At 72.0% G+C, this 57,314-nt stretch carries 51 protein-coding genes and 1 riboswitch (2 of these 52 only partly in view); of the genes, 22 read left to right on the top strand and 29 right to left on the bottom strand.

Annotated elements, in window-relative coordinates; all coding sequences use genetic code 11:
* Positions 1-117, top strand: a riboswitch (cobalamin riboswitch); it begins 23 nt to the left of the window's first position.
* Positions 118-218: 101 nt separating this feature from the next.
* The 7 genes from MB828_RS44315 to cobI are packed head-to-tail and all read left to right on the top strand — an operon-like array spanning position 219 to position 11,066.
* A complete protein-coding gene (locus MB828_RS44315; protein WP_301653106.1) occupies positions 219-1,178 on the top strand; it encodes a cobalamin biosynthesis protein in 960 nt (319 codons plus the stop codon).
* The gene (locus MB828_RS44310) at positions 1,175-2,686 is read left to right on the top strand and encodes a cobyric acid synthase (RefSeq protein ID WP_301653105.1); all 1,512 of its coding nucleotides are present in this window, start codon (positions 1,175-1,177) and stop codon (positions 2,684-2,686) included. The genes MB828_RS44315 and MB828_RS44310 overlap by 4 nt, the downstream gene beginning before the upstream one ends.
* Positions 2,683-6,345 carry a cobaltochelatase subunit CobN gene (gene cobN / locus MB828_RS44305; RefSeq protein ID WP_301653104.1) on the top strand — a complete coding sequence of 1,221 codons (3,663 nt, stop codon included), beginning with the start codon at positions 2,683-2,685 and terminating at the stop codon, positions 6,343-6,345. The genes MB828_RS44310 and cobN overlap by 4 nt, the downstream gene beginning before the upstream one ends.
* Positions 6,342-8,348 carry a putative cobaltochelatase gene (locus tag MB828_RS44300; RefSeq protein WP_301653103.1) on the top strand — a complete coding sequence of 669 codons (2,007 nt, stop codon included), beginning with the start codon at positions 6,342-6,344 and terminating at the stop codon, positions 8,346-8,348. Before cobN ends, MB828_RS44300 begins: the two co-directional genes overlap by 4 nt.
* The gene (cobO, locus tag MB828_RS44295; RefSeq protein ID WP_133026930.1) at positions 8,348-8,947 is read left to right on the top strand and encodes a cob(I)yrinic acid a,c-diamide adenosyltransferase; all 600 of its coding nucleotides are present in this window, start codon (positions 8,348-8,350) and stop codon (positions 8,945-8,947) included. The genes MB828_RS44300 and cobO overlap by 1 nt, the downstream gene beginning before the upstream one ends.
* Positions 8,947-10,335 carry a cobyrinate a,c-diamide synthase gene (locus tag MB828_RS44290; protein ID WP_301653102.1) on the top strand — a complete coding sequence of 463 codons (1,389 nt, stop codon included), beginning with the start codon at positions 8,947-8,949 and terminating at the stop codon, positions 10,333-10,335. The genes cobO and MB828_RS44290 overlap by 1 nt, the downstream gene beginning before the upstream one ends.
* Complete coding sequence (gene cobI, locus MB828_RS44285) at positions 10,320-11,066, top strand: precorrin-2 C(20)-methyltransferase (RefSeq protein ID WP_301653101.1); 747 nt, start codon at positions 10,320-10,322, stop codon at positions 11,064-11,066. The genes MB828_RS44290 and cobI overlap by 16 nt, the downstream gene beginning before the upstream one ends.
* 11 nt (positions 11,067-11,077) lie before the next feature.
* On the opposite strand, the gene MB828_RS44280 is transcribed toward cobI, so the two are convergent.
* Positions 11,078-11,809, bottom strand: a complete 732-nt coding sequence (locus tag MB828_RS44280; protein ID WP_133026932.1) for a ZIP family metal transporter — start codon at positions 11,807-11,809, stop codon at positions 11,078-11,080.
* A gap of 84 nt (positions 11,810-11,893) precedes the next feature.
* Between MB828_RS44280 and cobM the strand changes: the two genes are divergently transcribed.
* Genes cobM through cobC form a run of 6 tightly spaced genes read left to right on the top strand, consistent with a single transcriptional unit; the run spans position 11,894 to position 18,337 of the window.
* Positions 11,894-12,742: a precorrin-4 C(11)-methyltransferase gene (gene cobM, locus MB828_RS44275; protein ID WP_301653100.1), complete on the top strand. Its 849-nt coding sequence runs from the start codon at positions 11,894-11,896 to the stop codon at positions 12,740-12,742.
* Positions 12,739-14,076: a precorrin-6y C5,15-methyltransferase (decarboxylating) subunit CbiE gene (gene cbiE / locus MB828_RS44270; RefSeq protein WP_301653099.1), complete on the top strand. Its 1,338-nt coding sequence runs from the start codon at positions 12,739-12,741 to the stop codon at positions 14,074-14,076. The genes cobM and cbiE overlap by 4 nt, the downstream gene beginning before the upstream one ends.
* Entirely contained in the window at positions 14,073-15,764 is a 1,692-nt protein-coding gene (gene cobJ / locus MB828_RS44265) for a precorrin-3B C(17)-methyltransferase (RefSeq protein ID WP_301653098.1), read from the top strand. The genes cbiE and cobJ overlap by 4 nt, the downstream gene beginning before the upstream one ends.
* Positions 15,761-16,345 (top strand): precorrin-8X methylmutase, encoded by a 585-nt coding sequence (locus tag MB828_RS44260; protein WP_301653097.1) that lies wholly within the window; start codon positions 15,761-15,763, stop codon positions 16,343-16,345. Before cobJ ends, MB828_RS44260 begins: the two co-directional genes overlap by 4 nt.
* Positions 16,342-17,271, top strand: coding sequence for a sirohydrochlorin chelatase (locus MB828_RS44255; RefSeq protein ID WP_133026937.1), 930 nt, complete (start codon positions 16,342-16,344; stop codon positions 17,269-17,271). The genes MB828_RS44260 and MB828_RS44255 overlap by 4 nt, the downstream gene beginning before the upstream one ends.
* Entirely contained in the window at positions 17,246-18,337 is a 1,092-nt protein-coding gene (cobC, locus tag MB828_RS44250; protein ID WP_133026938.1) for an Rv2231c family pyridoxal phosphate-dependent protein CobC, read from the top strand. The genes MB828_RS44255 and cobC overlap by 26 nt, the downstream gene beginning before the upstream one ends.
* A gap of 79 nt (positions 18,338-18,416) precedes the next feature.
* Here cobC and MB828_RS44245 read toward each other — a convergent pair whose 3' ends face one another.
* The 5 genes from MB828_RS44245 to MB828_RS44225 form a co-directional block, all read right to left on the bottom strand.
* On the bottom strand, positions 18,417-19,325 hold the full coding sequence (locus MB828_RS44245) for an SCO1860 family LAETG-anchored protein (RefSeq protein ID WP_301653096.1): 909 nt from the start codon (positions 19,323-19,325) through the stop codon (positions 18,417-18,419).
* Positions 19,326-19,482: 157 nt separating this feature from the next.
* The gene (locus MB828_RS44240; protein ID WP_133026940.1) at positions 19,483-20,574 is read right to left on the bottom strand and encodes an amidohydrolase family protein; all 1,092 of its coding nucleotides are present in this window, start codon (positions 20,572-20,574) and stop codon (positions 19,483-19,485) included.
* Between the two features lie 87 nt (positions 20,575-20,661).
* Positions 20,662-21,435, bottom strand: a complete 774-nt coding sequence (locus MB828_RS44235; RefSeq protein WP_301653095.1) for an amino acid ABC transporter ATP-binding protein — start codon at positions 21,433-21,435, stop codon at positions 20,662-20,664.
* Entirely contained in the window at positions 21,432-22,265 is an 834-nt protein-coding gene (locus tag MB828_RS44230; protein WP_133026942.1) for an amino acid ABC transporter permease, read from the bottom strand. The genes MB828_RS44235 and MB828_RS44230 overlap by 4 nt, the downstream gene beginning before the upstream one ends.
* A complete protein-coding gene (locus MB828_RS44225; protein ID WP_301653094.1) occupies positions 22,262-23,116 on the bottom strand; it encodes a transporter substrate-binding domain-containing protein in 855 nt (284 codons plus the stop codon). Before MB828_RS44225 ends, MB828_RS44230 begins: the two co-directional genes overlap by 4 nt.
* A 198-nt stretch (positions 23,117-23,314) precedes the next feature.
* Here MB828_RS44225 and MB828_RS44220 point away from each other — a divergent pair, with 198 nt between their 5' ends.
* The 5 genes from MB828_RS44220 to thpD all read left to right on the top strand — a co-directional run bounded on the left by MB828_RS44220 (position 23,315) and on the right by thpD (position 27,785).
* Entirely contained in the window at positions 23,315-24,427 is a 1,113-nt protein-coding gene (locus tag MB828_RS44220) for a pyridoxal-phosphate-dependent aminotransferase family protein (protein WP_301653110.1), read from the top strand.
* 239 nt (positions 24,428-24,666) lie between these two features.
* Entirely contained in the window at positions 24,667-25,182 is a 516-nt protein-coding gene (ectA, locus tag MB828_RS44215; protein ID WP_133026944.1) for a diaminobutyrate acetyltransferase, read from the top strand.
* 11 nt (positions 25,183-25,193) lie between these two features.
* Positions 25,194-26,465 carry a diaminobutyrate--2-oxoglutarate transaminase gene (gene ectB / locus MB828_RS44210; RefSeq protein WP_301653093.1) on the top strand — a complete coding sequence of 424 codons (1,272 nt, stop codon included), beginning with the start codon at positions 25,194-25,196 and terminating at the stop codon, positions 26,463-26,465.
* 31 nt (positions 26,466-26,496) lie between these two features.
* A complete protein-coding gene (locus tag MB828_RS44205; protein ID WP_046727928.1) occupies positions 26,497-26,895 on the top strand; it encodes an ectoine synthase in 399 nt (132 codons plus the stop codon).
* A gap of 2 nt (positions 26,896-26,897) precedes the next feature.
* Positions 26,898-27,785: an ectoine hydroxylase gene (thpD, locus tag MB828_RS44200; RefSeq protein WP_301653092.1), complete on the top strand. Its 888-nt coding sequence runs from the start codon at positions 26,898-26,900 to the stop codon at positions 27,783-27,785.
* Between the two features lie 70 nt (positions 27,786-27,855).
* On the opposite strand, the gene MB828_RS44195 is transcribed toward thpD, so the two are convergent.
* The 5 genes from MB828_RS44195 to MB828_RS44175 all read right to left on the bottom strand — a co-directional run bounded on the left by MB828_RS44195 (position 27,856) and on the right by MB828_RS44175 (position 32,606).
* Complete coding sequence (locus MB828_RS44195; RefSeq protein ID WP_301653091.1) at positions 27,856-28,917, bottom strand: aminotransferase class V-fold PLP-dependent enzyme; 1,062 nt, start codon at positions 28,915-28,917, stop codon at positions 27,856-27,858.
* Between the two features lie 97 nt (positions 28,918-29,014).
* A complete protein-coding gene (locus MB828_RS44190) occupies positions 29,015-29,731 on the bottom strand; it encodes a DsbA family oxidoreductase (protein ID WP_301653090.1) in 717 nt (238 codons plus the stop codon).
* Positions 29,732-29,791: 60 nt separating this feature from the next.
* Positions 29,792-30,295: a GNAT family N-acetyltransferase gene (locus tag MB828_RS44185; RefSeq protein WP_301653089.1), complete on the bottom strand. Its 504-nt coding sequence runs from the start codon at positions 30,293-30,295 to the stop codon at positions 29,792-29,794.
* 43 nt (positions 30,296-30,338) lie between these two features.
* Entirely contained in the window at positions 30,339-30,947 is a 609-nt protein-coding gene (locus MB828_RS44180; RefSeq protein WP_133026950.1) for a DUF1349 domain-containing protein, read from the bottom strand.
* A 129-nt stretch (positions 30,948-31,076) separates the two neighbouring features.
* Entirely contained in the window at positions 31,077-32,606 is a 1,530-nt protein-coding gene (locus tag MB828_RS44175) for an aldehyde dehydrogenase (NADP(+)) (RefSeq protein ID WP_301653088.1), read from the bottom strand.
* 136 nt (positions 32,607-32,742) lie between these two features.
* Between MB828_RS44175 and MB828_RS44170 the strand changes: the two genes are divergently transcribed.
* Together MB828_RS44170 and MB828_RS44165 are read left to right on the top strand one after the other, a co-directional pair.
* Positions 32,743-33,516: an IclR family transcriptional regulator gene (locus MB828_RS44170; protein ID WP_046727921.1), complete on the top strand. Its 774-nt coding sequence runs from the start codon at positions 32,743-32,745 to the stop codon at positions 33,514-33,516.
* Positions 33,517-33,639: 123 nt separating this feature from the next.
* Positions 33,640-35,094, top strand: a complete 1,455-nt coding sequence (locus MB828_RS44165) for a peptidoglycan D,D-transpeptidase FtsI family protein (RefSeq protein WP_301653087.1) — start codon at positions 33,640-33,642, stop codon at positions 35,092-35,094.
* A gap of 120 nt (positions 35,095-35,214) precedes the next feature.
* On the opposite strand, the gene MB828_RS44160 is transcribed toward MB828_RS44165, so the two are convergent.
* A complete protein-coding gene (locus MB828_RS44160; protein WP_133026953.1) occupies positions 35,215-36,666 on the bottom strand; it encodes an NCS2 family permease in 1,452 nt (483 codons plus the stop codon).
* Positions 36,667-36,852: 186 nt separating this feature from the next.
* Here MB828_RS44160 and MB828_RS44155 point away from each other — a divergent pair, with 186 nt between their 5' ends.
* Both MB828_RS44155 and MB828_RS44150 read left to right on the top strand, forming a co-directional pair.
* Complete coding sequence (locus MB828_RS44155; RefSeq protein WP_301653086.1) at positions 36,853-37,422, top strand: SigE family RNA polymerase sigma factor; 570 nt, start codon at positions 36,853-36,855, stop codon at positions 37,420-37,422.
* Positions 37,419-38,264, top strand: a complete 846-nt coding sequence (locus MB828_RS44150) for a hypothetical protein (protein WP_301653085.1) — start codon at positions 37,419-37,421, stop codon at positions 38,262-38,264. Before MB828_RS44155 ends, MB828_RS44150 begins: the two co-directional genes overlap by 4 nt.
* Positions 38,265-38,501: 237 nt before the next feature.
* Here the strand turns inward: MB828_RS44150 and MB828_RS44145 are convergent, their stop codons facing one another.
* The 17 genes from MB828_RS44145 to MB828_RS44065 form a co-directional block, all read right to left on the bottom strand.
* A complete protein-coding gene (locus tag MB828_RS44145; RefSeq protein ID WP_301653084.1) occupies positions 38,502-39,656 on the bottom strand; it encodes a right-handed parallel beta-helix repeat-containing protein in 1,155 nt (384 codons plus the stop codon).
* Positions 39,657-39,786: 130 nt separating this feature from the next.
* The gene (locus MB828_RS44140) at positions 39,787-40,584 is read right to left on the bottom strand and encodes an HAD family acid phosphatase (protein WP_301653083.1); all 798 of its coding nucleotides are present in this window, start codon (positions 40,582-40,584) and stop codon (positions 39,787-39,789) included.
* Between the two features lie 99 nt (positions 40,585-40,683).
* Positions 40,684-41,796: a right-handed parallel beta-helix repeat-containing protein gene (locus tag MB828_RS44135; RefSeq protein ID WP_301653082.1), complete on the bottom strand. Its 1,113-nt coding sequence runs from the start codon at positions 41,794-41,796 to the stop codon at positions 40,684-40,686.
* A gap of 22 nt (positions 41,797-41,818) precedes the next feature.
* Positions 41,819-42,814: a pectinesterase family protein gene (locus MB828_RS44130; RefSeq protein WP_301653109.1), complete on the bottom strand. Its 996-nt coding sequence runs from the start codon at positions 42,812-42,814 to the stop codon at positions 41,819-41,821.
* Positions 42,815-42,860: 46 nt separating this feature from the next.
* The gene (locus tag MB828_RS44125; protein ID WP_301653081.1) at positions 42,861-43,976 is read right to left on the bottom strand and encodes a pectinesterase family protein; all 1,116 of its coding nucleotides are present in this window, start codon (positions 43,974-43,976) and stop codon (positions 42,861-42,863) included.
* 102 nt (positions 43,977-44,078) lie between these two features.
* The gene (locus MB828_RS44120) at positions 44,079-45,395 is read right to left on the bottom strand and encodes a pectate lyase family protein (RefSeq protein ID WP_301653080.1); all 1,317 of its coding nucleotides are present in this window, start codon (positions 45,393-45,395) and stop codon (positions 44,079-44,081) included.
* A gap of 17 nt (positions 45,396-45,412) precedes the next feature.
* Complete coding sequence (locus tag MB828_RS44115; RefSeq protein ID WP_301653079.1) at positions 45,413-46,186, bottom strand: rhamnogalacturonan acetylesterase; 774 nt, start codon at positions 46,184-46,186, stop codon at positions 45,413-45,415.
* 94 nt (positions 46,187-46,280) lie between these two features.
* On the bottom strand, positions 46,281-47,615 hold the full coding sequence (locus MB828_RS44110) for an ABC transporter substrate-binding protein (RefSeq protein ID WP_301653078.1): 1,335 nt from the start codon (positions 47,613-47,615) through the stop codon (positions 46,281-46,283).
* 129 nt (positions 47,616-47,744) lie between these two features.
* Entirely contained in the window at positions 47,745-49,250 is a 1,506-nt protein-coding gene (locus MB828_RS44105) for a glycoside hydrolase family 43 protein (RefSeq protein WP_301653077.1), read from the bottom strand.
* Entirely contained in the window at positions 49,247-50,089 is an 843-nt protein-coding gene (locus MB828_RS44100; RefSeq protein WP_301653076.1) for a PmoA family protein, read from the bottom strand. Before MB828_RS44100 ends, MB828_RS44105 begins: the two co-directional genes overlap by 4 nt.
* On the bottom strand, positions 50,086-51,270 hold the full coding sequence (locus MB828_RS44095; protein ID WP_301653075.1) for a Gfo/Idh/MocA family protein: 1,185 nt from the start codon (positions 51,268-51,270) through the stop codon (positions 50,086-50,088). The genes MB828_RS44100 and MB828_RS44095 overlap by 4 nt, the downstream gene beginning before the upstream one ends.
* Positions 51,271-51,340: 70 nt before the next feature.
* Positions 51,341-52,225, bottom strand: a complete 885-nt coding sequence (locus MB828_RS44090; protein WP_301653074.1) for a carbohydrate ABC transporter permease — start codon at positions 52,223-52,225, stop codon at positions 51,341-51,343.
* Positions 52,222-53,157 carry a carbohydrate ABC transporter permease gene (locus MB828_RS44085; RefSeq protein WP_133026968.1) on the bottom strand — a complete coding sequence of 312 codons (936 nt, stop codon included), beginning with the start codon at positions 53,155-53,157 and terminating at the stop codon, positions 52,222-52,224. Before MB828_RS44085 ends, MB828_RS44090 begins: the two co-directional genes overlap by 4 nt.
* A gap of 94 nt (positions 53,158-53,251) precedes the next feature.
* Positions 53,252-54,997, bottom strand: coding sequence for an L-arabinonate dehydratase (gene araD, locus MB828_RS44080; protein ID WP_301653073.1), 1,746 nt, complete (start codon positions 54,995-54,997; stop codon positions 53,252-53,254).
* The gene (locus MB828_RS44075) at positions 54,994-55,905 is read right to left on the bottom strand and encodes a dihydrodipicolinate synthase family protein (RefSeq protein WP_301653072.1); all 912 of its coding nucleotides are present in this window, start codon (positions 55,903-55,905) and stop codon (positions 54,994-54,996) included. The genes araD and MB828_RS44075 overlap by 4 nt, the downstream gene beginning before the upstream one ends.
* The gene (locus tag MB828_RS44070; RefSeq protein ID WP_301653071.1) at positions 55,902-56,558 is read right to left on the bottom strand and encodes a GntR family transcriptional regulator; all 657 of its coding nucleotides are present in this window, start codon (positions 56,556-56,558) and stop codon (positions 55,902-55,904) included. The genes MB828_RS44075 and MB828_RS44070 overlap by 4 nt, the downstream gene beginning before the upstream one ends.
* A gap of 179 nt (positions 56,559-56,737) precedes the next feature.
* Positions 56,738-57,314 carry the end of a caspase family protein gene (locus MB828_RS44065; RefSeq protein ID WP_301653070.1) on the bottom strand. Its footprint extends 1,730 nt past the window's final position, so the window shows 577 of its 2,307 coding nt (coding positions 1,731-2,307); its start codon lies off the right edge, out of view; the stop codon is at positions 56,738-56,740.

Here is a 57,314-nt window from a genome sequence, read left to right as displayed (position 1 = left end):
GCCGGAGCCATGTACGGCGGCAAGAGAGGAAGCCGGTGTGAATCCGGCGCGGTCCCGCCACTGTCACCGGGGTAGCGATCCCCGGGAGCCAGGAACTCTCACCGCCGGTCTCGTCGAACCAGGGCGTGGACACCCTGAGTGAGGACATATCGCCATGCGCGGCTGCCGACCGAGGTGCAGTGACCGGCCCGTGACCGACCCCGCGGCCGGCTGAGCCGATGGGTGCCGATCGCGTCTTCGCGTACGGCGCCGCCGCCGGCCTTCTCGGCGACCTGCTGCTCGGCGATCCGCGCCGGGGGCATCCGGTCGCCGTGTTCGGGCGGGCGGCCGGAGCCGTGGAGCGGGTGCTGTGGCGGGACCACCGCGGGTGGGGCGCCCTGCACACCGCCGTGTGCGCCGGTGGCGCCGTGACACTGGGCGCCGTCGCCCAGCGGGTCGTACGACCGTCCGCCGCCGCGTCCGTCGCGCTCACCGCGGCCGCCACCTGGGCCGTCGTCGGGGGCACTTCGCTCTCCCGGGAGGCCCGCGCCGTCGGGCGCGCCCTTCAGGCGGGTGACGTCGAGGCGGCCCGGACGCGGCTGCCGCATCTGTGCGGGCGGGACCCGCAGGCCCTGGACGCCGACGGGATCGCGCGCGCGGTCGTGGAGTCCGTCGCCGAGAACACCAGCGACGCGGTGGTCGGCGCGCTGGTGTGGGGGGCCGTGGCCGGGGTGCCGGGGCTGCTCGGGTTCCGGGCCGTCAACACCCTGGACGCCATGGTCGGGCACAGGTCGGCCCGGTATCGGCGGTACGGGTGGGCCTCGGCACGGCTGGACGACGTGGCGGGCTGGCCCGGGGCACGGCTCACCGCCGTACTGGCCGCCGTGGCCGGCGGTGACCCCGGGGGCGCGGTGCGGGCCTGGCGGGCCGACGCGGCGAAGCACCCCAGTCCCAACGCGGGGCCCGTGGAGGCGTCGTTCGCGGGGGCGTTGGGGGTGCGGCTCGGGGGGACGTTGTCGTACGGGGGGCGGGTCGAGCACCGGCCGGTGCTGAACGGGGAGGGGCGGACTGTGCAAGTCGGCGACATCGAACGGGCCGTCGGGCTGTCCCGGCGGGTCGGGTGGCTGGCGCTCGGGGCGAGCGTGACCGCGGCCCTGCTGCGCGGCCGGGTCGCGGGGCGCCCGGGGAGCGCGTCGTGAACGGCGGCGGGCTGCTGGTGGCCGGGACCACCTCCGACGCCGGGAAGAGTGTCGTCGCCGCCGGTGTCTGCCGGTGGCTGGTGCGGCAGGGGGTGAAGGTCGCGCCGTTCAAGGCGCAGAACATGTCCCTCAACTCCTTCGTCACCCGCGAGGGCGCCGAGATCGGGCGCGCGCAGGCCATGCAGGCGCAGGCCTGCCGGGTCGAGCCCACCGCGCTGATGAATCCCGTGCTGCTCAAGCCCGGTGGCGAGCAGAGCAGTCAGGTCGTGCTGCTCGGCAAGCCGGTCGGTGAGCTGAGCGCCCGCGGGTACCACGGCGGGCGGCAGCAGCGGCTGCTCGGAACCGTGCTCGACTGTCTGGCCGAGTTGCGGGGCACGTATGACGCGGTGATCTGTGAGGGGGCCGGCAGTCCGGCGGAGATCAACCTGCGCCGGACCGACATCGTGAACATGGGGATCGCGCGCAACGCGCGGCTCCCCGTGCTGGTCGTGGGCGACATCGACCGCGGGGGCGTCTTCGCGTCGTTCTTCGGGACCGTCGCGCTGCTCTCGCCGGAGGACCAGGCACTCGTCGCCGGGTTCCTGGTCAACAAGTTCCGGGGGGATGTGAGCCTGCTGGAGCCCGGCCTCGACATGCTGCACGGCCTCACCGGGCGGCGGACGTACGGCGTCCTCCCCTTCCGGCACGGCCTCGGCATCGACGAGGAGGACGGGCTCCGGGTCTCCCTGCGCGGGACGGTGCGGGAGTCCAGCACCGCGCCGCCCGTCGGCGAGGACGTGCTCCGGGTCGCCGTCTGCGCCATCCCCCTGATGTCCAACTTCACGGACGTGGACGCGCTGGCCGCCGAACCAGGGGTCGTGGTGCGGTTCGTGGACCGGCCGGAGGAGCTGGCCGACGCCGATCTCGTCGTGATCCCGGGGACGCGCGGGACGGTCCGGGCCCTGGAGTGGCTGCGGGAGCGCGGCCTCGCGGACGCGCTGCGGCGCAGGGCCGCCGAGCAGCGGCCGGTCCTCGGCATCTGCGGCGGCTTCCAGATCCTCGGCGAGCACATCGAGGACGACGTCGAGAGCCGGCGGGGGCGGGTCGAGGGTCTCGGGGTGCTTCCCCTAAGGGTGCGGTTCGCCCCCGAGAAGATCCTTACCCGGCCGGAGGGGACGGCACTCGGCGAGCGGGTCGAGGGGTACGAGATCCATCACGGGGTCGCCGAAGTGACCGGCGGAGAGGCCTTCCTGGACGGATGCCGGGTCGGGCAGACCTGGGGCACCCACTGGCACGGCTCCCTGGAGTCGGACGGTTTCCGCCGGGCCTTCCTGCGCGAGGTGGCGGCCGCCGCGGGACGCCGGTTTGTGCCGGCGCCCGACACCTCGTTCGCCGCGCTGCGCGAGGAGCAGCTCGACCGGCTCGGCGACCTGATCGAACAGCACGCGGACACGGACGCGCTCTGGCGGCTCATCGAGTCGGGCGCGCCGCAAGGACTGCCTTTCATTCCACCGGGAGCGCCCGCATGAGCACAGTGTTGTTGTTGTCGACCGCCGACACCGATCTGCTGGCGGCCCGGGCCGCCGGTGCCGGCTACCGGATCGGCAATCCGACGCGCGTCGACGTGACGGCGGAGCTGCCCGCGCTGATCGAGGGCGCGGACATCGCCGTCGTACGGCTGCTCGGCGGCAAGCGGGCCTGGGAGGACGGGCTCGCCGCGCTGAAAGCGGCCGGGATCCCGACCGTGCTCCTCGGCGGCGAGGCGGTGCCGGACGCCGAGTTGATGGCGGAGTCGTCGGTGCCGGCCGGGGTGGTGGCCGAGGCCCTGAGGTACCTGGTCGAGGGCGGGCCCGGCAACCTGCTGGAGCTGTCCCGGTTCCTGTCCGACACCGTGCTGCTGACCGGCGAGGGGTTCGAGGAGCCGCGGAAGATGCCGGAGTACGGCGTCCACGGCGAGCGTCCCGTGGTCGAGGGCCGGCCGACCGTCGGCGTGCTCTTCTACCGCGCCCATGAACTGAGCGGCAACACCGGCTTCGTGGACACCCTGTGCGACGCGATCGAGGCGCACGGCGCCAACGCCCTCCCCGTGTACTGCGGTTCGCTGCGCGGGGCGGACGCCGGGCTGTACCAGCTGCTGGGCCGGGCCGACGCGCTGGTGGCCACGGTCCTGGCCGCGGGCGGCACGCACGCCTCGCAGGCCTCGGCCGGCGGTGACGAGGAGGCCTGGGACGTCGGCGCGCTCGCCGATCTGGACGTGCCGGTGCTCCAGGGCCTCTGCCTCACCTCCTCGCGTGCCGCCTGGGACGAGTCGGACGCCGCGCTCTCCCCCATGGACGCGGCGATGCAGGTCGCCATCCCGGAGTTCGACGGCCGGCTGATCACGGTCCCGTTCTCCTTCAAGGAGCGGGTCGACGACGACGGAGCCGACGTCCCGGTGTACGTCGCCGACCCGGAGCGGGCCGGACGCGTCGCCGGGATCGCCGTACGGCACGCGGCGCTCAGGCACAAGCCGAACGCCGAGAAGAAGGTCGCGCTGGTCTTCACCGCGTACCCGACCAAGCACTCCCGGGTCGGCAACGCGGTCGGTCTGGACACCCCCGCTTCGGCGGTGCGGGTGCTGGACGCGCTCCGGGACGCCGGGTACGGCGTGACCGGACACCCCGCCGAGGGCGACGAGTTGATCCACCGGCTGATCGCGGCCGGCGGGCACGACGTGGAGTGGCTGACCGAGGAGCAGCTGGCCGCCGCACCCGCGCGGGTACCGCTCGCCGACTACCGGGCGTGGTTCGAGAAGCTCGACCCGGAGCTGCGGGACGCGATGACCGAGGCGTGGGGCGAGCCGCCGGGCAGCCTGTACGTCGACGGCGAGGACATCGTGCTGGCGTCGTTGCGGTTCGGGAACGTCGTGGTCATGATCCAGCCGCCGCGCGGCTTCGGGGAGAACCCGATCGCGATCTACCACGACCCGGACATGCCGCCGTCGCACCACTACATGGCGGCCTACCGGTGGCTGGAGAACAGTTTCGGCGCGGACGCGATCGTGCACATGGGCAAGCACGGCACGATGGAGTGGCTGCCCGGCAAGGGACTCGGGCTGAGCGCCGGCTGCGCCCCGGACGCGGTCCTCGGCGACCTGCCGCTGATCTACCCGTTCATCGTCAACGACCCCGGCGAGGGCACCCAGGCCAAGCGGCGCGGCCATGCCACCGTCGTCGACCACCTGGTGCCGCCGATGGCCCGTGCCGACACCTACGGAGACCTGGCCAAGCTGGAGCAGCTGCTCGACGAGTACGCGCTGGTCTCCGACCTGGACCCCGCCAAGGCGCCGGCCGTACGGGCGCAGATCTGGACGCTGGTCAAGGCCGCCGAGCTGCACCACGACCTGCATGTGGACGAGCAGCCGGAGGACGACGACTTCGACTCGTTCGTCATGCACATCGACGGCTATCTGTGCGAGATCAAGGACGTGCAGATCCGTGACGGGCTGCACATCCTGGGCGGCGGCCCGGTCGGTGAGCCGCGGGTGAACCTGGTGCTGGCCGTGCTGCGGGCCTCGCAGGTGTGGGGCGGGCAGGCGAACGCGCTGCCGGGCCTGCGGGCCGCCTTCGCCGCTCATTTCGGGCTGGTGGAGAAGGACCTGCTCGCGGAGCCGGGGGCGCCGGTGAAGGTGCCGGTGGAGCTGACGGACCTGGTCGAGGGCCCCGCCCGGACGGCCGCCGACGCCGTCGACCTGCTGGAGCAGCTGTGCCGCCGGGTCGCGGAGGGCATGGAGCAGCGGGGCTGGGCGACGGCCGAGAGCCGTCCGCTCGTACGGGAGGTCCTCGGCACCGAACTGCCCGACGCCGTCGCGGTGCTGGAGTTCGCGTGCGACGAGGTCGTGCCGAGGCTGGCGCGGACGACGGACGAGATCGGGCACATCCTGCGCGCCCTGGACGGCGGTTACGTCCCGGCGGGCCCGTCCGGCTCCCCCACCCGCGGCCTGGTCAACGTGCTGCCGACCGGCCGGAACTTCTACTCGGTCGACCCCAAGGCCATTCCGTCCCGGCTGAGTTGGGAGGTCGGCCAGTCGCTGGCGGACTCGCTCGTGCAGCGGTACCTCCAGGACACCGGCGCGTACCCGAGGTCCGTCGGTCTGACGGTGTGGGGCACGTCCGCGATGCGTACCCAGGGCGACGACATCGCGGAGATCCTGGCGCTGCTGGGCTGCCGTCCGGTGTGGGACGAGGCGTCGCGGCGGGTGACCGGCTTCGAGGTGGTCCCGCTCGCCGAGCTGGGCCGGCCGCGCATCGACGTCACGGTCCGCATCTCGGGCTTCTTCCGGGACGCGTTCCCGCACGTGGTCGGGCTGATCGACGACGCGGTGCGGGCGGTGGCCGAACTGGACGAGCCCGCCGAGTCCAACTACGTGAAGGCGCACGCCGACGAGGACACCGCGGAGCACGGTGACCGGCGGCGCGCGACCGCCCGGGTCTTCGGCTCCAAGCCGGGCGCGTACGGCGCCGGTCTGCTGCCGCTGATCGACGCCCGCAACTGGCGTTCCGACGCGGACCTCGCCGAGGTGTACGCGGTCTGGGGCGGCTACGCCTACGGCCGCGGGCTCGACGGCCGGGCGGCGCGCGGGGACATGGAGACCGCGTTCAAGCGGATCGCCGTCGCCGCGAAGAACGTCGACACCCGCGAGCACGACCTGGTGGACGCCGACGACTACTTCCAGTACCACGGCGGCATGGTCGCGATGGTCCGCCATCTGACCGGGGCCAACCCCGAGGCGTACGTGGGTGATTCGGCCACCCCGGACCAGGTGCGGACCCGGACGCTGGGCGAGGAGACGCACCGGGTCTTCCGGGCGCGGGTGGTCAACCCCCGCTGGATGGCGGCCATGCGCCGGCACGGCTACAAGGGTGCCTTCGAGATGGCGGCGACCGTCGACTACCTCTTCGGGTACGACGCCACCGCGGGCGTGGTCGACGACTGGATGTACGAGAAGCTCAGCGCCGAGTACGTCTTCGACGCGGAGAACCGGGACTTCATGAAGAAGTCCAACCCGTGGGCGTTGCGCGGCATCACCGAACGGCTCCTGGAGGCCGCCGACCGGGGTCTGTGGGCCGAGCCGGACGCGGAGACCCTGGAGCGGCTGCGCGCCACCTATCTGGAGCTGGAAGGCGACTTGGAGGGCGACGAGAAGTGAGTACCCCGTTCCCGTTCACGGCCGTCGTCGGCCAGGACGACCTGCGCCTCGCGCTGCTGCTGAACGCCGTCTCCCCGGCGGTCGGCGGGGTGCTGGTGCGCGGTGAGAAGGGCACCGCCAAGTCGACGGCGGTGCGTGCCCTGTCGGCGCTGCTGCCGGCTGTGGACGTGGTCGCCGGCTGCCGTTTCTCCTGTGATCCGGCCGCGCCCGACCCGGCCTGCCCGGACGGCCCGCACAACCCGCCCGGGGCCTTCGAGTCCCGTCCGGCGCGCATGGTCGAGTTGCCGGTGGGTGCCTCCGAGGACCGGCTGGTGGGCGCGCTGGACATCGAGCGGGCGCTCGCCGAGGGCGTGAAGGCCTTCGAGCCGGGTCTGCTGGCCGACGCGCACCGCGGGATCCTCTACGTCGACGAGGTCAACCTCCTCCACGACCACCTGGTCGACCTGCTGCTGGACGCGGCGGCGATGGGCGCGTCGTACGTGGAGCGCGAGGGTGTCTCGGTGCGGCACGCGGCCAGGTTCCTGCTCGTCGGCACCATGAACCCCGAGGAGGGCGAGCTGCGGCCGCAGTTGCTCGACCGGTTCGGTCTGACGGTGGAGGTGGCCGCCTCGCGCGAGCCCGACCAGCGGGTGGAGGTCGTACGGCGGCGGCTCGCCTACGACGACGACCCGGCCGGTTTCACGGCGCGTTGGGCCGACGAGGAGGCGGCGGTGCGGCAACAGATCGTGGCGGCCCGGGAGTTGCTGCCGTCGGTGCGGCTGGGCGACGGGGCGCTGCGGCAGATAGCGGCGACCTGCGCGGCCTTCGAGGTGGACGGGATGCGCGCCGACATCGTGATGGCGCGGACCGCCACCGCGCTCGCCGCGTGGGCCGGACGGACCGTCGTGCTGGCCGAGGACGTCCGGCAGGCGGCGCTGCTCGCGCTGCCGCACCGCAGGCGCCGCAACCCCTTCGACGCGCCGGGCCTCGACGAGGACCGGCTGGACCAGACGCTGGAGGAGTTCTCCGGGGACGACGAGAGCGACGACGAGAGCGACGACGACCCGGACCCGGACGGTCCCGGTGGCGGTGGCGGCGGTCCGGCGCCCGAGGACGGCGGTTCCCAGGGCGGCGACGGCGGTGCGCGGCCCGAGGCGGCCGAGGACGGCGAGCCGCAGGCCGCCGGCGCGGGCGAGCAGTCCCCCGTACGGGCCGCCGAGCCCTTCCGCACCAAGGTGCTGAGCGTGCCCGGGATCGGCGAGGGGGCTGCCGGGCGGCGGTCCCGGGCGCGGACCGAGCACGGGCGGACCACGGGTGCGCGCCGGCCGCGGGGTGCCCTGACCAAGCTGCACCTGGCGGCGACCGTGCAGGCCGCCGCTCCGCACCAGCGGGCCCGCGGCCGGTCCGGTCCGGGGCTCGTGATCCGGCGGGACGACCTGCGGCAGGCGGCCCGGGAGGGCCGCGAGGGCAACCTCGTGCTGTTCGTGGTCGACGCGTCCGGGTCGATGGCGGCCCGGCAGCGGATGAGTGCCGTGAAGGGGGCCGTGCTGTCGCTGCTCCTCGACGCCTACCAGCGGCGGGACAAGGTGGGGCTGGTGACGTTCCGCGGCTCGTCGGCCGACGTGGCGCTGCCGCCGACCTCGTCGGTGGACGCGGCGGCGGCCCGGCTGGAGTCGCTGCCGACGGGCGGGCGTACCCCGCTCGCGGCCGGGCTGCTCAAGGCGCACGACGTGCTGCGGGTGGAGCGGTTGCGGGACCCGGCGCGGCGGGCGCTGGTGGTCGTGGTGACGGACGGGCGGGCCACCGGCGGTCCGGAGCCGGTGGCGCTCGCCGGGCGGGCGGCCCGGCTGTTCGCGGCCGAGGGGGTCGCCTCGGTGGTCGTGGACTGCGAGTCGGGGCAGGTGCGGCTGGGGCTCGCCGGGCAGCTCGCCGGTGAGCTGGGCGGTACCGCGGTGACGCTGGACGAGTTGCGGGCGGACTCGATCGCCGGACTGGTGAAGGACGTACAGAGGAGGGCCGCGTAATGCCGCAGGGACAGCCGAGCGTCGTACCGGACGACGGCCTGACGACCCGTCAGCGCCGGAACCGGCCGCTGGTCGTGGTGCACACGGGCGTCGGCAAGGGCAAGTCCACGGCCGCGTTCGGGCTCGCGCTGCGGGCCTGGAACCAGGGGTGGCCCATCGGGGTGTTCCAGTTCGTCAAGTCGGCGAAGTGGAAGGTCGGCGAGGAGAACGCGCTGCGGGTGCTGGGTGCCTCCGGCGAGGGCGGGACCGTCGACTGGCACAAGATGGGCGAGGGGTGGTCCTGGGTCCAGCGCGACGCGCAGATGGACAACGAGGAGAAGGCCCGGGAGGGCTGGGAGCAGGTCAAGCGGGACCTGGCGGCCGAGACGTACCGGCTGTACGTGCTGGACGAGTTCGCGTACCCGATGCACTGGGGGTGGGTGGACACCGACGAGGTGGTCGAGGTGCTGCGGAACCGGCCCGGGACCCAGCATGTCGTGATCACCGGGCGGAACGCGCCGGAGAAGCTGGTCGGCTTCGCCGATCTCGTCACCGACATGTCCAAGGTCAAGCACCCGATGGACGCGGGGCAGAAGGGGCAGAGGGGCATCGAGTGGTGATGTCCTCGTCCGTGCCCCGGCTGGTCGTCGCCGCGCCTTCTTCGGGCAGCGGCAAGACCACCGTGGCCACGGGGCTGATGGCCGCGTTCGCTGGGCGGGGGCTCGCCGTGTCCCCGCACAAGGTCGGACCGGACTACATCGACCCCGGGTACCACGCGCTCGCGACCGGGCGGGCGGGGCGGAACCTCGACGCGTACCTGTGCGGTCCCGAGCTGGTCGGCCCGCTGTTCGCGCACGGTGCGCGCGGCTGTGACCTGGCCGTGGTCGAGGGTGTGATGGGGCTGTTCGACGGGGCCGCGGGGGAAGGGGAGCTGGCGTCCACGGCGCAGGTGGCGAAGCTGCTGCGGGCGCCGGTGGTGCTGGTCGTGGACGCGTCCTCGCAGTCCCGGTCGGTGGCGGCGCTGGTGCACGGGTTCGCGTCGTGGGATCCGGAGGTGCGGGTCGGGGGCGTGATCCTGAACAAGGTGGCGTCCGACCGGCACGAGGCGCTGCTGCGGGAGGCGCTGGAGGCTGCCGGGGTGCCGGTGTTCGGGGTCCTGCGGCGGACGGACCGGGTGGAGACGCCGTCGAGGCATCTGGGGCTGGTGCCGGTCGCCGAGCGGCGGGGGGACGCCGTCGAGGCGGTCGCGGCGATGGCCGCGCAGGTCGCCGACGGCTGTGACCTGGGGGCGCTGATGGAGCTGGCACGGGGCGCGGGAGCGCTGCCGGACGCGCCCTGGGACCCGGCCGGGGCACTGGCTTCCGCGCCCCCGCCGGCGCGAACGCCGGACGGCCCGGAAGAGGCCGGGGTGCGGGTCGCCGTCGCCGGTGGGGCCGCGTTCACCTTCTCCTATGCCGAGCACACCGAGCTGCTCGCCGCCGCCGGGGCGGAGGTCGTGGTCTTCGATCCCCTGCGGGAGGAGCGGCTGCCGGAGGGGACACGGGGGCTGGTGATCGGTGGGGGGTTTCCCGAGGTGTACGCCGCCGAGCTGTCCGCCAACGAGGCGCTGCGGAAGTCCGTCGCCGCCCTCGCGGAGCGCGGTGCTCCCGTCGCCGCCGAGTGTGCCGGGCTGCTCTATCTCTGCCGTGAGCTCGACGGGCTGCCGATGTGCGGGGTGCTGGACGCGGGCGCGCGGATGTCGGAGCGGCTGACTCTCGGCTATCGGGACGCGGTCGCCGTCGGGGACAGTGTGCTGGCCGTCGCCGGTACCCGCATGCGCGGGCACGAGTTCCACCGGACCGTGGTCGAGCCGGGGGCCGGTGCGGCGCCCGCCTGGGGCGTGCGGACGCCCCGGCCGCGTGTCGAGGGTTTTGTACAGCAGGGCGTGCACGCGAGTTATCTGCACACGCACTGGGCGGCCGAGCCCGGTGTGGCCCGAAGGTTCGTGGAGAGGTGCCGGACGTCATGAGCAGCAGCAGGTTGACCGGTGTCGGGGTGGGGCCCGGCGACCCCGAGCTGGTGACCGTGAAGGGCGTCAACGCCCTGCGCGCCGCCGATGTGGTGGTGGTGCCGGTCATGGACAGCGGGGAGCGCGGGCGCGCGGAGGCGACCGTGCTGCACTACGTCGGCCCGGAGAAGGTCGTACGGGTCGTGTTCGCGCTGAACGAGCGCAGTGACCGGGGGCGGCGGGAGGCCGCCTGGGACGCGGCGGGTGCGAAGGTGGCCGAGCTGCTGCGCACGCACGGGTCGGTCGCGTTCGCCACCATCGGCGACCCGAATGTCTATTCGACGTTCACGTATCTCGCGCAGACCATCGCCGGGCTGGTGCCCGGTGTCGTCGTGGAGACCGTGCCCGGGATCACCGCCATGCAGGATCTCGCCGCCCGGTCCGGTGCCGTGCTCACCGAGGGCACCGAGCCGCTGACGCTCGTGCCGGTGACGGCGGGCACCGAGGTGCTGAAGGACGCGCTGAGCGGGCCGGGGACGGTGGTGGCGTACAAGTTCGGGCGGCAGGCCGGTGAGGTGGTGGAGGCGCTGCGGGAGACCGGGCGGGTCGAGGACGCGGTGTGGGGGTCGGCGCTGGGCCTGGACGAGGAGTCCATCCGGCCGGCCGCCGAGCTCGACGGCTCGCCGCTGCCGTACCTCTCCACGCTCATCGCGCCGCCGCGCCGGGACGCCGGCAGAGGCGGGAAGCTGTGAGCACCGGGGCGTCAGCCGGAGATGCCCACCACCAGCCAGATGAAGGCGGCGCCCGCCACCGTGCACAGCAGCGTCGAGCGTGCCGGGTGCTCGTGGTGGGCCTCGGGCAGGATCTCGGCGGCGGCCAGATAGAGCAGGACGCCGCCGAAGAGGCCGAGATAGCCGCCGAGCACGGTCTCGGGGACGGTGACGAAGACCGTGGACACGGCACCCAGGACGGGTGCGCAGGCGTCCGCGATCAGCATGCCTATCGCCCGGCGGCGCGCGTTGCCGTAGAGGCTCGTGATGGTGAACGTGTTGAAGCCGTCGGCGAAGTCGTGCGCGATCACCGCCAGCGCCACCGCCGCGCCCATGCCGCCGCCCACCTGGAAGGCCGCGCCGATCGCCACGCCGTCCATCGCGCTGTGGCCGACCATCGCGCCGGCCGCCGTGAGGCCCACCTCGGGCGCCCGGTGGTGGTCGTGCTCGTCGCCGCCGTGGGCGGCCTGGCGGGCGGCGAGCGTGCGTTCCACCAGATGGGCCAGCAGGAAACCGGCCACGAACAGGAGCAGCGCGGCCGGTACGCCGAAGACGTCACGGCCGGCCGCGCGCAGCGCCTCCGGCAGCAGGTCGAGGCCGACCACCCCGAGCATCAGACCGCCGGCCAGGCCCAGGACCAGGTGACGACGGTCGGTCACGCGCTGTGCCGTCCAGCCGCCGGCCAGCGTCATCAGGAACGCGCCGAGCGCGACGAAGACCGCCATGTGCCCTTGCTATCCGATCAACCGGCCCCAGCGCACATCCAGCAGCACCAGTAACACCTTTTGTCCAGAGAGGACCGAATTTCCATGGCCGATGCCGCCGCCTCCGCCACTGTCTCCGGCGACACTCCCGCCGGCAAGGTGACCTTCGTCGGTGCCGGCCCCGGCGCCGCCGATCTGCTGACGTTCCGGGCCGCCCGCGCGATCGCCGAGGCCGACGTGGTGATCTGGGCCGCGAGCCTGGTCCAGGCGGAGGTCCTGCGGCACGCCCGCGAGGACGCGGAGATCCTCGACTCGGCGACGATGTCCCTGGAGGACGTCGTCGCCGTGTACGAGCGGGCCCGGGCCGACGGGCTGCGGGTCGCCCGGATCCACTCCGGGGACCCCGCCCTCTGGGGCGGCACCCAGGAGCAGGTCGACCGGTGCGCCGGCCTCGGCGTCGAGGTCGAGATCGTGCCGGGCGTCTCCTCCTTCTCGGCCGTGGCCGCGCTCGCCCAGCGCGAGCTGACCATCCCCGAGGTCGCGCAGTCCGTCGTGCTCACCCGGCTCGGCGGCGGCAAGACCCCGATGCCCCCGGGCGAGGAGGTACGGGAGTTCGCCCGCCACGGCACCACCATGGCGATCTTCCTGTCCGCGGCGCGCAGCGGGCAGCTGGTGCGGGAGCTGCTGGAGGGCGGCTACCCGACGTCGACACCGGTCGTCGTCGCCTACCAGGCGACCTGGCCGGAGGAGCTGGTCGTGCGGTGCACGATCGAGACGCTGGAGGAGACGGTCAAGGAGCACAAGCTCTGGAAGCACACCCTCTTCCTGGTCGGCCCGGCCCTGGACGCGCACGGCACCCGCTCGCACCTCTACCACCCCGGCCACTTCCACGGCTTCCGCAAGGCCGACCCGGAGGCCCGCCGGGCGCTGCGGGAACGGGGGGCGAGCACGTGATCACGGTCGTCGGCACGGGGACGGGGACGCCCCTTCCCCCGGACGTGGCGGCCGGTGCCGGGCTGGTCGTCGGCGGGCGCCGGCACCTGGACGCGGTACGGCTGCCGGAGGGGGCCGAGCGGGTCGTGCTCGGCCCGCTCGCGCCGGCCCTCGACGTCATCGAGCGGCATCTGGACAAGGAGAGCCGGGTACTCGTGCTGGCCTCAGGCGACCCCGGGTTCTTCGGCATCGTGCGGGTCCTGGCGGAGCGGTTCGGGACGGACCGGCTGGAGGTGCGGGCCGGGGTGTCGTCCGTCGCCGCCGCCTTCGCGCGGGTGGGACTGCCCTGGGACGACGCGGTGGTGGTGAGCGCGCACGGCCGGGACCCGCGCGCGGCGGTCAACGTCTGCCGCGCCCACCCGAAGGTGGCGGTGCTGACGGGACCGGGCGCGGGCCCGGCGGAACTGGGAGCCGCCCTGCGGCACGCCTTCGGCACACCGCCGGGAGCGACGGCCCACACGTCCCGCGCGCGGGACGACTCGTCCGCGGCCGGCCCCGCCGAGGACCCGGCCGGATCCCCGTCGTCCGGCCCGCGGGTCCTCGTCGTGGCGAGCGCGCTCGGCGATCCGGCACGGGAACGGGTGGAGCGGGTCACGCCCGCCGAGGCCGCCGGCCGTGACTGGGGGGCCGACGTCAGCGTGGTGCTGTGCCTCGACGAGACACGGGTGCTCGGTGGGGTCCGTACGGTGGCCGGGGCTCCGGCCGGGCCCGCCGGATGGGCCCTGGACGAGGGCGAGTTCGCGCACCGCGACTCGATGATCACCAAGTTCGAGGTACGGGCGCTGGCGCTGGCCCGGCTCGGGCCCCGGCTCGGCGACCTGGTCTGGGACGTCGGCGCGGGCTCCGGGTCCGTGGCCGTGGAGTGCGCGCGGCTCGGTGCCGCCGCCGTCGCCGTGGAGAAGACGGCGGACGGGGTGGCGCGGATCGCCGCCAACGCACGGGCGCACGGCGTGTACGTGGACGTGCGGCACGGCTCGGCGCCCGGGCTGCTGGACGGACTGCCGGATCCGGACGCCGTGTTCGTCGGCGGGGGCGGGGCCGAGCTGCCCGCCGTCGTCACCGCGTGCGCGGTGCGGGCCCGGCGGACGGTGGTGGTCGCGATGGCCGCCCTGGACCGGGTGCCGGCGGCCCGCGCGGCACTCACCGGTGCCGGGTTCTCCTGCGACGGGGTGCTGTTGCAGTCCTCCCGCCTCGCGCCGCTGCCGGGTGAGGTGACCCGGCTGGCGGCCACCAACCCCGTGTTCCTGCTGTGGGGGACGCGAACCCCCTCTTCCGAAGAAGGAGTTGCTCAGTGATCGGCCTGATTTCCGCCACCGCGGCGGGGGCGGCGGCACGCGACCGGCTGGCCGCGGCCTGGCCGGACCGTACGCGGGTGTACGCCGGCCCGGTCGGGGACGCCGTGCGGTCCGCGTTCGCGGAGTGCGAGCAGCTGGTGTGTTTCCTGGCCACCGGTGCGGTGGTGCGGCTGATCGCCCCGCTGCTGGGCGAGAAGGCCACCGACCCCGGTGTGGTGTGTGTCGACGAGGGCGGCCGGTTCGCGGTGTCGCTGGTCGGCGGGCACGGCGGCGGGGCGAACGGCCTCGCCCGTGAGGTGGCCGAGGTGCTGGCCGCGCAGCCGGTGGTGACCACCGCGACCGACGCCGTCGGGCTGCCCGGGCTCGACACCCTCGGCTTCCCGGTCGAGGGCTCGGTGGCCACCGTGTCGCGGGCTCTGCTGGACGGTGAACCGGTGGCGCTGCGCGCCGAGTTCCCGTGGCCGCTGCCCCCGCTGCCGCTGGCGGCCGAGGGCGCCTACGCCGTGCGGCTGACCGACCGCGCGGTCGAACCCGGCGAGCACGAGGTGCTGTTGCGCCCGCCGTCCCTCGTCGTCGGGGTCGGCGCCTCCAAGGGGGCCCCGGCCGACGAGGTGTACGCACTGGTCGAGGACGCCCTGCGGGACGCGGGACTGTCCCCGCGCAGCGTCGCCGAACTCGCCACCGTCGACGCCAAGGCCGGAGAGCCCGGGATCGTGGCGGCCGCCGCCCGGTTCGGGGTGCCCCTGGTGACGTACTCCGCGGCGGAGCTGGCCGCGGTGGAGGTGCCCAACCCGTCCGCGGCGCCGCTCGCCGCCGTCGGCACGCCCTCCGTCGCGGAGGCCGCCGCACTGGCCCGCGGCGGCGAACTCCTCGTCCCCAAGCGGAAGTCCGGCGGACAGCCCGCGATGGCGACCTGCGCGGTCGTACGACGGCCCGCGCGCGGCCGGCTCGCGGTGGTCGGGCTCGGTCCCGGCGCCCGCGACCTGCTCACCCCGCGCGCCAAGGACGAACTGCGGCGCGCCGCCGTGCTGGTCGGCCTCGACCAGTACGTGGACCAGATCCGGGACCTGCTGCGGCCCGGGACCCGGATCCTGGAGTCGGGGCTCGGGGCCGAGGAGGAGCGGGCGCGGACGGCGGTCGCCGAGGCGCGGGCCGGGCAGGCCGTCGCGCTGATCGGCAGCGGGGACGCCGGGGTGTACGCCATGGCCTCCCCCGCGCTCGCCGAGGCCTCCGACGACATCGACGTGATCGGTGTCCCCGGTGTCACCGCGGCGCTCGCGGCCGGGGCGATCCTCGGCGCGCCGCTCGGCCACGACCATGTCTCGATCAGCCTCTCCGACCTGCACACGCCGTGGGAGGTCATCGAGCGCCGGGTGCGCGCGGCGGCCGAGGCGGACCTCGTGGTGACGTTCTACAACCCGCGTTCCCGTGGCCGGGACTGGCAGCTGCCCAAGGCGCTCGCGATCCTCGCCGAGCACCGCGCGCCGACGACGCCCGTGGGTGTCGTACGCAACGCCTCGCGGGCCGACGAGTCGAGCCGGCTGACCACCCTGGGCGGTCTCGACCCGGCGTGGGTCGACATGATGACGGTCGTGACCGTGGGCAACACGGCCACCCGGAACGTCGCCGGGCGCATGGTCACCCCGCGCGGCTACCGCTGGCAGACGTCCGAGGAGGGCGCCGAGTGAACCGTGTGGTCCACCCCATCGAGCAGGAGTCCTTCCGGCGGCTGCGGTCCCGCCTGGACACCTCGCACCTCCCGCCGCTGACCCGGGCCGTGGTGGAGCGGGTCATCCACTCCGCCGCGGACCTGGAGTACGCCACCGATCTCGTGACCGACGAGGCCGACCTGGTGAAGGCGCATGCCGCGCTGCACGCCGGGGCGCCGGTCGTCGTGGACGTGGAGATGGTCGCGGCCGGGATCACCCGCCGGGAGACCGTGTGCCGGCTGAGGGACGCCGAGTCCGGCCCGGGCCTGACCCGTTCGGCGCACGCGGTCCGTCTCGCGTACGAACAGGTCGGCCCCGGCGCCCTCTGGGTGATCGGCTGCGCGCCGACCGCCCTGGAGGAGCTGCTGACGCTGGACGCCTCCCCCGCGCTCGTCATCGGGCTGCCCGTCGGTTTCGTCGGCGCCGCCGAGTCCAAGGCCGCGTTGCGGGCGAGCGGACTGCCCGCCGTCAGCAACGTGTCCGAGAAGGGCGGCTCGGCGGTCGCCGCCGCCGCGCTCAACGCCCTGCTGTACCACCCCACTTCCGAGGAGACCCTGTGACCACCCCGCCCGCCCTGCTCATCGCCGGCCATGGCACCCGGGACGACGCCGGGGCCGAGGCGTTCCGTGACTTCGTACGGGAGCTGGGCCGCCGCCACCCCGAACTGCCCGTCGCCGGCGGCTTCATCGAGCTGTCCCCGCCGCCGTTGGGCGATGCCGTCACCGAGTTGGTGGAGCAGGGGGTGCGCCGGTTCGCCGCGGTGCCGCTGATGCTGGTCTCCGCCGGGCACGCCAAGGGTGACATCCCGGCCGCGCTGGCCCGGGAGAAGGAACGGCACCCGGGGATCTCGTACACGTACGGGCGTCCGCTGGGCCCGCACCCCTCACTGCTGGCCGTGCTGGAGCGGCGCCTGGACGAGGCGCTGGGCGGTTCCGCACGGGCGGTCGAGGACCGCGCCGACGTGACCGTGCTGCTGGTGGGCCGGGGTTCCACCGACCCCGACGCCAACGCCGAGGTGCACAAGGCGGCCCGGCTGCTGTGGGAGGGCCGCGGGTACGCCGGGGTGGAGACGGCGTTCGTGTCGCTGGCCGCGCCGGACGTGCCGAGCGGGCTCGACCGGTGTCTGAAACTGGGGGCGCGCCGGATCGTGGTCCTGCCGTACTTTCTGTTCACCGGGATCCTGCCGGACCGGGTGCGGCAGCAGACCGAGGGCTGGGCGGCCGCGCACCCGGAGGTCGAGGTGCGTTCGGCGGACGTCATCGGGCCCGAGCCGGAGCTGCTCGACCTGGTGATGGAGCGGTACCGGGAGGCGGTCAAGGGTGATCTGCGGATGAACTGCGACTCGTGCGTGTACCGGATCGCGCTGCCCGGATTCGAGGACAAGGTGGGCCTGCCGCAGCAGCCGCACTTCCACCCGGACGACGAAGGCCATCATCACGGCCAGGGGCACCACCATCACCATGACGGGCATGCCCATGCGCACTGAGGAAGGTTCCAGAGGCGGCCACGACCTGCGCCACCACGGCGACGCCGAGGTCCGCGACGACGGTTCCGCCCTCGTCGACCTCGCCGTCAACGTGCGCGCCGGCACTCCCCCGGTCTGGCTGCGGGAGCGGATCGCCGGGTCGCTGGACGCGCTCGCCGCCTATCCCGACGGGCGGCGGGCGCGGGCCGCGGTGGCGGAGCGGCACGGGCTGCCGGTGGAACGGGTCCTGCTGACGGCGGGCGCGGCGGAGGCGTTCGTGCTGCTGGCGCGGGCGCTGAAGGTGCGGCGGCCGGTGGTGGTGCATCCGCAGTTCACCGAGCCGGAGGCGGCGCTGCGGGACGCCGGGCACACCGTGGACCGGGTGCTGCTGCGGGCGGCGGACGGCTTCCGGCTGGATCCGGCGCTGGTGCCGGAGGACGCCGACCTGGTGCTGATCGGCAACCCCACGAATCCCACGTCGGTGCTGCATCCGGCCGAGGCGATCGTGCGGCTGGCCAGGCCCGGTCGGACGCTGGTGGTGGACGAGGCGTTCATGGACGCGGTGCCGGGCGAGCGGGAGGCGCTGGCCGGCCGGACCGACGTGCCGGGCCTGGTGGTGCTGCGGAGCCTGACGAAGACGTGGGGGCTGGCCGGGCTGCGGATCGGCTACGTGCTGGCCGCGCCGGAGGTCGTCGCCGAGTTGGCGCGGGCCCAGCCGTTGTGGCCGGTGTCGACGCCGGCGCTGGCGGCGGCCGAGGCGTGTGTGGCGCCGCGCGCGCTGGCGGAGGCGGCGCACGCGGCGCACCGGATCGCGGCCGACCGGGCCCATCTGGTGGCGGGGCTCGAGGAGTTCGCGCCGGAGGGGGTACGGGTGGCCGGGCCCGCGGAGGGACCGTTCGTGCTCGTGCGGATGCGGGGGGCTGCCGATGTGCGCCGGCAACTGCGGACGCTGGGGTTCGCCGTGCGGCGCGGGGACACGTTTCCCGGGCTGGACGAGGAGTGGGTGCGGATCGCCGTGCGGGACCGGGTGGTGGTGAACCGGTTCCTGCAGGCGTTCGATCAGGCGCTGGTGTTGATACGCGCCTGAGGGGAACTGCGGGCCGGCTCGCGGCTGCGGGTCGTGTGTGGCTGGTCGCGCAGTTCCCCGCGCCCCTGAAGACGGGGTGTCAGCGGCGGTGTCGGACCAGAGCCACCGCTCCTCCACCCGCGGCGACCAGGGCCAGTGCGCCTCCCACCAGGTACGGCGTCATCGAACCGCCGCCCGTCTCCGCCAGCTTCGTCTGCTTCGCCGGGGTGGGCTTCGCCTCCTTCACCGGGGCGCCCTGCACCTTGACGTCGGTCACCGGATCCGCGGGATCGGACGGATCCGTGGCATCCGGTGGCGTCTCGCACGTCACCCTCGCCAGCGTCAGGGTTCCCTCTACGTCCGCGACGTTCAGCTTCAGCGGGTTGACGGAGACCTTGAGCACGAGGGCGCTGGCCGCCGCCGTGACCGATGTCGTCTCCGCCCTGGCCAGGTCCAGGCGGACCTCGCCGACGCCGGGGACCTTGACGTCGGTGGGGCCGACCGCGCTCACTGTCACCCGCTTGCCGAGCACCGTGACGGCGCCGAGCACATGGGTGGCTGCCTTCGGCCGCTTGCCGGCCGCGCAGGTGGCCTTGGACGTGACCGCGTCGAGTTCGACGAGGGACAGCAGGGGCAGGCCCGGCAGGTGCAGCCGGGCGTGGGTGAGGTGGACGGAGGCCTCGGCGCGGCCGTCGGAGACCGTCGCCTTCGCGGCGGCGGCGTCCGCGCCGAGGACGTGGAACGGCCTGCCGCCGTCCACTCCGTCGAGGGTGGCGGTCAGCGCGGTGCGGTCGGCGCTCCGCGGTGCCTGCACCTCGTTGAGGGCGACCGCGAGCGGGACGTGCGCGGTCCGGCCGATGAGGGAGACGTCGAGGCCGGTGCGCAGGACGGCCGCGCTCGCGTGGCCCTTGCCGGTGGTCGCGTGTGCGGTGCCCGCGCCGGCCAGGGCCGCGGGACCTGCGGCGAGGGCCGTGGCCGCCGCGACGGTCGCGAGACGGCGTGCGGGCATACGGAAGGTGTTCAAGGTGGTGGGACCCCCAGAGGAAACTTGCTCGGGACCCGCCAAGAATTACGCACTGTGGGTGAACGGGCGGCAATCCCGCGTCACTTCACTCAATAGTGGACTTTCCGCGCATCCATTCGAAACCGCGGGCACAGCCGTTCCTTTACTCGACGACCTGCCCGTTCAGCACCACCCGCCGGGGGGACGCGAGCACCCGTACGTCAGCGCGCGGGTCGCTCTCGTACACCACCAGGTCCGCCGGTGCGCCCTCCTCCAGGCCCGGCCTGCCGAGCCAGGCGCGGGCCGCCCAGCTGGTCGCCGCCAGCGCGTCGAGGGGCGGGATGCCGGCGGTGACGAGTTCGGCGACCTCGTCCGCGACCAGGCCGTGGGCGAGGCTGCCGCCGGCGTCCGTGCCGACGTACACCGGGATGCCGGCGTCGTAGGCGCCGCGGACGGTGTCGTAGCGGCGCTCGTGGAGCCGGCGCATGTGGGCGGACCAGCGTGGGAACTTGGCGTCTCCGCCCGCCGCGAGCTGCGGGAAGGTGGCGATGTTGACGAGGGTCGGGACGATCGCGACGCCACGGGACGCGAAGAGCGGGATCAGGTCGTCGGTCAGGCCGGTGGCGTGCTCGACGCAGTCGATGCCGGCCTCGACCAGGTCCTGGAGGGAGTTCTCGGCGAAGCAGTGCGCGGTGACCCGGGCGCCCAGCCGGTGGGCCTCCGCGATCGCGGCCTCGACGGCGTCCCGGGGCCAGCTGGGGGCCAGGTCGCCGAGGTCGCGGTCGATCCAGTCACCGACCAGCTTGACCCAGCCGTCGCCGCGCCGGGCCTCCTGGGCGACGTGTGCGACGAGGTCCCCGGGTTCGATCTCGTGGGCGAAGTTCCTTATGTAGCGGCGGGTGCGGGCGATGTGCCGGCCGGCCCGGATGATCTTCGGGAGGTCCTCGCGGTCGTCGACCCAGCGGGTGTCGGAGGGCGATCCGGCGTCGCGGATCAGGAGGGTGCCGGCCTCGCGGTCGGTGAGCGCCTGCTTCTCGGCGGTCGCCGCGTCGACGGGGCCGTGCGGGCCGAGGCCGACATGGCAGTGGGCGTCGACCAGGCCGGGCAGCGCCCAGCCCGCGACCGTCCGGACGTCACGGGCGCCGGCGGGACGGTCGTAGGAGACGCGGCCGCCCACCACCCACAGTTCGTCGCGGACGTCCTCGGGCCCGACGAGGACCCTCCCCTGCACGTGCAGCACCGCCTGATCGCTCATGGGTGTCAGCCTAGGGCGACGTGCAGGCCCGCATCGACACGGCTCAGCAGTCGGCCGCCGTGCCCCCACGAACATGCCCCCGGCCGCCTACTCCGAGGTCTCCTCCTCCACCTGGGCCATGGCCGGGTCGAGCAGCCGGGACAGGAAGTGGCGGGTACGGGCGTGCGTGGGGCGGCCGATGACCTGGTCGGGGGCGCCGTCCTCCACCACGACCCCGCCGTCCATGAAGACGACCCGGTCGGCGACCTCGCGGGCGAAGGTCATCTCGTGGGTGACGACCATCATCGTCATGCCCTCGTCCGCCAGCATCCGCATGACCGCGAGGACGTCGCCGACCAGCTCCGGGTCGAGGGCCGAGGTGGGCTCGTCGAAGAGCATCACCTCGGGGCCCATCGACAGGGAGCGGGCGATGGCCACCCGCTGCTGCTGGCCGCCGGAGAGGGAGGCGGGGTAGGCGTCCGCCTTCTCGGACAGGCCGACGCGTTCGAGGTTCTCGGCGGCCACCCGGGCGGCCTGCGCCTTGTCCCGGCGGAGCACCCGGCGCTGCGGCAGCGTGAGGTTCTCGGTCACCGTGAGGTGCGGGAAGAGGTTGAACTGCTGGAAGACCATGCCGATGCGGCGGCGTACGGCGTCGATGTCGACGTCGGGGTCCGTCAGCTCCGTGCCGCCGACGAACACCTGGCCCCTGGTGGGCTCCTCGAGCAGGTTGACGCAGCGCAGCAGGGTCGACTTCCCGGAGCCGGACGGGCCGATCACGCACACGACCTCGCCCTGGCCGATCTCCAGGTCGATGCCGCGCAGCACCTCGTTGTCGCCGAAGGACTTGTGGAGCCCCTTCACCTGGATCTCGGGTCGGCTCATCGCACGGCCTCCTGGGCCTTCGCCTCCATGCGGCGCACGACGAAGCCGAGCGGGATCGTGACCAGCAGGTAGCACAGGCCGGCGACGAGGATCGGCGTGGAATTGGCGGTCGTACTGGCCAGGTCGCGGCCGTACTTGGACAGTTCGCGCTCCTCCAGGGTGACCCCGAGGAAGAGGACCAGGGAGGAGTCCTTGAAGAGGAGCACCAACTCGTTGGTCAGGGGCGGGAGGATGATGCGGAACGCCTGCGGGATGATGATCGAGACCATGGCGCGGGCGGGTGAGAAACCGAGGGAACGGGCCGCTTCCAGCTGTCCCTTGGGGACCGCCTGGATGCCCGCGCGGATGGTCTCGGCCATGTAGGCGGCGGCGACCAGGCCGAGCGCGAGGGCCACCTTGCCGTAGGTGCCGCCGACGATCTCCGTGCCGGGGAAGGCCAGCGGGACGGCGACCCCGATGAAGATGAAGATCAGCAGGGCGGGCAGGCCGCGGAAGATCTCGATGTAGACGCCGGCCAGCCAGCGGTAGGGGCCGACGGACGACAGCCGCATCAGGGCTATCACCATGCCGAGGGCCAGTCCGACGACGAAGCCGGACAGGGTGTAGAGCACGGTGTTCTTCAGGGCCAGCGTGATGACGTCCGGGAACATCTGCCGGGCGATGTCCCACTGGGCGAACTGGTTCCGCAGCCGCCCCCAGTCGGCGCCGGCCGCGAAGGCGATCACGGCGGCGACGAAGACGACGTACTGCGCGCCGCGTGACAGGCTGCGCTTCCGACGCCTGCTCAGGCCCTTCCTGCGCGGCTGGAGTTCGGTGCCGGCGGCGGTCATGAGGCGGCCGGGGACGCGGCCTTCGCGTCGTAGGGGCCGATCCACTTCTCGTACAGCTTCTGGTACGTGCCGTCGGCCTTGGCGTCGGAGATCGCCTTGTTGACGGCGGCGAGCAGCTTGGTGTTGCCCTTCTTCACCGTGAAGCCGTACTGCTCACCGGTGTTGATGTTGCCGGCGAGCTGGAAGGCGTTCGCGTTGGCCTTGTCCTTGAGCCAGCCCTGGACCACCGGGTAGTCGATGACGACGGCCTTGACCTGGCCGGTGCGCAGGCCGTTGAGGACGGCGTCGGAGGACTCGAAGGAGACCGGGTCGAAGCCCTGCTTCTTGACGTAGTCCTCGCCGGTGGTCTGCGCCTGGGCGCCCAGCTTCACCTTCTTGGCCTTGGCGTCGGCGAGCGAGGTGATCCCGCTGTCCTTGGCGACCAGGACGGCCTGGGTGGCGTCGAAGTACGGGTCGGAGAAGTCGACGTTCTTCTTGCGTTCGGCCGTGATGGTCATGCCGGCCGCCGCGATGTCGCACTCGCCGGAGTTGAGGAAGGCGCCGGTCTTGAAGTTCTCGAAGGGGGTGTCCAGGATCTGCTGCTTCACGCCGAGGTCCTTGGCGACCAGGTCGACCATCGAGACGTCGAAGCCCTGCACCTTGCCGTCGATCTCCGACTGGAACGGCGGGTACGGCAGGTGGGTACAGGTGGTGAGCTGACCGGCCTTGACGAGTTCGACCCCGCCGGCGGCGGTCCTGGAGGCGCTGGAACCGTTGCCGCTCGACGTGCAGCCGGCCACGAGGGCCAGCCCGGCCGCGGCGGTGACGGCGGCCAGGGCGCGAGCCCGGCGGCGCCCGAGGAGCGTGGTCACGAGACCTCCCGTGAGTCTGTGATGGAGCTGTGGATTCCGGTTCTGCGGGTTCCGATTATAAGGAGATGTTTGGTTCTCTCAAATCAAACCGTTGGCCATGGGGCCGAACGGCCTGAGAAGTCGCCGGTCAGAGGGGGGTGGCACCCGCCCGTTACGCTCGTCTTGATCTGCCCGTCCGTGAGCGAAGAGAGCACCGCCGTGACCCACCCCTTCCTCGACCTGCCCCCGCTGAGCGCCGCGCACTTCGCCGCGATCGAGGACCGGGTGGCCCGGCTGATGGATACCCGTCAGGACGTCGTGATCATGCAGGGCGAGGCGCTGCTGCCCCTGGAAGGCGCGATCCGGGCGACGGCCGGACCGGGCACGACCGCGCTGAACGTGATCACCGGCCCCTACGGGCAGACCTTCGGGAACTGGCTGCGGGACTGCGGTGCGACCGTGATCGACCTCGCGGTGCCGTTCCACACGGCGGTGACGGCCGCGCAGGTCCGGGCGGCGTTCGCCGAGCACCCTGAGATCGACTTCGTGTCCCTGGTGCACGCGGAGGCCGCGACCGGCAACACCAACCCGGTCGCGGAGATCGGCGAGGCGGTGCGGGAGCAGGGCGCCCTCTTCTGTCTGGACGCGGTGGCCTCGGTCGGCGCCGAGCCGGTGCTGCCGGACGCCTGGGGCGTGGACCTGTGCGTGATCGGGGCGCAGAAGGCGATGGGCGGCCCGGCCGGGGTGTCGGCCGTGTCGGTGAGCGAGCGGGCCTGGGCCCGGATGGCGGCGAACCCGAACGCCCCGCGCCGCTCCTACCTCTCCCTGCTGGACTGGAAGGAGCGCTGGCTCGACGGCGGCCGCAAGGTGCTGCCGCACGCGCCGGCCCAACTGGAGATGCTGGCGCTGGAGGCGTGTCTGGCGCGGATCGAGGCGGACGGCCCGGAGACCGTGATGGCCCGGCACCGCACGGCCGCGCTGGCGACCCGGGCCGGGGCGGTGGCGCTGGGCGGCGGTCTGGAACCGTACGTGTACGAGGAGGCCGACGCGGCGCCGGTGGCGACGACCCTGCGAGTGCCGCCGGGCATAGTGGCCTCGGAGCTGGTCGCCGGGGCCCTGGCGGGTGACGCCACGCTGCCGCTGGCCGCGGGCGGGGGTGCGCTGGCCGGGGAGATGATCCGGGTCAACCACTACGGGGCGGACGCGACGGCGGACGCCGTCCGGGCGAGCCTGGCCGCGGTCGGGGCGGAACTCGCGAAGCGGGGGCTGACGGTGGACCCGGAGGGGGCCCGGCGGGCGGTGGAGCGCGTCGACGGTGTTACCGGGGCCTGAATTCAAAGCAATTCCGAATTACTTTTCAGTGGATGGGTTACCTGAGTTCTTCTGCCCGGTTTTTGCGGAGCTAAACGGGTGGAATTTCGTCCAGGTTTCAACCCTGTGACACACTCCACAAACACGAACCATATGCCCGTTTTGTGGCAGGATATATTTGGACATAGCGGCACGGCGGGATCGGGCGAGGAGCCCTCCTGCCGTGCATTTTTGCATTTGCCTCGCTAAATTCAATCCGCATGACTGCCCCACAAGCAGACCTGATCGTCGACCGCCCTTCGGTGATCGACGGCGCCGCTCTCTGGCGAATAGCCAGGGATTCCGGAAACCTCGATCTGAACTCCTCGTACAGCTATCTGCTGTGGTGCCGGGACTTCGCCGACACCTCCGCGGTGGCCCGCGGTGCGGACGGCGAGCCCGTCGGGTTCGTGACCGGATACAGCCGGCCGGACCGCCCGGACACCCTGCTCGTCTGGCAGGTGGCCGTGGACGCCGCGCAGCGCGGGCGCGGTGTCGCCGCACGCCTGCTCGACGGACTCACGGCGCGGGTGGCCGCGGAACGCCCGCTCAGCGCCGTCGAGACCACGATCACCCCCGGCAACACCGCTTCCGAGCGGCTGTTCACCTCGTACGCCGCCCGGCACGGCGCCACCGTGGAGCGCACGGTGCTGTTCGAGGCCGACGAGTTCCCCGACGGTCCGCACGACCCCGAAGTCCTCTACCGCATCGGCCCCTTGACCCCCACATCGCACTGAGGAGCCCCGCCGTGACCATCACCCAGCCTGATCTGAGCGTCTTCGAGACCCTGGAGTCCGAGGTCCGCAGCTACTGCCGCAGCTGGCCGACCGTCTTCGACCGGGCCCGGGGCAGCCGCATGTACGACGAGGACGGACACGAGTACCTGGACTTCTTCGCCGGCGCCGGCTCGCTCAACTACGGCCACAACAACCCCGTGCTGAAACGGGCGTTGCTGGACTATCTGGACCGGGACGGGGTCACCCACGGCCTCGACATGTCGACCACGGCCAAGCGGTCGTTCCTGAAGGCCTTCCAGGACCTGGTGCTGCGCCCGCGTGACCTGCCGTACAAGGTCATGTTCCCCGGGCCGACGGGCACCAACGCCGTGGAGTCGGCGCTCAAACTCGCCCGCAAGGTGAAGGGGCGCGAGGCGATCGTGTCGTTCACCAACGCCTTCCACGGGATGTCCCTCGGGTCGCTGGCCGTCACCGGTAACGCCTTCAAGCGGGCCGGCGCGGGCATCCCGCTGGTGCACGGCACGCCCATGCCGTTCGACAACTACTTCGACGGGACCGTGCCGGACTTCCTGTGGTTCGAGCGGCTTCTCGAGGACCAGGGGTCCGGGCTCAACAAGCCCGCCGCCGTGATCGTGGAGACCGTGCAGGGCGAGGGCGGCATCAACGTCGCCCGGCCCGAGTGGCTGCGCGAGCTGAAGGCGCTCTGCGAGCGGCAGGACATGCTGCTGATCGTCGACGACATCCAGATGGGCTGCGGCCGCACCGGTGCCTTCTTCTCCTTCGAGGAGGCCGGCATCGTCCCCGACATCGTCACCGTCTCGAAGTCGATCAGCGGGTACGGGCTGCCCATGTCGCTGTGCCTGTTCAAGCCCGAGCTGGACGTGTGGGAGCCGGGCGAGCACAACGGCACCTTCCGCGGCAACAACCCGGCCTTCGTCACCGCGGCGGCCGCCCTGGAGTCCTACTGGGCGGACGGCCCGGCGATGGAGAAGCAGACCCGGACCAAGGGCGAGCAGGTCGAGCAGGGGCTCATCGCGATCGTCGAGGAGAACCTCGCCGACGTGCGCGAGTACCGGGGCCGGGGCCTGGTCTGGGGTCTGGAGTTCCACGACAAGGAGCGGGCCGGGCGGATCGCGAAACGCGCCTTCGAGCTCGGTCTGCTCATCGAGACGTCGGGGCCGGAGAGCGAGGTCGTCAAGCTGCTGCCCGCCCTGACCATCACCCCGGAGGAACTGGACGAGGGGCTGAGCATCCTCGCCCGGGCCGTCCGGGAAACCGCCTGACCAGGATCAAGCAAGGAGGCTGTACACCACCGTGATCGTCCGATCGTTCAAGGAATTCGAAGGCACCGACCGCCATGTGAAGTCCGCGTCGGGTACCTGGGAGAGCACCCGCATCGTCCTCGCCAAGGAGCGGGTCGGCTTCTCGCTGCACGAGACGATCCTGTACGCGGGCACGGAGACGTCGATGTGGTACGCCAACCACATCGAGGCCGTCGTCTGCGTCGAGGGCGAGGCCGAGCTGACCGACCGCGAGACCGGGACGTCGTACACGATCACGCCCGGGACCATGTACCTCCTCGACGGACACGAGCGGCACACGCTGCGCGTCAAGGAGGACTTCCGCTGCATCTGCGTGTTCAACCCGCCGGTCACCGGCCGGGAGGACCACGACGAGAACGGCGTCTATCCCCTGCTGACGGAGGAGGGCTGACCATGACCACGATCACCGACCTGTACCCGAGCCGTGGCCCGGCCGAGGTCTCCGTACCCCGCAAGGACCCCGTCGTCTGGTCGGCGCCCGGTGCGGCCGGGCCGATCGCCACCGGCGACCTGGAGGCCTTCGAGCGCGACGGCTTCCTCGCCGTCGACCAGCTCCTCGCGGACGACGAGGTCGCGGTGTACCGGCGGGAGCTGGAGCGGCTGGTCGACGACCCCGCGATCCGGGAGGACGAACGCTCCATCGTGGAGCCGAAGTCCAAGGAGATCCGCTCGGTCTTCGAGGTGCACCGGATCAGCGAGGTGTTCGCGAACCTGGTGCACGACGAGCGGGTGGTCGGCCGGGCCCGGCAGATCCTCGGCTCGGACGTGTACGTCCACCAGTCGCGGATCAACGTCAAGCCGGGGTTCGGGGCCAGCGGCTTCTACTGGCACTCGGACTTCGAGACCTGGCACGCCGAGGACGGCCTGCCGAACATGCGCACGGTGTCCGTCTCGATCGCCCTGACCGAGAACTACGACACCAACGGCGGCCTGATGATCATGCCGGGCTCGCACCGGACGTTCCTGGGCTGTGCCGGCGCCACGCCCGAGGACAACTACAAGAAGTCCCTGCAGATGCAGGACGCGGGCACGCCCTCCGACGAGGCGCTGACGGAGATGGCCTCGCAGTACGGGATCAAGCTGTTCACCGGCCGGGCCGGTTCGGCGACCTGGTTCGACTGCAACTGCATGCACGGCTCCGGCGACAACATCACGCCGTTCCCGCGCAGCAACGTGTTCATCGTGTTCAACAGCGTGGAGAACGCGGCGGTGGAACCCTTCGCGGCACCGGTACGCAGGCCGGAGTTCATCGGGGCGCGGGACTTCACGCCGATCCGCTGAGTGCGTCCTGAGTCCAGGGTTCGGCCCGGGGGCCGCCACGTTCGTCGTGGCGGCCCCCGGGCCGTGCCGGTCAGCCCGTGAGGGCGTCGAGCAGGCGGTCCACGTCGGCGGGGGTGTTGTAGACGTGGAAGGCCGCGCGCAGGTTGCCGGCCCGGTTGGAGATCTCGATGCCGGCCCGGCTCAGCTCGGGCTGCCGGCCGCCGAGCCCGGGGACGGAGACGATCGCCGAGCCCGGCGCGGGCACGGGTTCGTGTCCGAGGGTCGCGAGCCCGGCGCGGAACCGGTCGGCGAGGGCCACGTCGTGGGCGTGCACGGCGGCCACGCCGAGCTCCTCGACCAGGTCGAGCGAACGGCGCAGACCAGCGCAGGTGAACAGGGCGTGGGTGAGGTCGAACCGCCGGGCGGAGTGGGCGAGTTCGGTGACCGGGCCGTAACAGCTGTCCCACGGCACCTCGGCCGCCACCCAGCCCGCGAGCACCGGGGTCAGCCCGCCGAAGTCCTCGGGGACCACGAGGAAGGCCGCGCCGTGCGGGCCCAGCAGCCACTTGAAGGCCACGGACGCGGTGAAGTCGTACGCGTCGGCGTCCATCGGCAGCCAGCCGGCGGCCTGGGAGAAGTCGACGTAGGTGCGGGCCCCGTGGGCGCGGGCGGCCTCGCGCAGCGCGGGCAGGTCGGCGATCCGGCCGTCCGCCGACTGGGCCGCGCTGACCGCGACCAGGGCGGTGCCCGGGCGCACCGACTCCGCGACGCGCTCCAGCGGCACCGAACGGACCTTGAGGTCGCCACGGACGTGGAACGGGTTGAGCACGGAGGTGAAGTCGTCCTCGGCGATGAGGACTTCCGCGCCGGCCGGCAGCGAGGCGGCGATCACACCGGTGTGCGCGGCGACCGAGGCGCCCACCGCGACCCTGGTCGCGGGGACGCCGGCGAGCCGGGCGTAGGCGGCCCGGCACGCCTCCACGTCCTCGTACAGCGGGGTGAGCGGCCGCCCTTCGGCCCGCAGCAGGGCCGCCTCGTGCAGGGCGGCCACGGTACGGGCCGGCAGCAGGCCGTTGCTGGCGGTGTTGAGGTAGGTGCTCTTCGGGGTGAACTCGGCGCGGACGAGGCTCTCGAACGTCTCCGTGGTCTCCATGGGTCCACTCTGCGGTCCGGGGCACCCCCCGTCCATTGCGGAGTTCTTACAGGACCTGCCAAGGATCGCTTATGCGTCCGCTCTGACCTGCGGTTTCTCAGTGCTGCGGGACCGCGCACCCGTCCGGCCCGCAGGCCTCGGCGCCACCCTCGTCGAGGAGCTGGAGCGGGGAGCGCGCGCTCCAGGCCTGGCTGAGCGCCTGGGTGAACACCTCGGCGGGCTGGGCGCCCGAGACGCCGTACTTCCGGTCGAGGACGAAGAACGGCACCCCGTTCGCACCGAGCTCGGCGGCCTCGCGCTCGTCGGCGCGGACCTCGTCGGCATAGGCGGCGGGGTCGGCGAGCACCGCGCGCACGGCCGCCTCGTCCAGGCCGGCCTCCACCGCGAGCTTGACCACACGGTCGGCGCCCTCGCTGAAGAGGGAGCGTTCCTCGGCGAAGTTCGCCCGGTACAGGATCTGGACGAGCTGGTCCTGCCGGCCCTGCTCCTTGGCGAGGTGCAGCAGCCGGTGCAGGTCGAAGGTGTTGCCGTGGTCACGGCCCCGGGTGCGGTAGTCGAGCCCCTCGGCGGCGGCCTGCGCGCCCAGGTTGTCCTCGCCCGCCTGGGCCTGGGCCTCGCTCATGCCGTACTTCTTGCTGAGCATGGCGAGGACCGGCTGGACGTCGTCCTTGGCGCGGCCGGGGTCCAGCTCGAAGGAGCGGTGCACCACCTCGACCTCGTCGCGGTGCGGGAAGGCGGCGAGCGCCTTCTCGAAGCGGGCCTTGCCCACGTAGCACCACGGGCAGGCGATGTCGCTCCAGATCTCGACGCGCATGTCTTCGGCTCTCCAGGTAGTGAGACGTCTTCCAGTACCTGAACCTTCAACCAGTGCGCTTCATTCCCCGCCGACCGCGTAGCGCAGGTACAGGTGGTGGTCGCCCTCGGCGGGCGGGTTGTCCGGGTCCGGCACCCAGCCCTGGCGGGCGTAGAAGGCCTGGGCCCGGCGGTTGTCGACATGCACGTCCAGGACGGCCGTCCGCTTCCCGTCGGCCTGCCACTGCTCCACACAGGCGGCGTGCAGGGCCCGGCCGATCCCGGCCCGCCAGCGGTCCGGGTCGACGTGGAACTGGTACAGCTTGACCGTCTCCGCCGGGCCGCCCTCGGGGGCGCGGAAGGAGGCGATGCCGATGATCTCGCCCGCCTCGACCGCGCACAGCACGTGGCCGTCGGGGCGCTCCACGGCGCCTCGCCAGGCGGCCGTCCAGTCGATGCCGTCGTCCGGCAGGCCGTCCGGGTAGTACGTCGACCGGGCCCGGTGGTGCAGCGCGGCGATCTTCTCCGCCTCGGCGGCCAGCGCGGTCCGGATGACACGGGGTCCCTGCACACGGTCACTGATCATGCAAGGGAGGACGGGACCGGACCCGGGCCGGTTCCGCCCCCCGTCAGCTTCCGTCGCGCAGGTCGTCCGGCCAGCCGGGCCTGAACTCGATGTGGTCGTACGTCACCACGCAGCCCTCGCCGAGCGGCGACTGGGTCATGAAGCCGACCAGCGCGGCCTCCGTCTCCTTCTCGCCGCCGAGCGTGAAGAGCCGCACGAAGGTCCACGTCCGGCCGTCGCGGGAGGCGTGGAAGGCCAGTGCCCGTCCGGTGCGGCTGATCCGCAGCCAGACCGAACTCCCCTCGACCGTGAAGGAGTTGGAGTCGTCAGAGTGCCCCCGGGTGACCACCGTGCAGACGGTGGGCACGTCCGGGGAGTTCTCCAGGCAGAGCTTGGCCCAGGCGCGGTCGCCGACATGGACGTACAGCACACCGGCGTCGAAGGCGGCACCGAAGCCCACGGTGACCCGGGCGATCAGCTGGAAGTCCCCTTCGGGCGCCCCGAGCAGCCGGGGCGCGTCGGAGGCGGGATCCAGCGCCTCCCCGGTGGGCGACACGAACCGGTCCTGACGGGCCCCGGCCCACCCGGTGAGCACCCCGTCCTCATAGAACCAGTGCCCGTCGGGCCCGTAGGTACGGAGCGGGAAGGGAAGTTCGGGAAGTTCCAGGTCCATGGTCAGATTGTGTCAGGAGCACTTCGGAACATACGCAGGGGCAACCGCGCCCGAAGGGGCGCGGGGAACTGCGCGAGCAACCACGACGAACCGTCACCCGGCGACGCACCCCACGCCCCCCCCACGGCCCTACCTCTCCAGCACCCCGTTGAACCGACGGGGAAGCCCCAGCGGATTCTCGTCACGCAGCTCCGCCGGCAGCAGAGCCGCCGGCGCCCCCTGATAGGCGACCGGCCGCAGCCACCGCTCGATGGCCGTGCCCCCCACCGACGTGGACGTCGACGTGGTCGCCGGGTAGGGCCCCCCGTGCTGCTGGGCCGGAGCCACGGCGACCCCCGTCGGCCACCCGTTGACCAGCACGCGCCCGGCCAGCGGCGTCAGCTCCGCGAGGATCTCCGCCCCGAGCCCCTCCCCCGCGGCCTCCTCGGCGGAGACGTGGACCGTCGCCGTGAGGTTCCCCGGCAGCCGCGAAAGCACCGCCGTCGCCTCGTCGCGGTCCTCGTAACGCGCCACCACGGTCACCGGCCCGAAGCACTCCTCCAGGAGCAGGTCGTACGCGCCCGCCTGGGCCAGCTTGTCCGCCGCGACCGAGAGGAACCCCGCGCTGACGGTGTGCCGGCCGCCCGCACCGGGCGTCACCGGGCTCTCCACGTCGGGGAGTCCGGCGCGCTCGGCGACCCCGGCGATGAAGTTGTCCCGCATCCGGTGGTCGAGGAGCACACCCGCGTCAGTGTCGCTGACCGCGTCCGTGAGGGACTTGACCAGTCCGTCACCGGCGGCGCCGGACGGCACCAGCACCAGCCCCGGCTTGACGCAGAACTGGCCCACGCCCAGCGTCATCGACCCGGCGAGCCCGGTGCCGATCTCACCGCCGCGCTCGGCGGCCGCGGCCTCGGTGACCAGGACCGGGTTCAGGGAGCCCAGTTCGCCGTGGAAGGGGATCGGGACCGGACGCGCGGCGGCCGCGTCGAAGAGCGCCCGCCCGCCGCGGACCGAACCGGTGAAGCCGGCCGCGGCGACCAGCGGGTGCCTGATCAGCTCGATACCGGCCTCGAAGCCGTGCACGAGACCGACGACGGCCTCCGGGATCCCGTGCTCGGCGGCGGCCCGGCGCAGCACCCTGGCGACCAGCTCCGACAGGGCCGGATGGTCGGGGTGGGCCTTGACGACGACCGGGTTGCCCGCGGCCAGCGCGCTCGCGGTGTCACCGCCGGCGACCGAGAAGGCGAAGGGGAAGTTGGAGGCCGAGTAGACGGCGACGACGCCCAGCGGGACCTTGTAGCGGCGCAGGTCCGGGATGGGCGGGGTGGCCGTGGGGTCGGGGTGGTTGATGATGACGTCGAGGAAGGCGCCCTCGTCGACGATGTCCGCGAAGGCCCGCAGCTGGTAGGCGGTACGGGCGAGTTCGCCGGTGAGCCGGACCGGGCCGAGCGCGGTCTCCGCGTCGGCGGCCTCGACCAACCCGTCCTTGGCCGCCTCGAGTCCGGCGGCGGCCGAGCGAAGGAAGGCCGCGCGGACGCTGCGGTCGGCGAGGGAGCCGCGTACGGCGTGCGCGGCCGTGACGACGGCGTCCACCTCTTCGGCTGTGGCCTCGACCGCAACCTGTTCACGCTGCTTCCCGGTGCGCGGGTCGACACTCCAGACTGGTGCTGCTGCCACCGCGGGTCCCTCCATGAGTTGCGTTCTGCCGCAGTATCCGGGTCATTCACCAGGGATGTTCGATATACTGAACGCTGTCTCTGATGATGAATATGCTGTTGGAGATTATTTCCGTCCAACGAAGGGGTCAAGGGCGATGTCGGCAGGCGAGACAGGCGGCGGGGCGCAGGTCAAGTCCGCGGTGCGGACCGTGGAATTGCTCGAGTACTTCGCGGGCCGGCCCGGTATGCACTCCCTCGCGGCGGTCCAGGAGGCCGTCGGATATCCCAAGTCCAGCCTCTACATGCTGCTGCGCACCCTGGTGGAGCTGGGCTGGGTGGAGACCGACGCGACCGGTACCCGGTACGGCATCGGGGTGCGGGCGCTGCTGGTCGGCACGTCGTACATCGACGGCGACGAGGTGGTCGCGGCGGCCCGCCCGACCCTGGACCGGCTCTCCGACGACACCACGGAGACCATCCACCTGGCGCGTCTGGACGGCACCAACGTGGTCTACCTGGCCACCCGCCAGTCCCAGCACTACCTGCGCCCCTTCACCCGGGTCGGCCGCCGGCTGCCCGCGCACTCCACCTCCCTCGGCAAGGCGCTGCTCGCCACCCACACCGACGAGCAGGTCCGCAAGCTGCTGCCGGAGACGCTGCCCGCGCTCACCGAGCACACCCTCACCGACCGCGAGAAGCTCATCGAGGAGCTGCACCAGATCCGCGAGCAGGGCTTCTCGGTCGACCGCGAGGAGAACACCCTCGGGCTGCGCTGCTTCGGGGTGGCGATCCCCTACCGCACCCCGGCCCGGGACGCGATCAGCTGTTCGGTCCCGGTGGCCCGGCTCACCCCCGCCCACGAGCAGATGATCAAGGACGCCCTGTTCGACGCCCGGGACCGGCTGACCCTGGCGACCCGCCGGCTCTGACCCGCCGGCCCTGACCCCGTCGGCTCCGACCCCGTCGCCCGCGACCCCTCCGGATGAGCCAACGATGAGAATTTCGTTGTAACGGGAACGGACACCCGGTCCTCACTCGTCTGTCCGAGCGGGATGAACAAGACGATCAGGCGGGCGTCCGTCTTCACACTGCTGCTCGTGCTCGTTCTGCTGGGCAGGGCGACATGGGTGCAGTTCTACGACGGCCAGGCACTCGCGGACGACAAGGACAACCGGCGGAACGCGATCCAGACGTACTCGCAGCCGCTCGGGAACATCATCGTGGCCGGTGACTCGGTCACCGGCTCGGCACGGACGTCGGGCAGCGACCTCAAGTACAAGCGCACGTACACGGACGGCAAGCTGTACGCGGCGGTGACGGGCTTCGCCTCGCAGAGCTACGCCCCGACCCAGTTGGAGGGCATCTACCAGGACCTGCTCAACGGCACCGACAACCGGCTGAAATCCGTGATGGACACGATCACCGGGCAGCGCGCCGACCCCGGCAACGTGATCACGACGATCGACCCGGCCGTCCAGAAGGCGGCCTACCGGGCGCTCGGCGACAAGAAGGGCGGCGCGGTCGCGATCGACCCGAAGACCGGGAAGATCCTGGCGGTCGTCTCCACCCCGTCGTACGACCCGGACACCCTCACCGACGCGAACACCGCCGGCACGGCCTGGAAGTCGCTGATCGCCGACGCGGACAAGCCGCTGACCAACCGGGCGCTGCGCCAGCCGCTGCCGCCGGGTTCGACGTTCAAGCTGGTGGTCGCGGCGGCCGCGCTGGAGGACGGGCTCTACAAGAACGTCAACGACAGGACGGTGAGCCCCAACCCGTACACCCTGCCGGGCACCACGACCCCGCTGCGGAACGAGAGCACGTCCGCGCCCTGCGAGAACGCCTCGATCCGGGTGGCCCTCCAGTACTCCTGCAACAACGTCTTCGGCAAGATGGCCGTCGACCTGGGCCAGGACAAGGTGCGGGCGATGGCCGAGAAGTTCGGCTTCGACGACAGCAAGCTGGACATCCCCGTCCGGGCCTACGCCAGCGTCTACCCCAAGGACATGGACAAGGCCCAGACCGGTCTCTCCGGCATCGGCCAGTTCGACGTCACGGCGACCCCGCTCCAGATGGCCATGGTGTCGGCGGCCATTGCCAACGGCGGCAAGCTGGTCTCCCCGCACATGGTCTCCCAGATCACCGACAGCGGCGGCGACGTCCTCAAGAACTACGACGACGAGACCAGCACCAAGGAGATCGTCAGCTCCTCGACGGCCGAGCAGCTCCAGTCCGCGATGCAGACGGTCATCGAACAGGGCACGGGCACGAACGCGCGGATCGACGGCGTCACGGTGGGCGGCAAGACGGGCACGGCCCAGCACGGCGAGAACAACAGCAAGACGCCGTACGCCTGGTTCACGGCGTACGGCAAGTCGGACAGCACCGGCAAGGAAGTCGCGGTGGCGGTGATGGTCGAACAGTCGGACGCCGCGAGGTCGGAGGTCAGCGGCAACGGCCTGGCGGCCCCGGTGGCGAAGGCGATGATGCAGGCGGCCCTGAAGTAACTCCCGAACCGGAGCGCCCCGCAGGGGCGCGGGGCGGTAGTCGATGTGCGGCTACCGCCGCGGGGCGCGACCGGCCACGGCGAACCCGCGGCCGACAGCGCACACCCCGCGCCCCACCCCCTACTTCACACCCAGCACCTGCTCCACCGGATCGATCGCGAAGTACACCAGGAACAGCGCCGACACCACCCACAGCAGCCAGTTGACCTCCTTCGCCTTCCCCAGCACCGCCTTGATGACGACGTACGCCAGGAACCCCGCCCCGATGCCGTCCGTGATCGAGTAGGTGAACGGCATCGCGGCGATCGTCAGGAACGCCGGGATCGCGATCTCGTACCTGTCCCACTCGATGTGCTTGACGTGGGTCATCATCAGGAAGCCCACGGCGATCAGCGCGGGCGCGGCCGCCTGGAGCGGCACGATCGTCAGCAGCGGGGTGAGGAACAGCGCGAGTCCGAACAGGCCGCCGGTGATCAGGTTGGCGAACCCGGTGCGGGCCCCCTCCCCCACCCCGGCCGCCGACTCGATGTAGGCCGTGTTGGAGGAGGCCGAGCCGAGGCCGCCGGCCACCGCCGCCGCGCCGTCGATGAACAGCACCCGCCCGATGCCGGGCACCTGCCCCTGCTCGTCCAGCAGCCCCGCCTCCGCGCTGATGCCCACGATCGTGCCCATGGCGTCGAAGAAGTCGGACAGGATCAGGGTGAAGACCAGCAGGACCGCGGTGAGGACACCGGCCTTGGCGAAGCCGCCGAACAGGCTGAAGTGACCGATGAGCCCGAAGTCGGGGGCGTCCACGATCTTGTCGGGGACCTTCGGCGTGGTCAGGCCCCAGCTCTTGATGTCGGCGACCGAGTTGATGACGATCGCCACCACGGTCATGGTGACGATGCTGATCAGGATCGCGCCCTTCACCTTGCGGGCCACCAGCGCGATGGTCAGGAGCACGCCAAGACAGAAGACCAGTACGGGCCAGCCGGTGAGCCTGCCGACCGCGCCCAGCTGCACCGGCACGGTGGTGTCCGCGGCGTCCGGGATCCGGCTGACGAAGCCCGCGTCGACGAAGCCGATGAAGGCGATGAACAGCCCGATGCCGACACCGATCGCCTGCTTCAGCTGCTGCGGGATCGCGTTCATGATCGCCTCGCGCAGCCCGGTCACGACGAGCACACAGATCAGCAGGCCTTCGAGGACGACCAGGCCCATCGCGTCGGACCAGCTCATCAGCGGCGCCAACTGGAAGGCCACCACCGCGTTGAGGCCGAGGCCGGCCGCGATGGCCAGCGGGAGGTTGCCGCCGACCCCCATGATGATCGTCATCACACACGCCACCAGCGCGGTGGCGGTGACGAGCTGGCCGGTGTCGAGGGTGTGGCCGAACTTGTCCTTGGCGCTGCCGAGGATGATCGGGTTCAGGACAAGGATGTAGGCCATCGTGAAGAACGTGGCGAAGCCGCCGCGTATCTCACGGCCGAAGGTGGATCCCCGTTCGGTGATCCGGAAGAACCGGTCGACGCCGTTCCCGGCAGGTGGTGCGGCGCTCTGCGGCGGGTCCGCCTTCTGCGTCTCGGACATGGTCGTACTCCTCGTTGCCTGATCAAGGGTGTGCGGATGCTGGCTGGATTGTTCCCGCGTCGAACCGGTTTCAGGTTTTCCCCGTGTTACGGAATAGCACCCACGCACCGAACCCCCGTACGAAGCACACCAAATGATCACTGCTACGCTCCGCATCTCGCCGGAACGTTCCTTCGGAGGTCACACGTGGGCACAGTCGTCGACGACGCCGCCTCCGTGGAGTTCCATGCCTTCTTCGAACGCCACTACGCCGAACTCTCACGGCTGGCCTACCTCTTGACCGGCGAGGCCGATGCCGCCGACGATCTCGCGGCCGACGCACTGCTGGCGCTGTGGCACCGCTGGGACCGGGTGCGCGCGGCCGACCACCCGGTGGCCTACGCCCGGGGCGTCGTCGCCAACCTGGCCCGCACCCGGATCCGCAGCGCCGTGCGCGAGCGCCGCCGGGTCGCCCTGTTCTGGTCGCACCGCGAGGAACGGACCGAGAACCCGGACATCGCCGGAGTGGTCGACGTCCAGGACGCGCTGCGCCGCCTGCCCTTCCGCAAACGGGCGTGTGTGGTCCTCCGGCACGCGTTCGACCTGTCGGAGAAGGACACCGCGCTCGCCCTGGGGATCTCGGTGGGTACCGTTAAGAGCCAGACGTCGAAGGGGATGGCCGAGTTGCAGAAGCTGCTCGGCGGCCAGGGTGTTCCGCAGCGGGTGCACGCGGTGATGGCACCGCGCGCCGGCCAGAGCGGAGGAAGGAACCGATGAGCCAGCAGGACGTGCACGACGAGCTGCGCGCCCGGCTGCACGAGGCCGCCGAGGCGCACGAACCCGACCGCGCCCGTGTCCTGGCCCGGATCGAGCGGGGCATGACCGCGCAGGACCGGCCCGGCCATCGCGCCACCCTGCCACCGGTGTTCGGCTGGATCCGGGTGGTCGGCGCCACGGCCGCGGTCGCCGCGGTCCTCGGCTTCGGCGGCTACGCGGTCGCCTCGGCCGTGAAGCCCACCCCCACCGAGAAGACGGTGGCGGTCTCCCCGACGCCCTCCGGGTCCCCGGACGCGACCAGCCGCCCGCCGTCCCGCTCGGCGGCCCCGCCGCCGCCGGCCACGCCCTCGACGTCCGCCTCCTCCAGGGCGAGTTCGACACCGTCCTCCTCCCCGAAGGCCACCGCCACCGCGCCCGTCGCCACGGGCGAGCAGGACGGCCCGCTGTGGTCGGACGGCTCGGTGGACCCGCACAGCAACGACTTCTGGGCGCAGTCCGACGTGACCCTGAAGACCACCGGCCGGCTGACCTCCCTCACGGTGCGGTTGAAGGTGGCCCAGACCGGCGGGGTGTCGAACGCCGGTGCCTGGCGCTCGCTGCCGGAGACCGACTTCACCCAGACGGTGGCCGAGCAGGACGGCTTCCTGGTCTACACGTGGACACTCAAGCCGGGCAGCGGGGTCGCCGTCGGCGAGTGGGTGTTCGCGGGCCAGTACAACCACAAGCAGGGCGGCCGCGACGCCGGGGACGACAGCTACACGATCACGGGCACCGCGGGCGGCAAGCAGTACGCGGTGACCGGCGACTTCGCCACCCACACGACGACCGACGGCGACTCGTAGAGAAACCACGGGAACACGGCAACCTTTTCCCCACGGGCGGCGACCGGGTACCGACGGGCGAGCCGGCCGCACACGGCGAACCGGCTCGTCCCCGACGGCCGCGAGGGCGGCGGCACGACCCCCGGTGGTGAGGTCCGGGAACATGCCGTCCGGAACGGCCGGCCGTGCACGGTTCCCCGCGCCCCGAGAAGAAGCGGCAGGGGCGCGGGGAACCGTGCGTCCGGGTCCGGACCGGCCTCAGTTCATGGTCGCGCCGATGGTGCCGGACCCCGTGGTCAGGAAGGTCGTGACGGGCAGCGAACCGCCGGCGCCGCGGGCCCCGTACGCGGTCGTCGCGTCCGTCGACCTGAACGCCGGCGTGGCCACCCCGCCGTCCCAGTTGTTGGCGGCGGAGACGGTGCGGGAGCCGAGCGTGCGAAGGCCGCCCCCGTTGCCGACGGACAGGTTCCGGGCCAGTCGCGACCTGCTCGTCCCGAAGAAGAACCCGGACTCCCCGTTGGCGTACGCCGTGTTGCGGTTCAGCACGATCGCCCCGGTGTTGGAGTTCTCGGTGAACCCGTTCAGGGTGTTGTCCCAGGACGCGTCGTCGTTGACGACGTGCGCGACGGCGACACCGCCGCCGCCGAGCTTGAAGCCGTTGCCGTTGCCCTCGAACGCGGAGTCGCCCCAGCGGTTCCTGCCGTTGCCGAAGGCCCAGCTGTGCTCCACGGTGACCGGGGACGAGAACTGCCAGAGGTCGAGGCCGTCGTCCGAGTTGTCGTAGAGGCGCGCGCCGGTCACCTTGTTGCCCGTGCCCGAGCCGAACTTGACGGCGATGCCGTCGGCGTTCTGGCCGTGCCCGGCCTTGTCGTAGTTGCCGTGGCTGTCCAGGTTCTGCACGAGGTTGTCCACCGTGTTGTCGCCGCGCAGCGTGAACCCGGAGTCGCCGTTGTCCGCGGTCACGAGGTTCCTGAAGACGCCGCCGGTGGACGAGGTGGCGACGAAGCCCTGGGCCGGGGAGTTCTGGAAGGTGAGGTTCTGTACGGTCCAGTAGCTGCCGTAGATCCCGGTGAGCCAGGACCCGGCGGGCAGCTCGGAGCCGTCGATCCTCACCTTCTCGGCGCCGTGTGCCTCAAGGGTGATACGGGCGGAACTCGTGCCGCTGACCGTCGACTTGAGGGTGGCGGTCGGGTAGTACGTGCCCCCGCGCACCTGGATGACGGTGCCGGCGCCGGCGTGCGCGACGGCCGCCTCCAGTTGTGCGGTGGTGGAGACGGTGACCGTGCTGGTGGCGGCCTGGGCACCGCCGTTCGACAGGCCGAGGTAGACGCCTCCCGCCCCCGCGGCGACGGCCACCGCCGCGGCGATCGAGAGGGTACGCGTCCTGCGGTGGCGTCCGGTGCTGAAGCGCACGGGCCGTTCCTTTCCTTGACGTCCATGGCGACGTGCCGACGAGGGGAGCGAAACGGGCCGGAGGGGCCGCCCCGGCCCGTTTCTGCCTCCCAGTCGCCGCCATGGCCGGAAAGGGTTGCCGCCGACCTGGTTACGACACGAAGTACGTCGGGTTCGGCAGCTTGTACGTGCGGTCCGCGTAGCCGCCGTCCAGGTCCGAGTACTGGTCGCCGAGGTTGGCGACGATGTCGTACCCGAGGTCCTGCTCGATGTGCTTGCGGGTGCCGGACTTGTACTGCACGGTGGTGCAGTTCCAGGTGCCCGGGGTGGCGCAGGCGCTGAGGTAGGACGGCGGGTTGGCCTTGTCCTTGAGGAACATGTGCGCGGCGTCGAGGTTGACGTCGGCGCCGATCTTCTTCAGGTTCTCGACGGCGGCGGTGCGCTGCGCCTCGCTGAGACCGGAGTTGTAGAAGACCTCGACGCCCTTGCTCTCGGCGTACCGGACCAGCTCGGCACTGCCGAAGACGCCCGGCCGGTCGGCCTTGTTGACGTAGTCGGCCCAGGTGGTGCCGTTGTACGTGTAGTTGTAGCGCTTCTCGTAGTCGAGGCTGAGCAGCAGCGTGTCGTCGATGTCGAAGACCACCGCGGGCTTCTCGCCGTGGCGGTGCGCCTTGCGCGCCGCCTTGTCGATCTGGCGCTCCACGGCCGCGTCGATGCGCGCCAGGTCCTTGGCGTACGGGCTGTCCGGGGACGCCTGGTACACGCCGTTGGCGTCGGCGGTGGTGCCGTAGTAGGTGTCGATGTCCTTCACCAAGAGCCCGATGTTGTAGGGCTCGTGGGTGGAGTTCGCGGTCGACTGACCGGCGGTGGCGGCACCGGCTCCGTAGAGGGCGCCGCCGGCGACGGCGCAGGCGGCCGCGATCGCCGTGATCCGAAGTGACTTATGCATGACACGAGTTCTACGCGCGTCATCCGGGCGGGCGCGAGACCCGTTGCCCGATCGATATCTCATCGGCGGGCAAAAACCGGGTCAAGCGCCCTGGGCGGTTCAGTTCATCGTCGCGCCGATGGTCGTGCTGCCGGTGGTCAGGAAGGTCGTCGCGGGCAGCGAGCCGTCCGACTTGCGGGCGTTGTAGGTGGTCGACGCGTCCGTGGAGACGAAGGACGGGGTGCTGATGCCGCTGTCCCAGTTGTTCCCGGCCGACACCACCGACGAGCCCTTGGTGACCGAGCCGCTGCCGTTGCTCACCGCGAGGTTCTTGCCCAGGCGGGCCGCGCTGGTCGCGAAGTAGTAGCCCCACTGGGAGTTGGCGTAGGCGGTGGTGCGGTTGATCACGATCGCCCCGGTGTTGGAGTTCTCGGTGAAGCCGTTGCCGGCGTTGCCCCAGGCGGCCGAGTTGTTGACGACGTGGGCGACGGTGACGCCGTTGCCGCCCAGCTTGAAGCCGTTGCCGTTGCCCTCGAAGGCGGAGTCGCCCCAGCGGTTGACGCCGTTGCCGAAGGACCAGGTGTGCTCGATCGTGACCGGCGAGGAGAACGACCAGAGGTCGATCCCGTCGTCCGAGTTGTTGTAGAGCCGGGCGCCGGTGACGAGGTTGCCGGTGCCGGAGCCGAACTTGATGGCGACCCCGTCGGCGTTCTGCCCGTGGGTCGCGGCGTCGTAGTTGCCGTAGCTGTCCAGGTTCCTGACGGTGTTGTTCACGGTCCCGTCGCCGGTGAGCGTGAAGCCGGAGTCGCCGCCGTTGATGGTCTTGATGTTGGTCCAGTTGGTGCCGGTGCAGGACTGGCAGACCACCGCGCTGTCCGGGGAGTTCTGGAAGGTGATGTCGGAGACGTTCCAGTAGTCCGCGGTCAGCTTGAAGATCCAGTCGCCGGACGGCAGTGACGAGCCGTCGATCTTGACCGTCTCCGAGCCGTACGCGGTGAGCGTGACCGGCGCGGACGAGGTCCCGTCGACCGTGGACTGGAGGGTGGCCGTCGGGTAGTAGGTGCCGCCGCGGACCTGGATGACCTCGCCGGCGGTGGCGTTCTTGATGGCGCTGGTCAGGTCGGTGGAGTTGCTGACCACGACGGTCGCCGCGTGCGCCGGGGTGGCCATGACGGCGAGCCCGAGCGATGCCGTGGTCACGGCGAGTGCGGTGAAGGTGCTGAGTCGACGCATGACGTGCGGGTCCTTTCGTCGATCAGAGTGAGCGGGTCGGGTGTCCGAGGGGTTTCCAGTCGCCGAGGTAGGCCGCGGGGGTGTGCGACAGCGCCTCGGCGTCGGTGAGCTGGGGCCGGTTCGCGGGGACGGTGATCACCGCGCCGGGCCCGGTGTTGCGGTACTCCGCGAACCGCATGGACTGCCAGGGGTAGGCGTCCCGCATGTTCGTGTAGGGCGCGACGGGGTCGATCCCGGGGCCGATGAGACTGTCCCGCACGACCAGCGAGGGCCAGGCGGTGGTCTCGTACGTCGGCACCCAGGGCCGCGCCAGCTTGTACGCCCCGTCCTCCGCGCCGGAGGAGAACCGGCAGCGGACGGCGAGGAACCCGTACGGGTCCGCACGGGCGGTCGAGGGGGCGAACACCATGCCCTTGGGGGTGAAGGTGACGTCCCGTGGCAGGGTGCGGAAGTGGCAGTGCTCGTACACCGCCCGCGCGCGTCCGAAGACGAAGTCGACATCGCCCTCGATGTGACAGCGGTGGAAGAACTGCCGGTCGAAGGAGCCCAGTTCGGTGGTGTCGGCGAACAGGGTGTCCTGGTGGCCGAGCAGCCGGACGTTCTCGAAGTGCGTCCGGTCGCCCGTCAGGTACGCGGCGACGGCCTGGGTGCCGGTGATGTCGGGGTGGTCGGCGCGCAGCCAGTCGTTGGCGAGGGTGAGGTCGCGGACGACCAGCCCCGGCGCCGCCGAGGTGAAGGTGGCGGAGCCGGCGGTGCCGTAGGTTCCCGAACCGTCGGGCTTCTGCGTCCCGTTGGCGTTGTCGTGGACGATGACGGCGGCGCGCGGATCACGTTCGGCCCCGCGTATCGTCAACTCCACGGTTCCGGCGGGCACGTCGACGACCTCGCGGTACGTCCCCGGGTGCACGAGGACCGTCCAGCCGGGGCCCGGCACCGCGTCGACGGCCGCCTGGACGGAGTCACCGGGGCGGACGTGCAGGACACGGCGGTCGCGGGTGAAGCCGGTGGCCGCGCCCATGGCCAGCGCGGCACCGGCGGCGATGAGTGCGCGTCGGGTCGGCACGTCAGCACCCCCGCCACGGGGTCCAGTCACCGAGACAGGTCTCCCGGGTCGCCGACTCCGCCTGTTCCGCGCTGAGTTGGGGCCGGTTCTCAGGGACGGTGATCACAGCGCCCGGTCCCGAGTTGCGGTACTCCGCGAAGCGCTGGTCCTGCCAGGGGAAGCTCGCCGACATGTTCGTGTAGGGGGCGGCCGCGTCGATGCCGGGACCGAGGTGGGAGTCGCGGACGACGAGCGAGGGCCGGGCCGTGGTGTCGGAGCTGGGCACCCAGGGACGGGCCAGCTTGTAGGCGGCGTCGGGGGCCGCGCTGCTGACCCGGCTCCGGGACACCAGGTAGCCGTAGGGGTTGGCGGCCGCCGTCGAGGGCGCGAAGACGAACCCGTAGGGGGCGGCCGCCAGGTCGGTCCGGTCCAGGGTGCGGAAGTGGCAGTCCTCGTACACCGCCCGCGCCCGCCCGAAGACGAAGTCGACGTCCCCCTCGGCGTAGCAGTGCGCGAAGTACTGGCGGGCGATGACGCCGAGGGCCATAGAGTCGGCGTACAGGGTGTCCTGGTGCCCGAGGAAGCGGCAGTGGTGGAAGGCGGAGCGGTCGCCCTGCACCTTGAGGGCGACGGCCTGGGTGCCGCTGATGTCGGGGTGGTCGGCGCGCAGCCAGTCGTTGGCGAAGGTGATCCACCGGGCGGTGAAGCCGTCGGCCTGCACGGTGGTGGTGGCGGACCCGGTGGTGCCGTACGTTCCGCCGCCGGGCTTCGGGGTGCCGGCCGCGGTGTCGTGGACGATCACGACGTCCCGCGGGTTCTCGGTCGCGCCGATCCAGGTGGCCTCGGTGCGGGTGGTGTCGAGGGCGACCGTCTCCCGGTAGACGCCCGGGGCGAGGACCAGGGTCCGGCCGCTGCCGGTGGCGGCGGTCACGGCGGCCTGGACGGTGCTGAAGTCGCCGCGCCCGTAGGGGTCGACGTACAGGGTTTCCGGGGAGAGGCGGCGCTCCGGTGATCCGTACCGCCCGAAGGGGCGGCCGGTGGCGTGCGCGGGCACGGCGGTCAGGCCGAGAGCGGCGCCCGCCCCGGCGCTCGCGCGCAGGAAACCCCGTCTGGACAGGGGATGGAGGGGCGAGGACATGCGGGTGCTCCTTGGCGACGGAGAGGGGCGAAGAGGGGGCGTTACTTCCTTTGCCGTGGGGGGTGGCGGGCCGGGGCGCGAGGTGCCCCGGCCCCGGTGGTGTCAGCGCAGCCGGCCGGCGCCCGCGGCGCGGTCGACGATGCGCGGGACGGCCCGCGCCGGGTCGATCCTCGTGCGCAGGGTCGGGGTCCAGCCGGCTCCGGACTGGAGGATCTCGCCGGGTACCTCGGTGTTGTGGACGGCGATGAGGTCCGTCAGCTCGCCGTTGACGTAGTTGTCGTCGGCGGTGAGCGGCGCCTCCTTCCACTTCTTCAGGACCGATCCGGTGCCGACCCCGGCCGGGAGGGTGAACGCGTTGTGCTCGGCGACGAGTTGGGACTCCATGCCGATGCCGTAGCTATAGCCGTAGCCGTCCCCTGCGACGAAGTGGTTGTTGTAGGAGTCGACCTGCCCGAACCGCACCCGGGGCGCCCGCTCCACCAGGTGGGAGAACAGGTTGTGGTGGAAGGTGACCTTGAGATGCCCCCGGTCGACGGCCGCGGTGGACGCGCTGTCGCTGTTGCCGATGAGGATCGTCTTGTCGTGGTCCTCGAAGACGTTCCAGGAAGCGGTGACGTAGTCGGCGCCCTTGACGATGTCCAGCTCACCGTCGTGCTGTTCGTAGATCCGGCCGAAGTAGTACGGCAGCGTGCTGTCCGGGTGGTCGCCGTCGGTGAACGTGTCGTGGTCCATCCACACGTGCGTCGCCCCGTAGATCACCGCGCTGTCGTACTCGGAGTTCCAGTTGCCGTCGGCGGTGTCGGTCGGGTCCCACTGCGGGAAGCAGTCGAGGGGGCTCTCGAAGGCCAGGTTGCGGACGATGACGTTGTCGACGGACTTGATCTGGAGGCTGGCGCCCTTGAACCCGGCGTTCCTGCCGACGCCGATGACGGTGGTGTTGGCCGGGACGTAGGCCTTGATGTAGGCGTCCTGCTGGGCCTGGGAGGCGCGGCGCAGCCCCTCCGGGCTGTCGTCGGGCTCGTTGTCCAGGTTGGTGGAGTGCCCCCAGACCTCCGGTGAGTACGTGGCGAGGTAGGCGGCGAAGTCGTAGCCGGGCACGGCGAAGGAGTCGCAGCTCGGCCCGTCCGCGTCGATCGTCCCCACGACTCTGACGATCTTCGGTGCGCTGCCCCCGTCGGCGAGGGCGGCCTTGAACTCGTCCCAGGTGGTGACGGTGTAGACGTGCGCGGAGTCGGCGGCGGCCCCGCCGGTGGTCCCGGTCGTGGCCGAGCCCCAGCCGTCGTGCGCGGCCAGCACCTGCCGGTCGGGGGCGGTCCGGTGCGGGGCGGCGGCCTGGGCGGTCCCGGTCGCGGCGAGCACGAGAGCCGTGCAGCCGGCCAGCGCGCCAATGACGCGTCCATGACATATCTGTGTACGCACTGTGCGGTTCTCCTCGGCTATGCGGGTGGCCAGGTGATCCAGGAGGCCGGGATGGATTCGTGCAGCCGGATGACGTCGTGCCGCGCCAGCACCCGGGTACGCAGCAGCTCCCGCGCCGCGAGCCGGGCCACGGCGATGGCCCCCGGCGGATTGAAGTGCGTGTTGTCCTGCTCCGTGTCGGTCCAGTTGAAGTACGTCTTGGTCGCCTCGACGCCCAGTGCCTGCCACAGGGCCAGCGACAGCGCCTCGATGTCGAGCAGCGCCACGTGCTCCCGCGCGGCCAGCGCACGCATCGCCGCCGGATAGTCGCCGTGGGTCGGCACGGCGTTGCCGTCGGCGTCGAACCTCCTGCGCTCGACCGGGGTGGCGAGCACGGGCCGGGCACCGCGCGCCCGCGCTCCCTCGACGTACTTCAGCAGGTACTCCTGGTACGTCGTCCAGGGCTCGGTGTACCGGGCCGGATCGGCGCTCTTCTCGTCGTTGTGCGCGAACTGGACGAGCAGCAGATCGTGCGGACGGACGGTGGCGAGGATGGCGTCCAGCCGCCCTTCGTCGACGAAGCTCTTGGAACTCCGCCCGTTCACGGCCTGGTTGGAGACGGTGATGTCCTTCCGGAGGAAGAAGGGGAGTGCCATGCCCCATCCGGTTTCCGGAGCCTCGTCGGCGTATTTCTGGGCGGCGGTGGAATCACCGGCGATGTAGAGGGTTCGAGGGTTCCGCTCGGGGCTTCGGCCGACGAGAGGAACGGCGGCAAGGGCCGCGGATGTCACCTGTCTGCGCGTAAGGGACACGAGGGTGCACCTTTCAGCTTCCTAGGGGCGCGGGGAACTGCGCGACCAGCCACGACGGGCCGGCAGCCCCCCACAACCGAAACCACCCGAGCTCTCAGTGATGGGCCTTCCAGTCCGCCTGAGCCTTGTTCAACTGCGAAGCCAACGTGTCCAGGAACTCCTTCGCCGTCATCTTCCCGAGCAGCACCTTCTGGAAGTTCGGCTCGTTGTCGGCCTTGGAGATGGTGTTCCAGTCCGGCAAGTAGTAGGGAAGCTGCACGATCTTCGTCGAGGCCCCGTTCAGCGCCTCGGCCGCCAGCTTCGTCGGCTCCGACGCCCGCACCCACGAGTCCTGCGCCGCCTCGTTGTTCGCCGGCACCTGCCCCGCCGACTCGTTCCACTTGCTGTTGGCCTCGTGGGAGGCCGCGAACTCGATGAACTTCCAGGCGGCCGCCTTGTTCCTGCTCGACTTGAACAGCCCCAGGCCGTCCACGGGGTTGGAGACCTGGACCCGGGTCCCGTCGTCGAGGGTGGGGTTCGGGATCCCCTTGAACTTGCCGCTCAGCGCCTTCTCGTGGTCGGCGTAGGAACCGAGGTTGTGGCTGAGCATGCCGATCGTGCCGGAGTCCCACTGCGCGACCATCTTGGTGAAGTCGTTGTTGACGTCGGCGGACGGCGTGTCCTTCTTGTACAGCCCGACGTACTTCCCCAGCGCGGCCACGTTCTTCGGGTCGTTGACGGTGGTCCTGTCACCGTTCCAGAACGACGTGATCCCGCTCTGGCCGTACGTGGCGTCCAGCGCCTGCGCGATGGACCCCTCGCCACCCCGGATCGTGTACCCGAACCTGTTCTTCGCCGTGTCGGTGAGCTTGCCGGCGGCCGCGTAGAAGTTCGTCCACGTGGTCGGCGCCGCCAGCTTCGCCGCGGCGAACAGGTCGGTCCGGTACCAGAGCGTGCCGTTGTTCGCGGACGTCGGCACCGAGTACGTCTTCCCGTCGCCGCCCGCCGCCTCGACGCTCTCCAGGAACTTCTCGTTGAGCTTGCCGTTCAGCGAGCTCTTCGCGAGCCGGCTGTCCAGCGGCTCCAGCGCGCCCTGCGCGGCGACCTCCGCGAGCATCGCGGTGCCGACCCCGCCGACGTCGGGGAGGCCCCCGCCCTGGATGGCGGTGTCGTACTTGGACTGGACACTGGCGGCGGGCACACCGACGTACTTCACCTTGATGCCCGGGTTCTGCTTCTCGAAGTCGGCGATGATCTGCTTCCAGACGTCGGTGCGGACACCGCCGTTGTTGTCCCAGAACGTGATCGTGCCCTTGCCGGAGCCCTCGTCGCCCTTGTCCCCCGCACTGCCGCTGCCGTCGTCGCCGCAGGCGGTGGCGGTCAGCGCGAGCACGGAGCCCAGGGCGACGGCGACGGCCGCACGCCTGCTTCTGCGGATGCTGCTCTTCATTGGTCGGCTCTCTTCTTCGGGTCTCTTCTTCGGGATCCAGTGGAGATGCGCGGTACTGGGCGAGGTGCCCCGGTTCGGCAAGCGCTTGCTACGGAGGTGCGTCATTGCGGCTCCCAACAAGAACGACGACTACTGGGCGGTGATCCGGAACTGCGAGAAGGTGGCCGCCCCGGCGTGGCCCGGTCCTTCGGGCGCGGCGGCGAACAGGCCGAGCAGGGCGCCGACCCAGCGCCAGGGGGTGGCGGCGAACACCGGCCCCGAGGGCACGAAGCCCGCCCCCACGTCGTACGAGAAGCGGCAGCGCGCCGCCGCGCCGATCTCGATCCGCAGCCGGGCCCGCCCGTCGGGCGCGGGGCGGGCCGGGGCCGCGTCCCGTTCCCGGTCGGCGACGGCCTCGGCGAACCGGTGCACGAGCCGAGCCGCGCCGTCGGCGCCCCGCTCGAGCCCGATCCAGCCGAACGCGTCCCCCAGCACCGCGAGCCCGGCGCGCGTCCCCGGCCCGGCGCCGTCCAGCCGCAGGCCGACGTCGACCACGCACGGCTTCCCGGGCAGCCGCTGGGTCAGCACGTGCGGCAGCCGGCGCAGGTCGTGCGCATCCCCCGAGCGCACGCACGCCAGCCGCAGCCCGTCCCCCGAGTGCTGGGTGGCCCAGCCCTCCCCCGGGTTGGCCGTCCACTGCCACTGCCGGCCGAACCGCCCGCCGGGGAAGTCGTCGTCGGTGGCGGGCGCGGCGGGCGGCTGCGCCGGCAGCCCGGGCCTCGGGTGTTCGGCGACCGGCGCGCCCTCGTCCCCGAGCACCGGCCAGCCGTCGTCACCCCAGCGCATCGGCTGGAGGTGCACGACCCGGCCGTACGCGCCCCGCTGCTGGAAGTGCAGGAACCAGTCCTCGCCGCCCCGGGTCCGCACCCAGCCGCCCTGGTGCGGTCCGTTGACGTCGGTGTCCCGCTGCTCCAGGACGATCCGTTCCTGGTACGGCCCGAAGAACTCCCGGGAGCGCAGGGCCCCCTGCCAGCCGCTCGCCACTCCGCCGGCGGGCGCGAGGATCCAGAACCAGCCGTCGTGCCGGTAGAGCTTGGGGCCCTCCAGGGTGAACCAGCCCGGTATCCGGTCCCCGTCCACGATCACCTTGCCCGCGTCGAGCAGCGAGGTGCCGTCGGGGTGCATCCGGTGCCCGGTCAGCCGGTTCCTGATCCCCGACCGGGACTTCGCCCAGGCGTGCACGAGGTACGCCTCGCCGGTCGCGTCGTCCCAGAGCGGGCAGGGATCGATGAGCCCCCTGCCTTCCTTCACCAGGTGCGGACGGGTCCAAGGGCCCCTGATCTCCGGGGCGTTGATCTGGAAGATGCCCTGGTCGGGATCGCCCCAGAAGATCCAGAAGCGGTCGTCGTGATGGCGCAGCGAGGGGGCCCAGACCCCGCAGTCGTGGCGTGGCGAGGCGAACCGCGCCTCGGGTTCCAGGCGTTCGAGGGCATGCCCGACCAGGGTCCAGTTGACCAGGTCGCGGGAGTGCAGGAGCGGGAGGCCGGGGGCCCGGCCGAAGCTGGAGGCGGTGAGGTAGAAGTCGTCGCCGACGCGGACGGCGTCCGGGTCGGACCAGTCCGCGTCCAGGACGGGGTTGCGATAGGTCGTCGTCACCGGGTCACCGCCTTGCGGGCCAGCGTCGCGGCCTCGTCCCGGGTGAGGCGGCCGTCGGCGACGACGGTGACGATCCGGCGGACCACGGTCCCGCCGGCCGGGACCGGCAGCCGCTCGGTGCCCGCCAGCGAGGAGCCGACGCCCGGGTACTCGGCGGCGCGCACGAACCAGGGATCGCGGCGGGTGTCCTCGGTGGCGCCGGTGAAGACGAGGGTCCAGTCGGCGCCGGCCAGCGCGAGCCAGCCGGCGGTGCCGCCGTGCACGGCTTCCTCGCCCTCCCGGTCCGCCGTGAACACGTCCGGCGCCGAGGCCTCCTTGCGGGCCCGCCAGAAGTAGCCGCCGTAGGCCGCTCCGGGGCGGCCGTTGGTGGCGGGACTGCCGAGGGAGAGCGGGCCGTCGGTGACGTTGGTGAGGGAGAAGGTGAAGTCCAGCGCCCAGGCGGTGCCGGTGAGCGCGGTGGCGGCGACGGTACGGCGTTCACGGAGCAGGTCCGTGCCGGCGGCGGCCCAGCGGAGCTCCTCCACGAAGCCGTCGGGGTCGCGGAGCTGGAAGGCCACGTGGCGCTGGGTGCCGTGGTCGTCGAGTTCGGTCGGTCCCCGGTCCCGGACGTAGGTCCGCCCGCCCCAGAAGTTGTGCCCCTCGACGTCGGGAACGGCGACACCGACGCCGAGGTGGTGGAGGTGGTCGGCGGGGGTCAGCTCGGTGACCGTGGTGCCGGCCAGGGTGGTGACGGGGTGCAGGTAGGGGCGCGGGGAGAGCCGGGCCGGGAGGCCGGGGTGGGTCACGTAGCGGCCGACCGGCCGGCCGGCGGCCGTCAGCAGCAGGGCGGCGTCCGTCATGGGCTCACCTCTTTCGGCGGGGCCTCTTTCGGCGAGGCCTCTTCCAGCGAGCCCTCGCTCGGCGGAGCCCAGGGAGCGCTCAGCTCGGAGAAGAGAGCGAGGGTGTCGGCGCTCGCCGCGACCAGCGCGTCGATGCCGGGCACCACCCGGCGGTCCTCGCCGGGCAGGTGGCGCCAGGCGTCGGCGGGCAGCGCGGCCGGGTCGTCTGCCACCCGGATCGCCTCCACGACCTTCATGAAGGCACCCGTCGCGTCCGGCTCGACCAGCAGTGCGGCGCCGGTGGTGAGGTGGTCGGCGAGGTTCTCCAGCAGGTCCGTGCTGCCGTACTCGGTCTCCTCCGGGCCGCGGCCCGCCCGCTGGACGAGCACCCGGTCCAGCTTGTACCAGAAGGTGATCCGGCCGCGGTCGCCGTGCACCAGCACGTACGGGTCCCCGGGTTCCTCGGCGCAGAGCGTCGCGGCGACCGTGACCGGGCCGCGCGGGGTGGAGACGCGGACGCAGGAGGTGTCGTCGGACTCGATGTCGTTGGCGCGCAGCAGTTCGGTCTCGATGCCGGTGACGTCCTCGGCGCGGACGGTGCCGAGCAGGGCGAGTCCGGTGGCGACGGCGTGGGCGAGGGGGTTGGTGAGGACCCCGTCGACGACGTCCACGCCGTTCAGCCGCCGCTTGCCGGACCAGGGCGCGCGCCGGTAGTAGGACTCGGGCCGGGCCCAGGCGCCGGCCCCGCCGACCCCTCTCACCTCGCCGATCGCGCCTTCCTCGATCAGCTTCCGGATCGCGGGCACGGCGCCCGAGCCCAGCGACTGGAAGCCGATCTGGCAGGCCACGCCCGCCTTGGCGACCCCGTCCGCCATCCGCCGGAACTCGGCGTACGAGGGCGCCGGCGGCTTCTCCAGGAGCAGGTGGACGCCCCGCTCGGCCGCCGTCAGGGCCAGGTCGGTGTGGGTGGGGATGGGCGTGCAGACGACCGCGATCCGGGCGCCGGTGGAGTCGAGCAGCGCGCCGAAGTCGGCGGACTGCTCGGGCTCTCCGAGACCGTCCGGCAGTTCGTCGGGGCCCAGCGGGGTCAGCTCGCAGATGCCCGCCAGCCGGACGATCCCCTTGTCCTGGAGCCGGCGGATGTTCTCCAGGTGCCAGCGGCCGTGGCCGCGTGCTCCCGCCAGGACGATGTCGACGGTCATGGGTTCCTCCCTGCGTTGTCGATCTTTGCGAGCAGGGTAAGCGTTTGTCCCGAGGGGTCCGATAGGTGTCTCATCCCTTCACCGCCCCCGCGCTGAAGCCGGTGATCAGCCACTTCTGGATGAAGGCGAAGACGATCACGACCGGAACGGCGGCGATGATCCCGCCCGCGGCCAGCGCGCCCAGGTCCACGCTGTCCGCGCTCATCAGGGTGTTGAGGCCGACCGGGATGGTCTGCTTGCTCTGGTCGGACAGGAACATCAGGGCGAACAGGAAGTGGTTCCAGGCGTGCACGAAGGCGAACGAGCCGACCGCGACCAGGCCGGGCCGCAGCAGCGGCAGGACGACGATCCGGAAGGCGGTGAGCCGGTTGCAGCCGTCCACCCAGGCGGCCTCCTCCAAGGAGTACGGCACGTTCCGGATGAAGCCGCTGATCAGGATCATCGACAGCGGGAGCTGGAAGACGGTCTCGGCGACGACGACGCTGCCGAGCGAGTTGATCATCCGCAGGTTGGCGAAGATCTGGAAGAGCGGGACCAGGAGCAGCGCGCCCGGCACGAACTGGGAGCACAGCAGGGCGAGCAGGAAGCCGCGCTTGAGCCGGAAGTCGAAGCGGGCCAGGGCGTAGCCGCCGGCCAGCGCCACGACGGTGGTCAGCACCAGGGTCGCGACGCCGACGTAGACGCTGTTGGTGAAGTACGTGCCGAAGCTGCGCTCGGTCCACACCTTCTGGAAGTGGTCGAAGGTGACCGGCCAGGGCACGAGGGAGGTGGATCCGGCCGGGCGGACGGCGAAGAGCAGGATCCAGTAGAACGGGACCAGGGTGAAGAGGAGGTAGATCCCGAGGGGGAGGTAGATCCCCCAGCGGGGCACCTCGTCCCAGGCGCGCCGCCGCTTCCCGGGCCGGGCGGGTCCGGTCACCACGGGCCGCGTGGCCGGTGCGATCTCGGTGATCACTTCGCCTCGCCTCCGAACTTGCTCAGCCGCAGGTAGACGACCGAGCAGAAGAGCAGGATCACGAACGCCACCGTGGTCAGGGCCGAGGCGTAGCCGAAGTTGTGGGCGTCGACGCTGGTGTTGGCGATGTACAGGGGAAGGGTGGTGGTCTCCCCTGCCGGGCCGCCGCCCGTCAGGGTGTAGAGCAGGTCCACGTTGTTGAACTCCCACACCGCGCGCAGCAGCGTGGACAGCACGATGGCGTCCTTGAGGTGCGGCAGGGTGATGTGCCAGAACTGCTTGAGCCGGCTCGCCCCGTCGACCTCGGCGGCCTCGTACAGGTCCTTCGAGACGGACTGGAGGTCGGCGAGGATGAGGATCGCGAAGAAGGGGACACCGCGCCAGAGGTCGGCGACCACCGCCGCCGGGAAGACGGTCGAGGTGTCCGACAACCAGCTGGTGCCGTACGACCCGATGCCCGCGTCGGCGAGGTAACGCGTGATGCCGGTCTGGGAGTTGTAGAGCAGCACCCAGATGGCGGAGGTCAGCACCCCGGAGACGGCCCACGGCGAGAAGACCAGTGCCCGGCCCAGCGCCCGGCCCACGAACGTCTGGTTGACGATCAGGGCGAGGGCCAGCCCGAACAGCAGCTGCAGTCCGACCTCGACCACGACCCACTGGGCACTGAAGGTCAGCGTGTCCCAGAACTGGGGGTCGTGGGCGAAGGCCTGGGTGAAGTTGCCGAGGCCCGCGAAGCCGTTCCGCCAGGGCTTGGTCGGGTTGTAGTTCTGCAGGCTGTAGTAGAAGACGCTGAGCACCGGGTAGGCGATGAACCCCAGCATCAGCAGGGCCGCCGGGGCGATCAGCAGGTACGGCAGCCTGCGCGGCGTCGCGGAGGCACGGCGCCGCCGGGGTGGCGCGGGCGGGTTCGCCACGGCTGCGGCTTGGGCCACGACTGTTCTCCGTTCGCATCGGTTACAGCGGGTGCGGGAAGCGCTTGCTTGATACACGTGGTTGAAGCGCTTCGACGATTGTCGTGCGGCAGGGCTAGCCCGCGTACGGGTCCGGGACTTCTCCGGGCCGGGCCAGGAACTCGAAGTCGCAGCCGGTGTCGGCCTGGGTGATCTGCTGGTCGTAGAGCGCGCCGTACCCGCGCTCGTACCGCACGGGCGGCGGTGTCCACTCGGCCCGGCGCCTGGCCAGCTCCGCCTCGTCCACGTCGAGCCGCAGGGTGCGCGCCTCGACGTCGAGGGTGATCGGGTCCCCGCTGCGGACGAGCGCGAGGGGGCCGCCGACGTACGACTCGGGCGCGATGTGCAGCACGCAGGCGCCGTAACTGGTGCCGCTCATACGGGCGTCGGAGATCCGGACCATGTCCCGTACGCCCTGCTTGAGGAGGTGGCCGGGGATGGGCAGCATGCCGTACTCGGGCATGCCCGGACCTCCCCTCGGCCCCGAGTTGCGCAGGACGAGCACGCTGTCGGCGGTGATGCCGAGGTCCGGGTCGTCGATGGTGCGCTGCATGGTCCGGTAGTCGTCGAAGACGACGGCCGTCCCGGTGTGCCTGAGCAGGTGCGGCTCGGCGGCGATGTGCTTGATGACCGCGCCGTCCGGGCAGAGGTTGCCGCGCAGCACGGCTACCCCGCCCTCGGCGGCCACCGGGTTGTCACGGGGGCGGATGACGTCGTCGTCGTGGACCCGGGCGCCGGCGAGCTGCTCGCGGTAGCTGTCGTACGACACCGTCGGCCGGTCGAGGTGGAGCAGATCGGGGATCCGGGAGAGGAAGCCGGGCAGGCCGCCCGCGAAGTGGAAGTCCTCCATCAGGTACTTCCGTCCGCCGGGCCGGACGTTGGCGAGGACGGGCACGGTGCGGGCGATGCGGTCGAAGTCGTCGAGGGTGAGCCGCACCCCGGCCCGGCCGGCCATGGCGATGAGGTGGATGACGGCGTTGGTGGAGCCGCCGAGGCCGAGCACGGTGGTGACGGCGTCCTCGAAGGCGTCGGCGGTGAGGAGCTGGGAGAGCCTGCGGTCCCTGTGGACGAGTTCGACGGCCCGCATCCCCGACGCGGCGGCCATCCGGTCGTGCCCGGAGTCGACGGCCGGGATGCTGGAGGCGCCCGGCACGGTCACGCCGAGGGCCTCGGCGGCGGCGGTGAGCGTGGACGCCGTGCCCATGGTCATGCAGTGGCCGGGGGACCGGGCCAGCCCGCTCTCCAGCTCGGTCAGCTCGCAGTCGCCGATCAGTCCGGCGCGCCTGTCGTCCCAGTACTTCCACATGTCGGTGCCGGAGCCGAGTACCTCACCCCGCCAGTGGCCGGGGAGCATGGGCCCGGCGGGCACGAAGACGGTGGGCAGGTCGACGGAGGCGGCGCCCATGAGCAGCGCCGGGGTGGACTTGTCGCAGCCGCCCATGAGCACCGCGCCGTCCACCGGGTACGACCGCAGCAGTTCCTCGGTCTCCATGGACAGGAGGTTGCGGTAGAGCATCGGGGTCGGCTTCTGGAACGTCTCGGAGAGGGTGGCGACCGGGAACTCCAGGGGGAAGCCGCCGGCCTGCCAGACGCCCCGCTTGACGGCCTGCGCCCGGTCACGGAGGTGCACATGACAGGGGTTGATGTCCGACCAGGTGTTGAGGATCGCGATGACCGGCTTGCCGAGGTGTTCCTCGGGGAGGTAGCCGAGCTGGCGGGTGCGGGCACGGTGACTGAAGGAACGCAGGCCCTCGGTGCCGTACCACTGGTGGCTCCGCAGCTCCTCGGGCTGCTTGCGCGGGACGTTCTCACTGCGGTTCACAGGGACCATCCGGTGGCTATGGCGGCGACCTCGGCACGCGCTTCCTCGGGCAGCTGCCTGCTGGGCGGGCGGACGTCGCGGCGGCACAGGCCGAGCGCGGCCAGGGCCTCCTTGACGACGGTGACGTTGTCGGCGGAGCCGCCCGCGGCGCGCAACTCCTCGAAGCGGCGGATCTGCTCCCAGACCTTCATGGCGGCCGGGTAGTCGCCGGATCGAAGCGCTTCGATCATGTTCAGCGAAACGGCCGGGGCGACGTTCACGAGGCCGGAGGTGAAGCCGGTGGCGCCGGCCGAGAAGTAGGAGGGGGCGTACGGTTCCGCGAGCCCCGCCACCCACACGAACCGGTCGAGCCCCGCGTCCCGGGCGAAGGCGGCGAACTTCGCGGCGTCCGGAACCGCGTACTTGACGCCGATCACGTTCGGGCAGGCGTCGGCGAGTTCGGCCAGACGGGCGCCGGGGAGCTGGGCGTTGCGGACGTACGGGACGACGCCCAGCTCGGGGACGGCCGCGGCGATGGCCCGGTGGTAGTCCACCCAGCCGGCCTGGGAGACGTAGGGGTGGACGGGCTGGTGGACCATCACCATCCGGGCGCCGCGCTCCCGGGCGTGCCGGGCGGAGGCGACGGCGGTGGGGATGTCGTGGCCGACACCGACGAGGACCACGGCCCGTTCCCCGGCCTCGTCGAGCGTCAACTCGGTGACCAGCCGCCGCTCTTCGGGGGTCAGGGCGTAGAACTCGCCGGTGTTCCCGTTCGGGGTGAGGGTGCGGATCCCGCCGTCGAGGAGCCTGCGCAGCAGGGCCCGGTGGGCGTCCTGGTCGACGCCGCCGTCCTCGGCGAACGGTGTCACCGGGATGGCCACGACGTCGGCCAGGGCCGCCCGTTGGGTCTCGAACGCCACGCTGCTCATTCCTGGCCTTCCTGGTCGGCTGCCCGGGGGAACGCCCGGTCGACGAAGGACGCGATGTGGGAGTGCAGCGCACGGGCCGCGCCGTCGGCGTCGCCCGCCAGCGCCAGCCGGAGGATCTCGCGGTGCTCGCCGGCCTCCTGTTCCCAGGAGGGGGAGGCGGCCCAGGCGACGGCGGAGACGAGGGCGGCCTGGTCGCGGACCTCGTCGAGCATCCGGCCGAGCAGCGGGTTGCCGCACGGCAGGTAGAGGGCGCGGTGGAAGTCCCGGTTGGCGAGGGAGCGTTCGGCGGTGTCCGTGGCGTCGGCGGCGCGGGTGAGGGCGTCGCGGGCGGCGTCCAGGGAGGCGCCCCGGCGGACGGCCCGCTTCAGGGCCTCGGGTTCGAGGAGCAGCCGTACGTCGTAGACCTCACGCGCCATGTCCGCGTCCACCATGCGCACCGTGACGCCCTTGTACTGGCTCATCACGACCAGCCCGGTCCCCGCGAGGGTCTTGAGCGCCTCCCGCACGGGGGTCTTGGACACCCCGAACTGCGCGGCGAGCTCGGTCTCCACCAGGGCCTGACCTGGCGTCAGCACGCCGGTGAGGATGCGGTGTTTGATCGCGTCCAGCACGTACTGCGTACGGGACGGGATCGGCACGGGCACAGAGGTCATGCGCACCTCTCGGGGTCACGAACCGGGCCGCCACGACCAGGTCTGACGTATCTGATCTCGCGTATCGCGTCTCATATATGACGTACGAAGTACGACGCGGACGAAGGTAGGAGGCCAGCCGTGTTTCGTCAATGCTTCTGACAGAGGTGACGCGGGTGGGGCGCGACCGGGACGTCGGCCTACCTGTCCGCGCTGCCGCCGCGCAGCGCCTTGAACACGAGGTCGCCGGGGGAAGAGGTCTCCACGACGATCCGGTGCCGTCCGTCCTCCATGGTGGTGCGTTGGTCCCGCGCCCGTGCCGTGGACCCGATGACGATGACGGTCCTGAACCGGCCGAGCGACAGCGGGCGACCCTCGACCACGGACAGGTGACCCAGGACGCGCGCCAGGAGCCTGAACAGCACCGCCTCCAGCACCTCACGGGCACCCCGCCCGGGTCGGTCCGTGTCCGCCACGGCGGCGGGGACGGGCGACTTCGGGCCGGGATCCCCGGCTGGGTCAGCGCCGACGTCCTCGGCGTGGGCGGGCAGATGATCGCGCAGGTAGGGGTCGGCAGGGTGGTCCTGCGCTTCTTGGTGGCGTTCTTGGAACTCCTTCAGAAGCGCTTCGAGGATGTCCTCGCGGGCGTGTGCCGGTGCGGTGCCGCGGAGTTCCTCGGCGAACGTCTCGTGGTAGAGGCGGTAGACGGTGCGCCCGGCGGAGTCGAGAGCTTCCACCAGGAAAGGGCCGGCCACGTCGAGCAGCCGCCGGATGTCC

Origin of the sequence: Streptomyces arenae, assembly GCF_022343545.1 — a bacterium.
In the GTDB taxonomy this organism is placed as follows: domain Bacteria; phylum Actinomycetota; class Actinomycetes; order Streptomycetales; family Streptomycetaceae; genus Streptomyces; species Streptomyces humi.
Note: the sequence above shows the minus strand (reverse complement) of the source record. Positions and strands in the feature narration are given on the sequence as shown.

What these genes read in the sequence shown, in the direction of transcription:
- MB828_RS44315 (WP_301653106.1), top strand. Translation starts at nt 219, where the DNA reads ATGGGTGCCGATCGCGTCTTCGCGTACGGCGCCGCCGCCGGCCTTCTC.
- cobN (WP_301653104.1), top strand. Translation starts at nt 2,683, where the DNA reads ATGAGCACAGTGTTGTTGTTGTCGACCGCCGACACCGATCTGCTGGCG.
- cobO (WP_133026930.1), top strand. Translation starts at nt 8,348, where the DNA reads ATGCCGCAGGGACAGCCGAGCGTCGTACCGGACGACGGCCTGACGACC.
- MB828_RS44290 (WP_301653102.1), top strand. Translation starts at nt 8,947, where the DNA reads ATGTCCTCGTCCGTGCCCCGGCTGGTCGTCGCCGCGCCTTCTTCGGGC.
- MB828_RS44280 (WP_133026932.1), bottom strand. Translation starts at nt 11,809, where the DNA reads ATGGCGGTCTTCGTCGCGCTCGGCGCGTTCCTGATGACGCTGGCCGGC.
- cobM (WP_301653100.1), top strand. Translation starts at nt 11,894, where the DNA reads ATGGCCGATGCCGCCGCCTCCGCCACTGTCTCCGGCGACACTCCCGCC.
- cobC (WP_133026938.1), top strand. Translation starts at nt 17,246, where the DNA reads ATGACGGGCATGCCCATGCGCACTGAGGAAGGTTCCAGAGGCGGCCAC.
- MB828_RS44245 (WP_301653096.1), bottom strand. Translation starts at nt 19,325, where the DNA reads ATGCCCGCACGCCGTCTCGCGACCGTCGCGGCGGCCACGGCCCTCGCC.
- MB828_RS44240 (WP_133026940.1), bottom strand. Translation starts at nt 20,574, where the DNA reads ATGAGCGATCAGGCGGTGCTGCACGTGCAGGGGAGGGTCCTCGTCGGG.
- MB828_RS44235 (WP_301653095.1), bottom strand. Translation starts at nt 21,435, where the DNA reads ATGAGCCGACCCGAGATCCAGGTGAAGGGGCTCCACAAGTCCTTCGGC.
- MB828_RS44230 (WP_133026942.1), bottom strand. Translation starts at nt 22,265, where the DNA reads ATGACCGCCGCCGGCACCGAACTCCAGCCGCGCAGGAAGGGCCTGAGC.
- ectA (WP_133026944.1), top strand. Translation starts at nt 24,667, where the DNA reads ATGACTGCCCCACAAGCAGACCTGATCGTCGACCGCCCTTCGGTGATC.
- thpD (WP_301653092.1), top strand. Translation starts at nt 26,898, where the DNA reads ATGACCACGATCACCGACCTGTACCCGAGCCGTGGCCCGGCCGAGGTC.
- MB828_RS44195 (WP_301653091.1), bottom strand. Translation starts at nt 28,917, where the DNA reads ATGGAGACCACGGAGACGTTCGAGAGCCTCGTCCGCGCCGAGTTCACC.
- MB828_RS44190 (WP_301653090.1), bottom strand. Translation starts at nt 29,731, where the DNA reads ATGCGCGTCGAGATCTGGAGCGACATCGCCTGCCCGTGGTGCTACGTG.
- MB828_RS44185 (WP_301653089.1), bottom strand. Translation starts at nt 30,295, where the DNA reads ATGATCAGTGACCGTGTGCAGGGACCCCGTGTCATCCGGACCGCGCTG.
- MB828_RS44180 (WP_133026950.1), bottom strand. Translation starts at nt 30,947, where the DNA reads ATGGACCTGGAACTTCCCGAACTTCCCTTCCCGCTCCGTACCTACGGG.
- MB828_RS44170 (WP_046727921.1), top strand. Translation starts at nt 32,743, where the DNA reads ATGTCGGCAGGCGAGACAGGCGGCGGGGCGCAGGTCAAGTCCGCGGTG.
- MB828_RS44165 (WP_301653087.1), top strand. Translation starts at nt 33,640, where the DNA reads ATGAACAAGACGATCAGGCGGGCGTCCGTCTTCACACTGCTGCTCGTG.
- MB828_RS44160 (WP_133026953.1), bottom strand. Translation starts at nt 36,666, where the DNA reads ATGTCCGAGACGCAGAAGGCGGACCCGCCGCAGAGCGCCGCACCACCT.
- MB828_RS44150 (WP_301653085.1), top strand. Translation starts at nt 37,419, where the DNA reads ATGAGCCAGCAGGACGTGCACGACGAGCTGCGCGCCCGGCTGCACGAG.
- MB828_RS44140 (WP_301653083.1), bottom strand. Translation starts at nt 40,584, where the DNA reads ATGCATAAGTCACTTCGGATCACGGCGATCGCGGCCGCCTGCGCCGTC.
- MB828_RS44135 (WP_301653082.1), bottom strand. Translation starts at nt 41,796, where the DNA reads ATGCGTCGACTCAGCACCTTCACCGCACTCGCCGTGACCACGGCATCG.
- MB828_RS44130 (WP_301653109.1), bottom strand. Translation starts at nt 42,814, where the DNA reads ATGGGCGCGGCCACCGGCTTCACCCGCGACCGCCGTGTCCTGCACGTC.
- MB828_RS44125 (WP_301653081.1), bottom strand. Translation starts at nt 43,976, where the DNA reads ATGTCCTCGCCCCTCCATCCCCTGTCCAGACGGGGTTTCCTGCGCGCG.
- MB828_RS44110 (WP_301653078.1), bottom strand. Translation starts at nt 47,615, where the DNA reads ATGAAGAGCAGCATCCGCAGAAGCAGGCGTGCGGCCGTCGCCGTCGCC.
- MB828_RS44100 (WP_301653076.1), bottom strand. Translation starts at nt 50,089, where the DNA reads ATGACGGACGCCGCCCTGCTGCTGACGGCCGCCGGCCGGCCGGTCGGC.
- MB828_RS44095 (WP_301653075.1), bottom strand. Translation starts at nt 51,270, where the DNA reads ATGACCGTCGACATCGTCCTGGCGGGAGCACGCGGCCACGGCCGCTGG.
- MB828_RS44075 (WP_301653072.1), bottom strand. Translation starts at nt 55,905, where the DNA reads ATGAGCAGCGTGGCGTTCGAGACCCAACGGGCGGCCCTGGCCGACGTC.
- MB828_RS44070 (WP_301653071.1), bottom strand. Translation starts at nt 56,558, where the DNA reads ATGACCTCTGTGCCCGTGCCGATCCCGTCCCGTACGCAGTACGTGCTG.